General features: G+C 34.8%; 73 protein-coding genes (1 of these 73 cut by a window edge). 50 read left to right on the top strand and 23 right to left on the bottom strand.

Annotation, left to right across the window (positions count from 1 at the left end; all coding sequences use genetic code 11):
- The 5 genes in view from argS to asd are tightly spaced (at most 10 nt apart) and all read right to left on the bottom strand, a layout consistent with a single transcriptional unit that may run on beyond the window.
- Positions 1–1,106 carry the 5' portion of an arginine--tRNA ligase gene (argS, locus tag ACP5S8_RS01050; protein ID WP_461875354.1) on the bottom strand. Its footprint begins 505 nt before the window's first position, so only the first 1,106 of its 1,611 coding nucleotides appear in the window; the start codon lies at positions 1,104–1,106; its stop codon lies off the left edge, out of view.
- Positions 1,107–1,116: 10 nt separating this feature from the next.
- Complete coding sequence (locus ACP5S8_RS01045; protein ID WP_461870275.1) at positions 1,117–1,533, bottom strand: hypothetical protein; 417 nt, start codon at positions 1,531–1,533, stop codon at positions 1,117–1,119.
- Complete coding sequence (locus ACP5S8_RS01040; RefSeq protein WP_461875353.1) at positions 1,530–2,456, bottom strand: YbgA family protein; 927 nt, start codon at positions 2,454–2,456, stop codon at positions 1,530–1,532. The genes ACP5S8_RS01045 and ACP5S8_RS01040 overlap by 4 nt, the downstream gene beginning before the upstream one ends.
- Positions 2,434–2,784: a nicotinate phosphoribosyltransferase gene (locus ACP5S8_RS01035; protein WP_461870273.1), complete on the bottom strand. Its 351-nt coding sequence runs from the start codon at positions 2,782–2,784 to the stop codon at positions 2,434–2,436. Before ACP5S8_RS01035 ends, ACP5S8_RS01040 begins: the two co-directional genes overlap by 23 nt.
- Positions 2,771–3,781 carry an aspartate-semialdehyde dehydrogenase gene (gene asd, locus ACP5S8_RS01030; protein ID WP_461875352.1) on the bottom strand — a complete coding sequence of 337 codons (1,011 nt, stop codon included), beginning with the start codon at positions 3,779–3,781 and terminating at the stop codon, positions 2,771–2,773. Before asd ends, ACP5S8_RS01035 begins: the two co-directional genes overlap by 14 nt.
- 63 nt (positions 3,782–3,844) lie before the next feature.
- Between asd and ACP5S8_RS01025 the strand changes: the two genes are divergently transcribed.
- The 8 genes from ACP5S8_RS01025 (at position 3,845) to ACP5S8_RS00990 (ending at position 7,950) form a co-directional block, all read left to right on the top strand.
- Positions 3,845–4,057: a hypothetical protein gene (locus ACP5S8_RS01025; protein WP_461871394.1), complete on the top strand. Its 213-nt coding sequence runs from the start codon at positions 3,845–3,847 to the stop codon at positions 4,055–4,057.
- Positions 4,054–4,623 carry an RNA 2',3'-cyclic phosphodiesterase gene (gene thpR, locus ACP5S8_RS01020; RefSeq protein ID WP_461870270.1) on the top strand — a complete coding sequence of 190 codons (570 nt, stop codon included), beginning with the start codon at positions 4,054–4,056 and terminating at the stop codon, positions 4,621–4,623. The genes ACP5S8_RS01025 and thpR overlap by 4 nt, the downstream gene beginning before the upstream one ends.
- Positions 4,620–5,630: a phosphoribosylformylglycinamidine cyclo-ligase gene (gene purM / locus ACP5S8_RS01015; protein WP_461875351.1), complete on the top strand. Its 1,011-nt coding sequence runs from the start codon at positions 4,620–4,622 to the stop codon at positions 5,628–5,630. The genes thpR and purM overlap by 4 nt, the downstream gene beginning before the upstream one ends.
- Before the next feature lie 80 nt (positions 5,631–5,710).
- Positions 5,711–6,175: an iron-sulfur cluster assembly scaffold protein gene (locus ACP5S8_RS01010; protein WP_015419014.1), complete on the top strand. Its 465-nt coding sequence runs from the start codon at positions 5,711–5,713 to the stop codon at positions 6,173–6,175.
- Position 6,176: 1 nt separating this feature from the next.
- The gene (locus tag ACP5S8_RS01005; protein ID WP_461875350.1) at positions 6,177–7,214 is read left to right on the top strand and encodes a hypothetical protein; all 1,038 of its coding nucleotides are present in this window, start codon (positions 6,177–6,179) and stop codon (positions 7,212–7,214) included.
- Positions 7,204–7,449 (top strand): sulfurtransferase TusA family protein, encoded by a 246-nt coding sequence (locus ACP5S8_RS01000; RefSeq protein ID WP_461875349.1) that lies wholly within the window; start codon positions 7,204–7,206, stop codon positions 7,447–7,449. The genes ACP5S8_RS01005 and ACP5S8_RS01000 overlap by 11 nt, the downstream gene beginning before the upstream one ends.
- 9 nt (positions 7,450–7,458) lie before the next feature.
- Positions 7,459–7,686 carry a hypothetical protein gene (locus tag ACP5S8_RS00995; protein WP_461870266.1) on the top strand — a complete coding sequence of 76 codons (228 nt, stop codon included), beginning with the start codon at positions 7,459–7,461 and terminating at the stop codon, positions 7,684–7,686.
- A gap of 12 nt (positions 7,687–7,698) precedes the next feature.
- On the top strand, positions 7,699–7,950 hold the full coding sequence (locus ACP5S8_RS00990; RefSeq protein ID WP_461870265.1) for a NifU family protein: 252 nt from the start codon (positions 7,699–7,701) through the stop codon (positions 7,948–7,950).
- Here ACP5S8_RS00990 and ACP5S8_RS00985 read toward each other — a convergent pair.
- From ACP5S8_RS00985 to ACP5S8_RS00975, 3 genes are read right to left on the bottom strand one after another with little or no spacing between them, the layout of a single operon-like run.
- On the bottom strand, positions 7,947–8,768 hold the full coding sequence (locus tag ACP5S8_RS00985; protein WP_461875348.1) for an energy transducer TonB: 822 nt from the start codon (positions 8,766–8,768) through the stop codon (positions 7,947–7,949). The genes ACP5S8_RS00990 and ACP5S8_RS00985 overlap by 4 nt on opposite strands.
- Positions 8,765–9,160 carry an ExbD/TolR family protein gene (locus tag ACP5S8_RS00980; protein WP_461870295.1) on the bottom strand — a complete coding sequence of 132 codons (396 nt, stop codon included), beginning with the start codon at positions 9,158–9,160 and terminating at the stop codon, positions 8,765–8,767. The genes ACP5S8_RS00985 and ACP5S8_RS00980 overlap by 4 nt, the downstream gene beginning before the upstream one ends.
- Complete coding sequence (locus ACP5S8_RS00975; RefSeq protein WP_459894311.1) at positions 9,147–9,602, bottom strand: MotA/TolQ/ExbB proton channel family protein; 456 nt, start codon at positions 9,600–9,602, stop codon at positions 9,147–9,149. The genes ACP5S8_RS00980 and ACP5S8_RS00975 overlap by 14 nt, the downstream gene beginning before the upstream one ends.
- 46 nt (positions 9,603–9,648) lie before the next feature.
- Between ACP5S8_RS00975 and ACP5S8_RS00970 the strand changes: the two genes are divergently transcribed.
- The 16 genes from ACP5S8_RS00970 (at position 9,649) to ACP5S8_RS00895 (ending at position 21,246) form a co-directional block, all read left to right on the top strand.
- Complete coding sequence (locus tag ACP5S8_RS00970) at positions 9,649–9,891, top strand: NIL domain-containing protein (RefSeq protein ID WP_461871402.1); 243 nt, start codon at positions 9,649–9,651, stop codon at positions 9,889–9,891.
- A 19-nt stretch (positions 9,892–9,910) separates the two neighbouring features.
- Positions 9,911–10,414, top strand: coding sequence for an LPS export ABC transporter periplasmic protein LptC (lptC, locus tag ACP5S8_RS00965; RefSeq protein ID WP_461875347.1), 504 nt, complete (start codon positions 9,911–9,913; stop codon positions 10,412–10,414).
- Entirely contained in the window at positions 10,404–10,913 is a 510-nt protein-coding gene (gene lptA / locus ACP5S8_RS00960; RefSeq protein WP_461871063.1) for a lipopolysaccharide transport periplasmic protein LptA, read from the top strand. Before lptC ends, lptA begins: the two co-directional genes overlap by 11 nt.
- Positions 10,910–11,680, top strand: a complete 771-nt coding sequence (gene uppP / locus ACP5S8_RS00955; protein ID WP_461871064.1) for an undecaprenyl-diphosphatase UppP — start codon at positions 10,910–10,912, stop codon at positions 11,678–11,680. The genes lptA and uppP overlap by 4 nt, the downstream gene beginning before the upstream one ends.
- Before the next feature lie 89 nt (positions 11,681–11,769).
- Positions 11,770–11,994 (top strand): chemotaxis protein CheB, encoded by a 225-nt coding sequence (locus tag ACP5S8_RS00950; protein WP_461875356.1) that lies wholly within the window; start codon positions 11,770–11,772, stop codon positions 11,992–11,994.
- 40 nt (positions 11,995–12,034) lie between these two features.
- Positions 12,035–13,228, top strand: coding sequence for a putative DNA modification/repair radical SAM protein (locus ACP5S8_RS00945; protein ID WP_461871066.1), 1,194 nt, complete (start codon positions 12,035–12,037; stop codon positions 13,226–13,228).
- On the top strand, positions 13,222–13,920 hold the full coding sequence (locus tag ACP5S8_RS00940; RefSeq protein WP_461875346.1) for a TIGR03915 family putative DNA repair protein: 699 nt from the start codon (positions 13,222–13,224) through the stop codon (positions 13,918–13,920). Before ACP5S8_RS00945 ends, ACP5S8_RS00940 begins: the two co-directional genes overlap by 7 nt.
- A gap of 63 nt (positions 13,921–13,983) precedes the next feature.
- On the top strand, positions 13,984–14,763 hold the full coding sequence (locus ACP5S8_RS00935; protein WP_461875345.1) for an oxygen-binding di-iron domain-containing protein: 780 nt from the start codon (positions 13,984–13,986) through the stop codon (positions 14,761–14,763).
- An 11-nt stretch (positions 14,764–14,774) separates the two neighbouring features.
- Positions 14,775–15,623 (top strand): methyl-accepting chemotaxis protein, encoded by an 849-nt coding sequence (locus ACP5S8_RS00930; protein ID WP_461875344.1) that lies wholly within the window; start codon positions 14,775–14,777, stop codon positions 15,621–15,623.
- Positions 15,620–16,003: a hotdog domain-containing protein gene (locus tag ACP5S8_RS00925; protein WP_461870921.1), complete on the top strand. Its 384-nt coding sequence runs from the start codon at positions 15,620–15,622 to the stop codon at positions 16,001–16,003. The genes ACP5S8_RS00930 and ACP5S8_RS00925 overlap by 4 nt, the downstream gene beginning before the upstream one ends.
- A gap of 49 nt (positions 16,004–16,052) precedes the next feature.
- Positions 16,053–17,072, top strand: a complete 1,020-nt coding sequence (gene amrS / locus ACP5S8_RS00920; protein ID WP_461875343.1) for an AmmeMemoRadiSam system radical SAM enzyme — start codon at positions 16,053–16,055, stop codon at positions 17,070–17,072.
- Positions 17,073–17,102: 30 nt separating this feature from the next.
- A complete protein-coding gene (locus tag ACP5S8_RS00915) occupies positions 17,103–17,816 on the top strand; it encodes a zinc ribbon domain-containing protein (RefSeq protein ID WP_461870919.1) in 714 nt (237 codons plus the stop codon).
- Entirely contained in the window at positions 17,816–18,478 is a 663-nt protein-coding gene (locus tag ACP5S8_RS00910) for a site-2 protease family protein (protein WP_461870918.1), read from the top strand. Before ACP5S8_RS00915 ends, ACP5S8_RS00910 begins: the two co-directional genes overlap by 1 nt.
- Positions 18,475–19,650 carry a tryptophan--tRNA ligase gene (gene trpS, locus ACP5S8_RS00905; protein WP_461875342.1) on the top strand — a complete coding sequence of 392 codons (1,176 nt, stop codon included), beginning with the start codon at positions 18,475–18,477 and terminating at the stop codon, positions 19,648–19,650. The genes ACP5S8_RS00910 and trpS overlap by 4 nt, the downstream gene beginning before the upstream one ends.
- Entirely contained in the window at positions 19,647–20,201 is a 555-nt protein-coding gene (gene yihA / locus ACP5S8_RS00900; RefSeq protein WP_461875341.1) for a ribosome biogenesis GTP-binding protein YihA/YsxC, read from the top strand. Before trpS ends, yihA begins: the two co-directional genes overlap by 4 nt.
- The gene (locus tag ACP5S8_RS00895) at positions 20,185–21,246 is read left to right on the top strand and encodes an AI-2E family transporter (protein ID WP_461875340.1); all 1,062 of its coding nucleotides are present in this window, start codon (positions 20,185–20,187) and stop codon (positions 21,244–21,246) included. Before yihA ends, ACP5S8_RS00895 begins: the two co-directional genes overlap by 17 nt.
- On the opposite strand, the gene ACP5S8_RS00890 is transcribed toward ACP5S8_RS00895, so the two are convergent.
- From ACP5S8_RS00890 to ACP5S8_RS00835, 12 genes are read right to left on the bottom strand one after another with little or no spacing between them, the layout of a single operon-like run.
- A complete protein-coding gene (locus ACP5S8_RS00890) occupies positions 21,243–22,406 on the bottom strand; it encodes a sensor histidine kinase (RefSeq protein WP_461870914.1) in 1,164 nt (387 codons plus the stop codon). The genes ACP5S8_RS00895 and ACP5S8_RS00890 overlap by 4 nt on opposite strands.
- Positions 22,397–23,098: a response regulator transcription factor gene (locus tag ACP5S8_RS00885; protein ID WP_461870913.1), complete on the bottom strand. Its 702-nt coding sequence runs from the start codon at positions 23,096–23,098 to the stop codon at positions 22,397–22,399. Before ACP5S8_RS00885 ends, ACP5S8_RS00890 begins: the two co-directional genes overlap by 10 nt.
- Positions 23,095–23,286 (bottom strand): YjfB family protein, encoded by a 192-nt coding sequence (locus ACP5S8_RS00880; protein WP_461870912.1) that lies wholly within the window; start codon positions 23,284–23,286, stop codon positions 23,095–23,097. Before ACP5S8_RS00880 ends, ACP5S8_RS00885 begins: the two co-directional genes overlap by 4 nt.
- A 54-nt stretch (positions 23,287–23,340) precedes the next feature.
- Positions 23,341–23,913 (bottom strand): SCO family protein, encoded by a 573-nt coding sequence (locus tag ACP5S8_RS00875; protein WP_461875339.1) that lies wholly within the window; start codon positions 23,911–23,913, stop codon positions 23,341–23,343.
- A gap of 35 nt (positions 23,914–23,948) precedes the next feature.
- A complete protein-coding gene (mrdA, locus tag ACP5S8_RS00870; RefSeq protein ID WP_461870070.1) occupies positions 23,949–25,709 on the bottom strand; it encodes a penicillin-binding protein 2 in 1,761 nt (586 codons plus the stop codon).
- Entirely contained in the window at positions 25,706–26,146 is a 441-nt protein-coding gene (locus ACP5S8_RS00865) for a hypothetical protein (RefSeq protein ID WP_461875338.1), read from the bottom strand. The genes mrdA and ACP5S8_RS00865 overlap by 4 nt, the downstream gene beginning before the upstream one ends.
- A complete protein-coding gene (gene mreC, locus ACP5S8_RS00860) occupies positions 26,143–26,916 on the bottom strand; it encodes a rod shape-determining protein MreC (RefSeq protein ID WP_461875337.1) in 774 nt (257 codons plus the stop codon). Before mreC ends, ACP5S8_RS00865 begins: the two co-directional genes overlap by 4 nt.
- On the bottom strand, positions 26,913–27,923 hold the full coding sequence (locus tag ACP5S8_RS00855) for a rod shape-determining protein (protein WP_461875336.1): 1,011 nt from the start codon (positions 27,921–27,923) through the stop codon (positions 26,913–26,915). The genes mreC and ACP5S8_RS00855 overlap by 4 nt, the downstream gene beginning before the upstream one ends.
- Positions 27,924–27,937: 14 nt before the next feature.
- Entirely contained in the window at positions 27,938–28,909 is a 972-nt protein-coding gene (locus ACP5S8_RS00850) for an ADP-ribosylglycohydrolase family protein (protein WP_461875335.1), read from the bottom strand.
- A complete protein-coding gene (hisB, locus tag ACP5S8_RS00845; RefSeq protein WP_461870075.1) occupies positions 28,906–29,484 on the bottom strand; it encodes an imidazoleglycerol-phosphate dehydratase HisB in 579 nt (192 codons plus the stop codon). The genes ACP5S8_RS00850 and hisB overlap by 4 nt, the downstream gene beginning before the upstream one ends.
- The gene (gene serS / locus ACP5S8_RS00840) at positions 29,481–30,746 is read right to left on the bottom strand and encodes a serine--tRNA ligase (RefSeq protein ID WP_461870076.1); all 1,266 of its coding nucleotides are present in this window, start codon (positions 30,744–30,746) and stop codon (positions 29,481–29,483) included. Before serS ends, hisB begins: the two co-directional genes overlap by 4 nt.
- Positions 30,743–33,043: a DNA gyrase/topoisomerase IV subunit A gene (locus ACP5S8_RS00835; protein ID WP_461875334.1), complete on the bottom strand. Its 2,301-nt coding sequence runs from the start codon at positions 33,041–33,043 to the stop codon at positions 30,743–30,745. The genes serS and ACP5S8_RS00835 overlap by 4 nt, the downstream gene beginning before the upstream one ends.
- 60 nt (positions 33,044–33,103) lie before the next feature.
- On the opposite strand from ACP5S8_RS00835, the gene gatB reads away from it, so the two are divergent.
- Genes gatB through galE form a run of 3 tightly spaced genes read left to right on the top strand, consistent with a single transcriptional unit; the run spans position 33,104 to position 35,918 of the window.
- Positions 33,104–34,504, top strand: coding sequence for an Asp-tRNA(Asn)/Glu-tRNA(Gln) amidotransferase subunit GatB (gene gatB / locus ACP5S8_RS00830; protein ID WP_461875333.1), 1,401 nt, complete (start codon positions 33,104–33,106; stop codon positions 34,502–34,504).
- Positions 34,501–34,947, top strand: a complete 447-nt coding sequence (rpiB, locus tag ACP5S8_RS00825; protein WP_461875332.1) for a ribose 5-phosphate isomerase B — start codon at positions 34,501–34,503, stop codon at positions 34,945–34,947. The genes gatB and rpiB overlap by 4 nt, the downstream gene beginning before the upstream one ends.
- Complete coding sequence (gene galE / locus ACP5S8_RS00820; RefSeq protein WP_461875331.1) at positions 34,938–35,918, top strand: UDP-glucose 4-epimerase GalE; 981 nt, start codon at positions 34,938–34,940, stop codon at positions 35,916–35,918. Before rpiB ends, galE begins: the two co-directional genes overlap by 10 nt.
- A gap of 2 nt (positions 35,919–35,920) precedes the next feature.
- On the opposite strand, the gene ACP5S8_RS00815 is transcribed toward galE, so the two are convergent.
- Positions 35,921–36,802, bottom strand: a complete 882-nt coding sequence (locus ACP5S8_RS00815; protein ID WP_461875330.1) for a DMT family transporter — start codon at positions 36,800–36,802, stop codon at positions 35,921–35,923.
- A gap of 35 nt (positions 36,803–36,837) precedes the next feature.
- Between ACP5S8_RS00815 and ACP5S8_RS00810 the strand changes: the two genes are divergently transcribed.
- The 6 genes from ACP5S8_RS00810 to ACP5S8_RS00785 are packed head-to-tail and all read left to right on the top strand — an operon-like array spanning position 36,838 to position 40,666.
- On the top strand, positions 36,838–37,734 hold the full coding sequence (locus ACP5S8_RS00810) for a protoglobin domain-containing protein (protein WP_461875329.1): 897 nt from the start codon (positions 36,838–36,840) through the stop codon (positions 37,732–37,734).
- A complete protein-coding gene (locus ACP5S8_RS00805; protein ID WP_461875328.1) occupies positions 37,734–38,474 on the top strand; it encodes an MlaE family ABC transporter permease in 741 nt (246 codons plus the stop codon). Before ACP5S8_RS00810 ends, ACP5S8_RS00805 begins: the two co-directional genes overlap by 1 nt.
- On the top strand, positions 38,471–38,911 hold the full coding sequence (locus tag ACP5S8_RS00800) for a thioredoxin family protein (protein WP_461870084.1): 441 nt from the start codon (positions 38,471–38,473) through the stop codon (positions 38,909–38,911). The genes ACP5S8_RS00805 and ACP5S8_RS00800 overlap by 4 nt, the downstream gene beginning before the upstream one ends.
- Positions 38,912–38,913: 2 nt before the next feature.
- Positions 38,914–39,942: a tRNA 2-thiouridine(34) synthase MnmA gene (mnmA, locus tag ACP5S8_RS00795; RefSeq protein ID WP_461875327.1), complete on the top strand. Its 1,029-nt coding sequence runs from the start codon at positions 38,914–38,916 to the stop codon at positions 39,940–39,942.
- Complete coding sequence (locus ACP5S8_RS00790) at positions 39,939–40,370, top strand: tetratricopeptide repeat protein (RefSeq protein ID WP_461875326.1); 432 nt, start codon at positions 39,939–39,941, stop codon at positions 40,368–40,370. The genes mnmA and ACP5S8_RS00790 overlap by 4 nt, the downstream gene beginning before the upstream one ends.
- Positions 40,371–40,378: 8 nt before the next feature.
- Entirely contained in the window at positions 40,379–40,666 is a 288-nt protein-coding gene (locus tag ACP5S8_RS00785) for a DUF503 domain-containing protein (RefSeq protein ID WP_461875325.1), read from the top strand.
- Here ACP5S8_RS00785 and ACP5S8_RS00780 read toward each other — a convergent pair.
- The gene (locus ACP5S8_RS00780; RefSeq protein ID WP_461875324.1) at positions 40,663–41,067 is read right to left on the bottom strand and encodes a hypothetical protein; all 405 of its coding nucleotides are present in this window, start codon (positions 41,065–41,067) and stop codon (positions 40,663–40,665) included. The two genes, ACP5S8_RS00785 and ACP5S8_RS00780, sit on opposite strands and share 4 nt — an antisense overlap.
- 63 nt (positions 41,068–41,130) lie before the next feature.
- Between ACP5S8_RS00780 and metG the strand changes: the two genes are divergently transcribed.
- The 17 genes from metG to ACP5S8_RS00695 all read left to right on the top strand — a co-directional run bounded on the left by metG (position 41,131) and on the right by ACP5S8_RS00695 (position 53,540).
- Complete coding sequence (gene metG / locus ACP5S8_RS00775) at positions 41,131–42,612, top strand: methionine--tRNA ligase (protein WP_461875323.1); 1,482 nt, start codon at positions 41,131–41,133, stop codon at positions 42,610–42,612.
- A gap of 41 nt (positions 42,613–42,653) precedes the next feature.
- Positions 42,654–43,526 (top strand): 4-hydroxy-tetrahydrodipicolinate synthase, encoded by an 873-nt coding sequence (gene dapA, locus ACP5S8_RS00770; protein ID WP_461875322.1) that lies wholly within the window; start codon positions 42,654–42,656, stop codon positions 43,524–43,526.
- Positions 43,523–44,278, top strand: coding sequence for a DUF815 domain-containing protein (locus ACP5S8_RS00765; protein WP_461875321.1), 756 nt, complete (start codon positions 43,523–43,525; stop codon positions 44,276–44,278). The genes dapA and ACP5S8_RS00765 overlap by 4 nt, the downstream gene beginning before the upstream one ends.
- Complete coding sequence (gene efp, locus ACP5S8_RS00760; RefSeq protein WP_012513402.1) at positions 44,271–44,855, top strand: elongation factor P; 585 nt, start codon at positions 44,271–44,273, stop codon at positions 44,853–44,855. The genes ACP5S8_RS00765 and efp overlap by 8 nt, the downstream gene beginning before the upstream one ends.
- Position 44,856: 1 nt before the next feature.
- Entirely contained in the window at positions 44,857–45,303 is a 447-nt protein-coding gene (gene accB / locus ACP5S8_RS00755) for an acetyl-CoA carboxylase biotin carboxyl carrier protein (RefSeq protein WP_461875320.1), read from the top strand.
- The gene (locus tag ACP5S8_RS00750) at positions 45,303–46,061 is read left to right on the top strand and encodes a tRNA (adenine-N1)-methyltransferase (protein ID WP_461875319.1); all 759 of its coding nucleotides are present in this window, start codon (positions 45,303–45,305) and stop codon (positions 46,059–46,061) included. The genes accB and ACP5S8_RS00750 overlap by 1 nt, the downstream gene beginning before the upstream one ends.
- Before the next feature lie 25 nt (positions 46,062–46,086).
- Positions 46,087–46,656 (top strand): TetR/AcrR family transcriptional regulator, encoded by a 570-nt coding sequence (locus ACP5S8_RS00745; RefSeq protein WP_461875318.1) that lies wholly within the window; start codon positions 46,087–46,089, stop codon positions 46,654–46,656.
- Between the two features lies 1 nt (position 46,657).
- A complete protein-coding gene (locus ACP5S8_RS00740) occupies positions 46,658–46,975 on the top strand; it encodes a DF family (seleno)protein (RefSeq protein WP_461870096.1) in 318 nt (105 codons plus the stop codon).
- Positions 46,976–47,029: 54 nt separating this feature from the next.
- A complete protein-coding gene (locus ACP5S8_RS00735) occupies positions 47,030–47,704 on the top strand; it encodes a PspA/IM30 family protein (protein ID WP_461875317.1) in 675 nt (224 codons plus the stop codon).
- The gene (locus ACP5S8_RS00730; RefSeq protein ID WP_461870098.1) at positions 47,701–47,844 is read left to right on the top strand and encodes a hypothetical protein; all 144 of its coding nucleotides are present in this window, start codon (positions 47,701–47,703) and stop codon (positions 47,842–47,844) included. The genes ACP5S8_RS00735 and ACP5S8_RS00730 overlap by 4 nt, the downstream gene beginning before the upstream one ends.
- 23 nt (positions 47,845–47,867) lie before the next feature.
- Positions 47,868–48,890: a tetratricopeptide repeat protein gene (locus ACP5S8_RS00725; protein WP_461875316.1), complete on the top strand. Its 1,023-nt coding sequence runs from the start codon at positions 47,868–47,870 to the stop codon at positions 48,888–48,890.
- A 2-nt stretch (positions 48,891–48,892) separates the two neighbouring features.
- Positions 48,893–50,068, top strand: coding sequence for a M16 family metallopeptidase (locus ACP5S8_RS00720; protein WP_461870100.1), 1,176 nt, complete (start codon positions 48,893–48,895; stop codon positions 50,066–50,068).
- A gap of 77 nt (positions 50,069–50,145) precedes the next feature.
- Positions 50,146–50,313 (top strand): hypothetical protein, encoded by a 168-nt coding sequence (locus ACP5S8_RS00715; protein WP_461875315.1) that lies wholly within the window; start codon positions 50,146–50,148, stop codon positions 50,311–50,313.
- Complete coding sequence (locus ACP5S8_RS00710) at positions 50,300–51,661, top strand: dihydrolipoyl dehydrogenase family protein (protein ID WP_461875314.1); 1,362 nt, start codon at positions 50,300–50,302, stop codon at positions 51,659–51,661. The genes ACP5S8_RS00715 and ACP5S8_RS00710 overlap by 14 nt, the downstream gene beginning before the upstream one ends.
- A gap of 10 nt (positions 51,662–51,671) precedes the next feature.
- Positions 51,672–52,535 carry an acetylglutamate kinase gene (gene argB, locus ACP5S8_RS00705; protein ID WP_461870103.1) on the top strand — a complete coding sequence of 288 codons (864 nt, stop codon included), beginning with the start codon at positions 51,672–51,674 and terminating at the stop codon, positions 52,533–52,535.
- The gene (locus ACP5S8_RS00700) at positions 52,532–52,948 is read left to right on the top strand and encodes a molybdopterin-guanine dinucleotide biosynthesis protein B (RefSeq protein WP_461870104.1); all 417 of its coding nucleotides are present in this window, start codon (positions 52,532–52,534) and stop codon (positions 52,946–52,948) included. The genes argB and ACP5S8_RS00700 overlap by 4 nt, the downstream gene beginning before the upstream one ends.
- Positions 52,932–53,540 carry a segregation/condensation protein A gene (locus ACP5S8_RS00695; RefSeq protein WP_461875313.1) on the top strand — a complete coding sequence of 203 codons (609 nt, stop codon included), beginning with the start codon at positions 52,932–52,934 and terminating at the stop codon, positions 53,538–53,540. Before ACP5S8_RS00700 ends, ACP5S8_RS00695 begins: the two co-directional genes overlap by 17 nt.
- Here ACP5S8_RS00695 and thrC read toward each other — a convergent pair.
- Positions 53,537–54,595, bottom strand: a complete 1,059-nt coding sequence (gene thrC, locus ACP5S8_RS00690; protein WP_461870106.1) for a threonine synthase — start codon at positions 54,593–54,595, stop codon at positions 53,537–53,539. The two genes, ACP5S8_RS00695 and thrC, sit on opposite strands and share 4 nt — an antisense overlap.
- Positions 54,596–54,769: the final 174 nt, after the last annotated feature.

The raw sequence follows: 54,769 nt of genomic DNA, 5'->3' as shown, positions 1-54,769 counted from the left end.
CTTTTCGACATTTTTACCTCTTGTCCATCTTTAAAAAGTCTTACAATTTGAAAAAGCTCTACACTAAGCCAATCTGATGGTATACCCAATACTTCTAAAGCGGATTTTAGCCTTGGTATATAACCGTGATGATCGGCTCCCCACAGGTCTATAGCTTTTTTGTAGCCTCTTTCGTATTTGTTTAGATGATAAGCTATGTCAGATGCAAAGTATGTGTAAGAACCGTCGCTTTTTCTTAGGACTCTGTCTTTGTCTTCGTCTTTTGACTTAAACCAAATAGCACCTTCTTTTTCTTCTATAGCGTTTTTTTCTTCTAAAAGCTTTAAAACTCTTTCAACATCATCTTTTAAAGTCCTTTCGCTAAAATATGTATCAAACTCTATATTTAGAAGTTTTAAAGTGTTTGTAATATCTTCCATCATTTTTGAAATGGCAAAATCTTTTAACTCTTCAAAGTTTATATTTTCTTTTGAAGGATGGTCTTTTAAAAATTCCTCTGCCAAATCTTTTACATAATCTCCCTTGTATCCGTCTTTCGGAAATGGATATTTATCTTTATCTATATAATGGAGTATACTTTTTGTAAGTAAGTTTACTTGGTTGCCAGCATCGTTTATATAGTATTCTCTGTCTACTTTTATATCAAAAAATCTAAAAAGCCTATAAAGTACATCACCTATAACAGCCCCTCTTCCGTGTCCAAGATGTAGTGGGCCTGTGGGGTTTGCGCTTACGTACTCTAAGTTTATCTTATCCTCTTTTTTTATACCAAAAGCCTCAAAAATAGCCTCATCTTTAAGATAATCTATAGGATTTTCTAAAAAATCAAACAAAAGCTTTTCATAAAAACTATTAGATAGCTTCATATTTATAAAGCCGTTTAAAGCCTCTACTTTTTCAAAATACGGCATGTTTTTAAGACTATCCGCAATATTATTGGCTATATCTTGAGGTTTTTGTTTTAAAGGTTTTGATAATAAAAAAGCTACGTTTGAAGCAAAATCTCCGAAAGACTCTTCCTTTGGAAGCTGTATCTGAGGATTTATGTCAATATTGTATATTTTTTTAATAGATTCTTTTACTATATTTTTGATAACTTCTTTCATATAATTCTCCTTAAGAAGGTCTTATGACTGCTAAAAATATTACACAGATACCAGCTATTATTAAAAACGGCGAAACGATTTTTATAAACTTTCCATAAGCTTTTATGTCGTTTTTAACGTGTATAAAATATACATTTAGAGCTTCCATTGGTAAGAAAAACCCAAATACGATAGGAAGCTTCATCATAAGCCAAGGTATAGGCTTAAACCCAAGCATAGAGTACATCCCTATACCAAAAAATATCACCAAGAAAAAGGCAAAAAGCTCTAAGTTTACAAGCTTTTTATAAAATTTCCACATATAATCGTAATCGCAGTTTATGCCTTTTTCGTAAGCTACGATGGTAAAAAGCCCCAGCGATGAAGAGGCCCCAGCCCACAATATAATAGACATTATGTGAAGAGCTTTTAAAATAAGAAATATCATATCAGCTCCTTTGGAAACGGTTCCAAGTAAGCTTGTTTCAGTATATATTCCTCATCAAACCTTATGGCAAAAGCTTTTAACATATAAAGAGGTACAAACAAATCCACCTTATCTTCTTTAAAAAGCTTCAACACTTCCATAAAATGACGCCTTTCGGCGCTATTTATCTTTCTTGAAAAGTATCCAAAGATATGCTCTAAGACGTTTATATGGCTTATTTTTCTCTTTTTTGAGTTTAGAGCTTTTAAAAAGTGCTTCTTGTAAGTATCTTTTACAACATCAAAATCCTCGTTTCTAGAAGATGCCACAAGCTTACCTAAAAATCTCATAATATTTTGATTGTAATACATCAACGTAAACTTATACCTTGTGTGAAAGTCTATAAGCTCGCTGTAATCTTTCATATTTTTAAAGGTATTTTTCAAATCCGATATGGCAAATATCTTCGTTAAAAAATCATATCTTATATCCTCATCCAAAAGTCTTTTTTCTTCTTCTATGGGATAATCTGGGAAAGCTTCCAAAAGCTCTTTAGCAAAAAAACCAGGTCCTTTGCCTAAACTTTGTCCGTTTTCGTGAAAATATTTTGCGCTGTAAACCCCGCAAGAAGGAGATTTTGATTTTAAAATAGCACCGTCTATATCTAAATCTTTTACAAAGTTTTTGGAAAATTCTATCATCTTTTGACTAAAATCAATTCCTGTAGAAGGCTGTATGAGCCTTAAGTTATCGCCCTTTTTTTGTATTAGGATTGGGTCTCTTGGTACGCCAAGGCCTATGGCTACTTCCGGACATACTTTTATTACATTTACAAAGTTTGATAGGCTTTTAACAAAATCATCACTTATAAAAGCGCCGTTGTATCTACAGGCTTCGAAAAAGCAAGAGCTTACAAGTATATTAGGCTTTACCAACAGCTTCATCCAAAGCGCTTAAAAATATATCTATACGATTTTCTACCTTGTCCTTTTCCTTTTCTTCTTTGAAATGCTCTAAGGCTTTTTGTTTTAAAGCATTTTTGTCTATGGATTTTTTGCCCTTAAGCTCTTCACATAGAAAATCTGATACTGCTAAAAGTTTTTTACAGCGTTTTGTAGCTTTGAATTTGCAGTCTACTATGGTATCGTTTTCTTTTTTTATGAAAAGCTCAAGACGATGGCAACCCTCTTTGCAAAGCCCATACATTAAGCCATCTAAGTTTTCTGAAATCTCGTTTTTAAGCCCTGATTTTAAATATTCATCCACCTTCATTTATAAGCGCCTCCGCTATTTGGATTGCATTCGTTGCAGCACCTTTTCTAATGTTATCTGCCACTACCCACATGCTTATGCCATTGTCAAAGGCTCTATCTTTTCTTATCCTTCCTACAAATACTTCATCTCTACCTTCCACCACTATTGGTATTGGATATACAGAATCATGCGGCTCATCCATAAGTATAACGCTTGGGGCTTTTCTTAAAAGCTCTCTTACTTTTTGAAGATCAACGTCTTTTTTTAACTCTAAACTTATTGCTTCGGAATGTCCATAAAAAACAGGCACCCTAACGGTAGTGGCTGATACCCTTATGTCGTTATCGTGAAGCATTTTTCTTGTTTCGTTTAGCATCTTGGTTTCTTCTTTGGTATAACCATCCTCTAAAAACACATCTATTTGAGGTATCACGTTAAAAGCTATACGTTTTGGTAATACGTGGTTTGGTTCTATCCTTTTCTTTTGGCACCAGTTTTCCGTTTGGGTTTTTAGCTCTTCTATAGCTTTAGCCCCAGCACCCGATACCGCTTGGTAGGTAGATACTATAATCTTCGATATACCAAACTCATCGTATATAGGCTTTATAGCTACAAGCATTTGAATAGTAGAACAGTTTGGATTTGCTATGATGCCTTTATGTTTTTTTATATCTTCTTTGTTTACCTCTGGGACTATCAAAGGGACATTATCATCCATTCTCCAAGCAGAGGAGTTGTCTATCACCACAGCTCCATCTTGAGCAAACTTAGGAGCCCATTCTTTGCTAACCGAAGACCCAGCCGAGAAAAGTGCTATATCTATACCCTTAAAAGATGTCTGTTTTTCAAGAGCCTCCACTTTATATTCATGGCCTTTAAAATTCATTGTTTTGCCTTCTGATTTTGAAGATGCAAAAAGCCTAAGCTCTTTCACAGGGAAGTTCCTTTCTTCCAAAACTTTTAAAAACGCTCTTCCTACTTCGCCAGTAGCTCCTACGATCGCAACATTTACCATATAGATAAGTATTATAATAAATTAAAAGCCATTCTGCAACGAATTTTCTGTATAATATACTATATGGAAACTAAAGATGTGTTGAAGTATCTTTGGAAAGGCTTCTCCTACATTATTGTAGCTTACGGATACTATCTTTTTTACGTATTTTGCCTAGACACATTTTATAGGTTTTACAGCTACACAAAATCTCAGTACTTCGCTATGTTTGTAACCATCATAGCCATAAGCATAGGTTTTGGTATTTGGTTTTTAGGAAAAAAGAAAGAACAATGAGATTTTTTGTGGGAATCTTTACCACCAAAAAACTAGAAGAGCATGTAAATAGGCTAAAAAACGAAATTTCCGACGCAATATTGGGTAAATGGGTAGAACCTCAGAATTTACACATCACCTTGCAATTTATAGGTAACGTTGAAGAGTCAAAAAGGGTTAATCTTCTTTACAACCTTGAAGAAATATCAAAAACCTTCTCACCTTTTACAGTAGCCTATACTGGTGTTGGAGCTTTTCCCAATACGAGCAAACCACGTATTTTGTGGATAGGTATATCAAAAGGAGCAAACAGTTTAAAGATATTGGCAAACAAGATAATAAAAGCCAACGCTAAAAGCGGCATAGAACCAGAATCAAAACCTTTTTACCCTCATGTAAGCATATGTAGAATTCACGAGATTACCTCAAACAAAATATACCCATTTATGAGAAAACACAAAGACATCTTCTTTTTGGAAGAAGATATTACAAAAATAGCCCTCGTTAAAAGCTCGCTTACAAGCGTAGGACCTATATATACAATAGTTGAAGAATTTTATTTGAAAGGGAGCGATGTCAAAGCATGAGCACTTACAAAGAAGCAGGCGTAGATATAGAAAAGGCAGACCGTTTTGTAAGCTTTTTAAAAGATAGATTAAAAAATCTCAATAAAAACCTAAAACAAGCGCTTCCTTTTGGTGCTTTTGCGGCGGGTTTTTTGGTAGAAGATTGCGATTTGGTGATTACATCCACCACTGATGGAGTTGGCACAAAGCTAAAAATAGCTCAAAGCGTGAACGTACACAACACCGTAGGTATAGACTTGGTAGCAATGAACGTAAACGATATAATAACCACTGGCTCAACACCAAAAGCATTTTTAGATTATATAGCCATAGGTAAGATTGAAGAAAATCTCATAAATCCCATAATAGAAGGCATTATAACAGGGTGTGAGGAAGCCAATACACCCCTAGTAGGAGGAGAAACCGCGGAAATGCCTTCTTTTTACAAAGAAGGTGAATACGACTTAGCTGGTTTTTGTATAGGCATCTGCAAGAAAGATGAAATTGTTACAGGACAAGATATAAAAGAAGGTGATGTCGTAGTTGCTATACCGTCCTCTGGATTTCACAGCAACGGTTTTTCCCTTATAAGATATGTATTAGAAAAGCATAATATTAAATACGAGGATTATATAAAAGAGTTTGGAAAAGAACTTTGGGAGATACTGTTAACGCCCACAAGAATATACGTAAAAGATGTTTTGGAGCTTAAAAGCAAAATAAAGATAAAAGGCATGGCTCACATAACGGGGGGCGGAATACCCGGAAACCTAACAAGGATTATACCAGATGGTTTAAAAGCAGTGATATCAGCTTATCCGATACCAGATTTATTTTTATGGTTTCAAAAGCTTGGAAACATAACCAAAGAAGAAATGTACAAAACTTTTAACATGGGAATAGGGTTTATGATTGTTGTTGAAGAAAAAGATAGAGACGTTGCCCTAAAAACTATAAAAGATGCCTTCGTTGTAGGGCATATAGAACAATCAAAAGATAGCAGTAAGATTGTTTTAAATGACGTATAGTCATAAAAATTGAGTATAGTCATAACTATTTCAAAATTTGCTTATAGATTAATATTATCAACTTAAAGGAGGTTGCATTTATGTTTGAATATAGTGATATAGTTTTAGATCACTTCCTTAACCCAAGGAACGTCGGGGTTTTGGAAGATGCCAACGGCGTAGGCCAATGCGGTAATCCAGCTTGTGGAGACGCTATGCTTTTTACCATAAAAGTAAATCCTCAAAATGACGTCATAGAAGACGTAAGATTTAAGACATTTGGATGCGGTTCTGCTATAGCCGTTTCTTCTATGCTCACAGAAATGATAAAGGGAAAAGATATAAACTACGCTTTAAATCTCACTTACAAAGATATATTTGACCAGCTTGGCGGGTTACCACCACAAAAGATACACTGCACAAACCTAGGCCTTGAAACGCTTCATGTAGCTATAAGAGATTATCTTACAAAACAAGGAAGGCTGGAAGAAGCAAACGCTATACCAACATGCTTTGAAGAATCTGAGGAAGAAGAAAGTCAAGAGTTTGGTTTCTTAACCACATAAAATGAGCCATAAACCAAAAGCGCTTGTCCTATTTTCTGGTGGGCTGGATAGCCAGCTCGCCGCTGTGAATATTAGCAAAGTTCAGGGTATAGAAGTAAAGCTTATACACTTTTATACTGGTTTTTGCATAACAGAACACAAAAGAAGGTTGGGCATTCCAAACAAAGACGGCAAAATACCACAAAATCCCGCATTAAAAGCGGCTGCAAACCTAGAATTACCCATAGAAATAATAGATATATCAGAAGAGTATATAAATGTAATTTTAAATCCTAAATTTGGTTACGGTAAAAACGTAAACCCTTGTTTGGATTGTAGAATTTTCATGCTTTTAAAATTAAAAGAAATAATGGAAAAAGAAAATTACGATTTTATAGTCACCGGCGAAGTACTAGGACAAAGACCTATGTCACAAACAAAAAGCAAACTTCTTATAGTAGAAAAAGAAACGGGTCTTAAAGGTTTTATAGTGAGGCCTTTATCCGCCAAGCTTTTACCAGAAACTATACCAGAGCAAAAAGGCATTATAAAAAGAGAACTCATGTGGGATATATCAGGACGCTCAAGAACAAAGCAAATAAATCTGGCAAAAATCTACGACATAGATTACGAGCAACCATCCGGAGGATGTTGTTATCTTACAGATGAGCACTTTGCCGTGAAGTTTAAAGAAGAAATGAGTTTTAAAAAATCTTTAAATTGGGACGATTTAAGTCTTATGACAGTGGGAAGACATCTAAGATTGCCAAATGGTACTAAAATGATAATTTCAAGAAACGAAGGTGAGACAAAGTTTTTAAGCGGTTTTAAAAATAGGTTTGATTACGCTTACGTAGAAAATAAAGCTATCGCTATATTGAAAGACCTAAGCAAAGAAGATATAGATTATATAGCAAGCATAATGGCAAGATACTGCGGCAACAAACCTACATATGTAAATATATCAATAGATAAAAATATGATAAAAAAAATTGCAGAGCCTTTAGAAGATGATATAATAAATTCCTTCAAGGTAGGAGTAGAAAGCCATGTTATATGACATTAAGGCAGATATAGAGCACAACGTGTGCGGTACTTATTGTCCAATACCTATATCAGAGCTAAGCAATCAAATAAAACAGATGCAGATAGGCCAAATAATTGAGCTTATAGCAGATGACCCTGGTGTAGTAGAAGATGTGCCAGCGTGGTGCAAAGCTACTGGACAAGAGTTTTTAGGAATTTATGAAGAAGACGGTGAGTTTCACGCTTTTGTTAAAAAAGTTAAAGACTGAGGAGGTCCTATGAACAACGTAAGGTTAAGTATGGATATGGTTTTGATGGAGCTGTTCGAAGTAGTGCCTGAAAGCAGAAACTTACTGATGGATTACGGCCTTAAAAAGCTCATAGAAGAGGATGTTTTAGATGTATTGGGAGATAAGCTTTCGGTTAATGGTCTTTTTAGAATATCAAGGGTGCCAGAAGAGGAAAAATACGAAGTCTGGAACAAGATAGTTTCTTTAGCTTCTTAAAGGGGTGTGTTTATGGAAGACAAGCTTAAAGAAGTAGAAAGAATTTTACAAATGATAAGACCAGCCTTAGATGCCCATCACGGCAATTTAAAATTGGTGGATGTGAAAGACAACGTAGTTTATCTTCAGTTTGAAGGTGGATGCTCTGATTGTCCTGTGGTTGATATGTCGGTAAAAAACGTTATAGATACATCCATCAAGGGCAATCTTAGATGGGTTAAAAAGGTAGAAATTTTATACCCTAAAATCAATATAAACCATTAATAATAGCCGTTTATTAAGAAATATACAGGTAAATTAATTGTTATCTTTTTTGGTGGTTTTCTAAAAGGTGAAAGTTCGTATATAATTTTTGGTGCGCTTTCATCTAAAATTTTGTAACCGCTCGATTGCACAACTTTCAAAGAAGACTTATCTATTGTTCCATTTTTGTTTATAGTGACCCGTACCACCACTTCGCCCTTTATACCAAGCCTTTTAGCCTCTTTAGGATATAAATCTCTTTCCCTAGCCTGTTTATTAAGATATCTAATAAGCCAGTTAAGATATTGATAAACGCTTTCTTCTTTCTTTACAAATTGTTTTATGTTTAAATTTAGATTTGCCTTTGCGTTGTAGTGTTTTTGCCCTTCTTTCGCTACGGGAGTAGAAGGTAAAGATGCTTTTGTGTTTGGTTTGGAAGGTGGTGCCGGTGAAGAAGCTGTTGGCTTTGATTCGTTGTGTGGTTTGTAACTACTTTTGGGTAAAGAGTTTAAAATATGAGAAGGAAGCGCTTCGTACTTTTGATTAGAGGGTCTATTAACATGGTTATGAGTTGACGGTTTTATTGATGGTTTTGAAACGCGATGAGGCTTTGAAGGTTTTTTTTGTAAAGGAGCTGGTGGCATAGGTATAGCAGGTGGGACTATGGCTTTGTTTGGCACACCTTTTTGCACCATAGTTATCTCTATCGGTTTATTTTTCTTTGGTTTTTTGGTTTTTAAGTGTATAAATGCTATTAAAAGCCAAATATGTAAAAGCAAAGATGCCAAAATACCTAAAATAAAATACTCTTTTTGGCGATTTTTAAGACGTGGTGTCATTCTTTTTTGGTTTCTATCATGTACTTATTTATACCAAGCTCTCTGCAAGCATCTATTACGCTTACCACATTTTGAAAAGGTGTGTCTTTGGAAGCCTGCAACACTATGGTAGAATCTTTATTTGCTACCTTTGATAAAGCGCTTTCTAAATTACCGCTTACAACCTGATTGTTTATCAGTAAGGTACCGTCTTTTTTTATAGCCACCACCACAGGTTTTGTAGATACGGCGGTTCTTTCTGAAGTTTTAGCTTTTGGAAGATTTACAGGAATCTTTCCTTCCACCATAAAAGTAGCAGTAGCCATAAATATTATAAGTATTACAAGCACAATATCCACAAAGGGGGTCATGTTTATTTCAGATATTTCTTTATCTTGGTCAAATTCTTTCATGGATTTTTCCTTTGCTTTCATGTAGTAAAAGTAGATACTTCATCTTTCTTACAAAGTAGTTGTAAGCGATAACCGACGGAATTGCCACAAAAAGCCCCATTGCAGTGGACACCAAAGCCTGAGAAATACCTTCCATCACCACTTTTACGCCAAATTGAGAAGAATTTCCTAAGTCGTTAAAAGCTTTTATAACCCCTAACACTGTGCCAAAAAGCCCTATAAAAGGAGCGTTGTTGCCAAATGTTGCCAATATTCCAAGCCTTTTGTCAAGAGCTATTCTAAGTTCTAACTCTTTGAAAAGCTCAAGCCTCTTGCTTATGTACCTGTAAGTTAAAAACCTCTCTATCATAACGGCTACAGAGAAGATGCTCATAACTATGAGAAGATACAGCACCGGGTCCCCACCTATTAGAGCTAATTTTAGTAAAAACTTTGTAATCATAGCATTATTATAAATTAAAATAGCTTTTTCATGTTATAATATCTATATGAATTTTGTAAGATTAAGGCTGATATACCCAGAAAGCGTAGCCAAAGAGCCTATTATATGCAACATATGTAAAAACTTTAACATCATAGTAAACATAAAAATGGCGAAGGTTACCCAAGATAGCGCTATCTTAAACATAGAAATAGATGGAGAAATAGAAGAAATAGAAAAAGCTATGAAGTTTATGCAGGAAAAAGGTATAGACGTCCAGCCCATAGAAGGACAAATATTCACAGAGTAATCTCTGATATAATTATTTTGTGCAACTTATAATATCTTTAATTGTTGTTTTATTTTTAAGTATAGGGGCTTTTTTTATATACGAAAAAGAACACACAAACAATCATTTTACAAATTCTCCACAGGTGTTAAAAGAAATAGATATTCACATATACTCAAGTAAGCAAAACCAATGGGACATTAAGGGCGATTTGCTGATGGTAAAAGGACAAAACATAACGTTAAAAAACATAAAAGCTACAGACTATCCTTATACGATTACAGCAAAAGAAGGAGTTATAAACAAAGTATCTGGCGTTGGATATCTAAAAAAAGATGTAGTATTTTCAAAATCAGACAAAACCACTCAAGACAAAATATATACCCAATACACAAACATAGATTTGAAAAATTCACACTTTTGGGCTAACAACGAAATAATAATCTCAGAAGACAAGTTTGTTTCTTATGGAAAGTCTTTTGATATAAATTTAAAGCCATCGCTTCATATTGTGGTTTATAATATTAAAAGCTATGAAAAATAAAGCATATAAAAAAGTAGTTTTTTTGATGTTGAGTTTTATGTTGTCGTTTTTGGCTTTTAGCAAAGTAGAAAAACCAGCACAAAACACACCAGCAAAAAATACATCAAACAACAAACCCATATACATAGAAGCAAACAAAATGGATTACAACAACAATGTAATCACGTACACGGGCAACGTAGTAGCCACAAGGGGAGATGGAAAACTAACTTGTCAAGAGTTAAAGATATTTTTAGACAAAAACAAAAAAATAGAAAAAATAATAGCTAAAGGCAACCCTGTTTACACCGAACCTAACAAACTTATAAAAGGTAATATTATAGAATACGATGCTCCGCAAGATGAGATTATAGTAACTGGAAACGCCTATTTGGAAAACAAAGGCAACGTAGTGCAAGGGGATAAAGTTATATACTATAAAAAATTGGATAAAGCTATAGTAACTGGTAAAAGAGTACAATCTATATTTATACCAAACAACAAAGGAGCAAAACCTTGAGCATAATACACGCTATTATCCTTGGTATCGTAGAAGGGGCTTTGGAATTTTTACCGGTATCGGCTGCTGGTCATCTTACGCTTGTGGGAAAACTTCTTGGTATAAACACCGAAAACCCTGCTTTTAAAATATATGAAATATTCATGCAGATAGGAGCGGTAATAGCCGTCATAATACTTTATTCAAAAAGACTTATAGTAGATAAAGAAATATGGCTTAAGATAATAGCTGGGTTTGTACCAACAGGTGCCATAGGGTTTTTATTTTACAAACCGATAAAACATTATCTTCTTGGCAACCCGTTGATTACCGCAAGCATGGTGTTTATTGGCGGTATTATCATTGTAATAGTAGAATCTTTATCTAAAAAGCCAAAGATAACAAGTTTAAAAGACGTTACAATAAAAGATGCTATAACTGTAGGCTTTATTCAGTCTCTTGCTTTGATACCGGGTGTTTCTCGTTCTGGGGCTACTATAATAGGCGCTATGCTTATAGGCTTTGAGAGAAAAACCGCCGCAGATTTTTCTTTTTTGATAGCAATACCAACGATCCTTAGCGCTGGGTTCTATTCACTTCTTAAAGACCATAGCCAAATCCATCACCAAGATATATTGCCAATGGGCGTTAGCTTTATAACAGCCCTTATATTTGCAATTGTTTCTGTAAAAACCTTCTTAAACTTCATATCTTTCAACAATCTTAAAATTTTTGGATATTATAGAATAATAACTGGGTTAGTTTACTTGATATATCTTTTGAGGTGATTGACATGGCAAACGTACTCATAGTGGATGATTCGTTTTTTATAAGGGCAGCGATATGAAGATATTAGAATACTCTGTATTTGTAGAAAATATTTAATAAAAACACCTGCGGTATAGTAATGACCGGCATGGGTGATGATGGGTCTAAAGGTATAATAGATGTTAAGAAAAACGGCGGTATTACGGTGGCAGAAGACCCGAAGACGGCTATTTTATGGGCTATGCCAGAAAATGCCATAAAAACCGGTTGTGTAGATTTTGTGCTTAAAAAAGATGAGATTCCAAACTTTCTTCTTAAAATAGCAAAACAATAATCATTTTAAAAGCCTATACTACAACATATATTATGTAAGTATGGATGTTGAACAAAAACTAAAGATTTTAGCCGACGGGGCTAAATACGACGTATCTTGTGCAAGCTCTGGCGGGGTTAGAGAAACTATAGATGGTGGTATAGGAAACTCCTATGCTCCGGGAGTATGCCATACTTTTACATCGGATGGCAGATGTGTATCGCTTCTTAAAGTGCTTTTCACAAATGTATGTATATTTGACTGTGAATACTGCATAAATAGAGCGTCCAACAACATAAAAAGAGCGTCTTTTACGCCGAGAGAACTTGCCGATATCACTATAAATTTTTACAAAAGAAACTATATAGAAGGTTTATTTTTAAGCTCTGGTATAGCAAAATCACCAGACCACACAATGGAACTTATGTTAAAAACCGTAAAAATCTTAAGAGAAGAACATAAGTTTAACGGATATATCCATCTAAAACTTATACCCGGGGCTTCCAAAGAACTCATAGAAGAAGCCTCTAAACTAGCCGATAGGGTTAGCTCAAACATAGAGCTTCCCACAGAAAAAAGTTTAAAGCTTTTAGCACCAGAAAAAAACAAAGACAACGTCTTAAAACCTCTGATGTTTGTAAAAAATCTAAGAGATAACAGCGAAAAGCCAATAGCAAGCACTTCAACACAGCTTATAGTAGGAGCCACCAATGAACCAGATTATCAAATTTTGAGACTTGCCTCTTATTTTTACGAAAAGAAGATACTAAAAAGAATGTATTACTCAGCATATATACCTGTTCCAAATACAAAGCATATAAAAGTAGACAAAACACCCCTTTTAAGAGAGCATAGACTTTATCAGGCGGATTGGCTTCTTAGATTTTACGATTTTAAGTATGAAGAGATTGTTGAAAAGGACTCAAACTTGGATTTGGAACTAGACCCCAAAACCGCCTATGCACTTAAAAACATACATCTATACCCAATAGATGTAAACAAAGCCTCTTACGAAGAGCTTATAAGAGTACCAGGCATTGGTAGAAAAAACGCTATGAAAATAATACAAGCAAGAGCTTTTAAAACCTTGGACCATATGGACCTTATAAAGCTTGGAATATCCGTTAAAAAGGCAAAACACTTTATAGTAGCAAAAAAATACTTAGGTTATAGCCTATCTCCAGATTATATAAGAAAAGCTATTCTAAAAGAAAGTTCCCAAAAATCTTCTTACACTCAACTAAAACTATGGTAAACGTAATCTTTGAAGATAGCTTTGAAGGATTTTTAAGCGCTTTGTTTTACGCTTTTAACAACAATATAAAAAATCCCATCTTCTTAAAAACCAAAAAACCATCTCTTTTCGAAACTGTAAAAGTAGAATTAGAAGATGACGCATTAAAAAAAATCAAACAACTTTTAGACGAGGAAACAATAGAGCTTTTTTACGATTGTTTTTGTTTTGATAATGAAAAAGCGTTTTCTGACATATACAAGAGCTTTTTGTTCTACTTAGAGCACAAACACCTAAAGGATGTAAATCAAGATTTCATAAGAAACCTAATTTATTACAGAAAATCGGTAAACAGAGAAAGGCACAAGTACATAGGATTTTTAAGATTTCATCAGGTAGACAATATTTTATATGCAAGGTTTGAACCAAAGCACTTTGTGTTAGACTATTTAGGCGAGTTTTTCAAAAGAAGATACCAAGAGGAGAGTTTTGTAATACACGATGTAAAAAGGAAAAAAGCAGCCGTTTACCATAAAAAACATCTTAGTATAGAAGCTTTTGATAAAGATGTAAGCGTAGAAAAAGATGCATACCAAAAACTATGGAAGACGTTTTTTGAAGCGGTGACAATAAGAGAAAGGACAAACAAAAAATTACAAAATCAATATGCTCCAAAGCATTTTAGAAAATATATGATTGAATTTGATAACTAATCATTGACTTTTGCCGTATGATATATTACAATAAACGAGAATTATACATTCTAGGAGGTTAAAATGCTTACAAATGAACATGTATCCATAGTGGATGGAGCGGTTTTGTATGACGATGGTGATCACAAGTTTATATGGCTTGGATGGGAAGAAGAAGAAGAAGAAGGGTTTGTTCAGGTAAATCAATACATTATAATAAACAGAGGAAAAGGATTTTTGCTTGACCCAGGAGGTGTATACGTATTTCCAAGGGTTATATCAAATGTATCCACATATATAGATATAGAAAATATACAAATGATATTTTATTCACATCAAGACCCTGATGTGTCTTCTGGTATAGCTCTTTGGCTCGCCAACACACCAGCAGAAGTTTACATATCAAACCTATGGACAAGGTTTGTGCCTCACTTTGGTGTTACAGATATAAGGAGGATAAAGGGTATACCAGATAGAGGTGCGACATACACTTTGCCTTCTGGTGATATTTTAGAGTTTATACCAGCTCACTATCTTCACAGCGTTGGACAATTTAACGTTTACGACAGAAGGTCTAAAATACTTTTCTCTGGAGATATAGGAGCAGCAGTATTTCCAAGGGGCGAGAGAAAAGTCTTTGTAGAAGATTTCCAAAGGCATGTTCCCTTAATGGAAGGATTTCACAAGCGTTATATGAATGGAAACGTAGCTTGCAGAAAATGGGTCAACGAGGTAAAGAAAAGAGATATAGATATGATAGCGCCTCAGCATGGATCCATATTTAAAAGAGAAGACGCCAACAAATTTTTAGATTGGCTTTCATCCTTAAGATGTGGACTTGATATAATAAACGAGATATATTGATGGAGGGTGTTATGAATATCATCTTCGATAAAAACAAGGCTTTAAAGAAAACAATAAACAACATATCTAAAAAGATTTATAAAAACATATTAATGGAATCTTTTGTAAAAAACACAAAAAAAATTGTAGAAGAACGTGTAAAAGACAGTGAAGAAAAATCGATAGGTATTAAAAATGCTATAGAAGAACTTAGCCAAACTATCCAAAGTATGAGCCAAAACGCCCAAGACGTAACGCTTTCTATGGAGTTATTAGTAAATAAATCTATGTCTTTAGGAGAGGAGATAGATAACAAAAAAGAAAATGCAATGTCTTATACAAAAGAAGTAAAAGATATAGCAAAAGAGGCCGAAAACCTAGCAAAATTTTCTGAGCAAATAGTAAAAGTCACAAGAAATATAAACTCTATAGCAGAACAAACCACCATCTTAGCTTTGAATGCCTCTATAGAAGCAGCTAGGGCTGGAGAAGCTGGGAGAGGATTTTCTGTGGTAGCCGATGAAGTGAGAAAACTAGCTAAAAAAACAGAAGAATTTTCAAAAGATATAAACTCTACTACAATTATGTTAAAAAACGCTATAATAGAGTTATCCAACAAAATATACAACTTAGAAAACATATTTAACAATTTAGTAGAGTATTTCGAAGATATAAAAAATGCATCAGGGCAAAATATAGACTACGCAGAGAACACAAAAGCGTTGATGAGCTCAATAGCCAATGCTCTAGAAGAGCAAAGCGCTGTATCTAGCACCATCTTGCAATCGGTGGAGCAGTTAAAGGATAGCATATCCAAAATATATACTATATTTAGCAATATCATACAATCTCAGGACAACTTAGATAAATTAATAAAATGATGATTAACACACATTTAAAGATTAATCAAGGTCTTTGCGGTACCCCCGTTGAGCTTGGCGAAGGTTACGCTATAGTGAGCTTAGAAACCAAAGAAAACATGACAGCAGATGAAAAAGGGCTAATACACGGTGGGTTTATCTTTGGGTTGGCAGATTACGCTTCTATGCTTGCAGTGAATCATCCAAACGTTGTATTGGCAAAAGCAGAGGTAAAATTTTTAAAACCTGTGAAATTAGGAGATATTATGATATCTCATGCCAAAATCCAAAAAATAGACAATCACAAATACACCGTGGAAGCTTACGTAAACGTTGGAGATACAAAGGTTTTTGAAGGCGTTTTTCTTTGTGTTGTAACTCCTAAGCATGTTTTAGAATAAACCTACAATTATCATTGATAAAAGATAAAAACTGCTGTAAATTATAAAAATGTTTATAGAAGCCTCATATTGGAAAACTACAGAAGACAACAAGGTCATATGTGAACTTTGCCCTGACTATTGCAAACTAAGAGAAGGTCAAATAGGCGTTTGTGGAGTAAGGATAAATCAGAATGGAAAACTTTTAAGCGCTACTTATGGATCTTTGGCATCTATAGCGTTGGACCCGGTCGAGAAAAAACCGTTGTTTCACTTTTTACCAGGTCATAAAACCCTAACTATAGCAACACCAGGATGCAATCTACACTGTCTTGGTTGTCAAAATTACGAGATATCTCAGGTAAAAATAGACGAGTCTAACAAATCTTTCTTTGAAAATTCCTATATATCTCCAGAGCAAATAGTGCAAAGAGCCGTAGAAACAGGTTCTAAGAGTATATCTTACTCATATTCTGACCCTATCATATTTTACGAGTATATGTTTGATATAGCAAAATTAGCCAAGGAAAAAGGCTTAAAAAACATCATGGTAACCGCTGGATACATCACAGAAGAACCTGCTTTAAAGCTTATGGATGTTATAGATGCTTTTAGCATAGATTTGAAATTTTTCTCAGAAAAAGCCTATGCAAAATATTCTAAAGGGAAGCTTGAACCTATTTTAAACTTCATAAAACTATGTTTAAAGCACGAGAAATGGATTGAGCTTACTACCCTTTTGGTGCCAAGATATCTTGATGAAGAACAGCTAAAGCTAATAGCTAAGTTTATAAGCAAAGAGCTTGGCCCTCATATACCTTGGCATATATCAAGGTTTTTCCCATACTACAAAGCCTTAGACCTATATCCTACACCAGAGTCTATGATAAAAACAGCATACGAGATTGGAAAAGAAGAAGGTCTATACTACGTATATACCGGCAACGTAAAATCAGAACATGAACATACCATATGCCCAAACTGCAACAACATAGTTATAGAAAGAGATAGATTTTTTGTCAAAAGCGTAAAACTAGAAAAAGGAAAATGTAGTTTTTGCGGCTATAAAATAGAAGGCGTATTTGAATAATCTTATCTGATATAATATTAGTTTGCACATATGGATAAAGATGGTTTAATGAGTCTTATTTTATTACAGGAAAAAGAAGAGAGGCTTTTTAGGCTTTTAAAAGAAAAAGAAAAAATTTTAAGAGAAATACAACACTTTGAGCAAGAGCTTAACAACATATTAAAAGCGATAGATAATATAAATCAAGAAAAAGAAAATACCAAAAAACTGATAGAAAAACTGCTAAAAACTATAGAAAACTACGAAAAAAACCTCAAAAAGATAACAGAATCTCTAAAAACTATCAAAAGCAAAGAGTTGTATAAAAATGTGTTGAGAGAAAAATCAAAAACAGAGAACTCTATCATAAATACAAAAAACCAATTAAAACAAGCCTATACACAACTTAATCATATAGAAAACTCTAACGAGCTAAAGGATTTGCTTTCAAAACAAAAATATATGCAAGAGGAGATAAAAAACTTAAAAGAAGATTTAGAAAGCATAGAGCAATCCATAATAAAAGCAGAAAAAGATATAAAAGATTACAAAAATACTTTAGATAAAAGCCTTATAGATTTTTACGAAGATGTCAAGAAAAGGGTGAAGCCAGTTTTCGTGCCAACTGATATGAAAGCTTGCTCTTATTGTGGGACTATATTGCCAATAGACCTTTACAACCGGCTAATCCAAAACAACATACCTAGCTTCATGTGTCCTAACTGTCAGCGTATCATATATAAACAATCTGATATAATAAAGTAATGAACTTTGAACAAATAGTAGTTACTATACCAGCTTTAATGATGGCCGTAATATTTCATGAAATAGCTCACGGCTTAGCCGCTTATGCGATGGGAGATAAAACCGCAAAAGAAGCCGGAAGGCTGACAATAAACCCTATACCTCATATAGATTTGCTTGGTACCATCATATTGCCTGGTATTCTGATGCTTGTGGGCTCTCCTATACTTTTTGGATGGGCAAAACCAGTGCCTATAAACCCATACAGGTTTAGAGATTTAAGAATGGGCATGCTTCTTGTATCATCGGCTGGGGCTTTGGCAAACATAGCAATGGCAATTTTAGGTGCTGTTTCTTTTAGGCTTTTAGAAGGTACTATAGCATCTGATATAAACCCTATTTTTTTCGCGAGCGTTGTAGACCCTCTTTTATGGTTTTCTAGAGAGCTTGTTATAATAAATCTGGTGTTGGCGTTTTTTAACCTTATACCGATACCGCCTTTGGACGGAAGCCGTATTGTTATGAGTTTCTTTTCTGTAAAGTATTGGGAAGAATTTTACAAGTTTGAACCTTATGGATTTCTAATACTTACCGTGCTAATTTTTACCGGTGTAATAGGTAAAATCATATATCCGTTTATAGCTATAGCTTATAAAATACTATTGGGTGGATTCGGCATATGAGAGTAGTAAGCGGCATGAGACCTACCGGAAAACTTCATATAGGACATTTTTTTGGAGCTGTTAAAAACTGGGTAGACTTACAAAAAGAACATGAAACTTTATTTTTTGTAGCAGATTGGCATGCTCTTACCACTTCCTATAAAGATATATCAAAAATAAAAGAAAATACGCTTGAAATGGTGGCAGATTGGATTGCGATGGGCCTTGATCCAAACAAATCCACATTGTTTGTCCAATCAAAGGTTAAATATCATGCAGAGCTAAACCTCATACTTAGTATGATAGTGCCAAAAAGCTGGTTAGAACTAAACCCCACCTACAAAGACACCAAATACAATCTCTTGAAAATAAACCATGTAGAAAAAGAATACTCTGAAAAATTAGTACCTCTTGTAGATACTATTGTTAATCAAGCCCCTGCAACTATAGAAGACGAAGCGATGTTTAAAAAAGTTTTGTTGGATGGGCTAACGGATATTTTTATAAAGCTCTTAATAGAAGGAGCAATAGACAAAGAAAAGCTTGGGGAGTTAAACATATCAAAAAGAGATTTTTATGAGACAGATACTTTTGGATTTTTTGGATATCCGGTTTTGATGGCTTCAGATATTCTTATTTACAACGCTGACGGGGTCCCGGTAGGAGAAGACCAGCTTCCCCACATAGAGATAACAAGGGAGATAGCCAGAAGGTTTAACTATCTTTACAAAGAATTCTTCAAAGAACCAAAAGCCATACTTACAGAAACACCAAAGCTTCTTGGCACAGACGGACGCAAGATGAGCAAATCTTACAACAACACAATTATGATAGATGAAACAGAAGAAGAAACCACATCAAAGATTATGAAAATGTTTACAGACCCAGAAAAACTTAGAAAAAACGACCCTGGTCATCCTGAAAAATGCAACGTATTTAGCTATCACAAGATTTTTACAAACTTAGCTGAAACATCAAACATAGAACTTGATTGTAAAAGCGGTAAACTTGGCTGCGTAGAATGTAAGAAGATGCTTGCCAAAAACCTAAACAACTTTTTAGCACCTATAAGAGAAAAAAGAAAAGACATAGATAAAGATATGGTAAAAAATATATTAGAAGAGGGCAACAAAAAAGCAAACCACATAGCAAAGTCAAATATGGACACCATAAACGACATTTTAGGTCTATGAAGTTTAAAGGCTCCTACGTAAAAGATTTTCCAGAAGATAAACCTTACATATTGCTAACCGGACGCTCAAACGTAGGCAAATCGTCTTTGATAAATGCCATTGCCAATACTAAAATAGCAAGGGTTAGTAAAGACCCAGGACTTACGGCTACGTTAAACTTTTATGTAGAAGAAAGCATTTATATAGTAGATACACCCGGTTATGGCTACGCCAAAAGATCAAAAGAAGAAAGAAACAAATGGGCAAAGATAATAAACGATTTTATAGAATATTACAACGAAAATATAATATGCGTTTTTGCTTTGATAGACTCTGTAGTAGGCCCTACGGAACTTGATGCTATACTTATTGATTATCTTGATAGTAAAAGCCTAAACACAATTTTAGTTTTAACAAAAATAGATAAAGCCACTCAAAAAGAACTTAGCAATACGCTAAACAGTTTAAAAGCTTTTGGTAAAGATATCATACAAACTTCTTCAAAAGACGGCATAGGTATAAAACAGCTAAAAGCCATCATAAAAGAACTAAGTCATGTTAAAAAAAGATAAGACGATAAACATAGGTTTTACAGTATTTTTAATAATACTTATAATCCTTGCAATTTATACGATAGCCCCCTTTTTTACACCTATCGTTTGGTCTATGATTGCTATAATAGTGTTTTATCCGCTTCATAAAAAACTTTCTAATATACTAAAATCTGAAAACTTAAGCTCTTTAATTATTACAATCCTTATTTTACTTATAGTGGTGATACCGTTTTCCGTATTTGGAGTACTTATAATAGAACAAGGCATTTACCTTGTACAAAACGCTAGCGCCTTTATAATGAGTCTTGACCAACAAAAAGTATATCTAATATCAAAAAAATTACCAATCATTGGCAAACATATTACTTACTACAAATTTTTAAGATTTTTACATCTTAACGCTCCCACTATAAACCAAGCTGCCAACTCAACACTTGCTTACGCTGCCTCTTTTCTAGGTGACCAGCTCAAAAACATGGTACTTTTTTTAGGTAGTTTTATGCTAAAAGCCCTTATATTCTTAATGTCAACATTTTTTATGCTAAGGGATTGGGATAAGTTTATAGATTTTGTGAAAGACGTAATCCCAATGAACACAAAAGATTTTGATACAATACTAAAAACTGTATACTCCACAGTGCTTAGCGTAGTATATGGCTTTGTTGGTACTGCGCTGATACAGGCTATATTTGGATTTTTTATGTATTATTACTTTACGCCAAACTATGCTCTTGTGCTTGCTTTTGCAACGTTCATGTCTTCTTTTATCCCACCTCTTGGCACAGCTTTGGTATGGGTGCCGTACGGATTTTACGTAGCCTATCAAAATAGCCTTTTAGCGTCGTTGGGTGCCTTTTCATACTCGTTTTTGTTTATAATAGGCTCTGATAACTTTGTAAGGCCTCTTCTTATGAAAAAAGCCATTCACATACCATATATACTGTTGTCTTTATCTGTATTGGGCGGGCTGTTTAGTATGGGGTTCTTGGGTATGTTTTTGGGTCCTATTGTATTTACTACTCTTATTACAGCTTTTAACATATATAAAGAAAAATTTTCCTAAAACGGTATATAAACTGTTATAGTGGTGCCTTTGTTTTCTTCAGATTCAATGTGCAGCTTACCTTTTAATATACCAATTGACTTTGACACTATAAAAAGCCCAAGACCAAAACCAGGTTTATCGGCGTTGGCTCTTTCAAACTCCTTAGTAATCGTAGAAAGCTTTTCTTTTGGTATACCAACACCGGTATCTTCTACCCTAATAATTATATTTTTATTATCAGATGCAACCACTATCTTTATATAACCTTCGTTTGTATATTTTACGGCATTTTCCAATAAATTAGACACGATAGCCTCATAAAGCTCCCAAGAAGATGTAATCTCTATGGGTTCTATGTTAAGCTCTATTCTCAATCCCTTTTCCTCTATAATAGGCTCAAGTTCTTTCAGTGCTTTCATTACAACATCTTCCAACATAAACGTTTGCTTGCTCAACATAGAATACTCATCCGCTTTTGCTATGAAAACAACTTTATTCAATAGGTTGTTTAGTTGTTTTAAAGCTCTCGATATCCTTTCTATATAAGCCTTATCAGGATTCATTTCCAGCAAAGAAAGATTTGTAGATATTATGGTGAGTGGTGTTTTTACCTCATGAGAAAAATTAAGCGCCATAGTGTATATCCTCTCCATAAAACTTATAAAGCTGTTTGTTATGGCTTTTGCTATAAAAAAACCTGTAAAAGCTATTATCACAGAAAGTATCACTAAAGCCAATATAAAACTGCTCAACAGTTTCCTTTTTATAGATTCAAACTTTGTCATGTTTCTTGCTACTATCACAGTAAGATGATTAGGTAGCAAAGCCCTGATATACATAATCTTTTTACCGTTTATATACCCAAGATGAAAACCGGGTTTAAATTTTGAAAACCTAAAACTAGGAAAGTTCTTTGATACGCTTATTATATTACCGCTTTTATCTAACACCGCTATAGATTCATCGCTAAAAGTGAGCCATTTCGTGTTTTCAGTGATATTTTGAGAGCTTATATATCGCAGTTCTTGTCTCAAATCAGAGGCTACAAAGTTATCTACCAATATGCTAAAAGCCAGATACGACGATATAGAAAATATAAAAACTATGGCAAAAATAACCAAACTATATACTACTGTAAGATAGGCAAGGGTATTTTCTTTTTTCTCTTCTAATCCCAATCTGTTTCTTCTGTTTTACCGGAGCTATCTTTGGGTTCTATAGAATATCCTATGCCGTAAACAGTCCTTATCTGACATCCGGAGCCGTCGATAAGCCTTCTGATTGTTCTAATATGAGATCTCAAAGAAAAAGAAGATGGCTCTTCATCTATTCCCCAAGCGTAGCTAAGAAGCTGTTCCACCGTTACAACTCTTCCAACGTTAGAAATAAGTTTTTCTAATATCAAAAATTGTTTTTTAGTAGCTGGTATTACCTTACCATCTATCTGAATTGTAAAATTAGAAGTATCAAGCACAAGTTTATTGCAGATCAATTCGGCGCTACCGGTTTGTCTAGTTCTTCTTACAATAGCTTCCATCCTTGCAAGAAGCTCTTTCATATCAAAAGGTTTTGTAAGATAATCATCGGCTCCTATGTTGAAGGCGGTTAGCTTATCGTTTATACCATCTTTTGCCGTAAGTACCAAAAACGGTGTTTTTAAATTCTCTTCTCTAGCATTTTTTAAAAGCTCAATACCGTTTTTAGGACCAAGCATCAAGTCCAGTATTACTATATCGTAGGATTTGTCTTTTGTAGCGTATTTGGCGTCTTCAAAGTTTGATACAAAATCTGCAAGCCACCCTTTGCTTCGTATAATATCCTTTATAGAAAGCGCTAGGTCTATATTATCTTCTACTATAAGAACCTTCATGCCTTTATATTTAATTTTTCTCCTGTATTTGGCGGATTGTTGTTCGTATTTGAAACTTCGCCTAATAGCTGTTGCACTACGTTGGATTGGTTATCCAACATAGATTTTAAGCCCCATATTTGTTGCTTGTTTACATTGCTAGCTTGTTGCATATCCGTTGCTATGTTTGCTATATCCATGTAACTCATATTAACACCTCCTATAAAGTAATATAAGATATATCGGCCAAAAAATCAAGTATTTTAGTCCTTACTTTTTAACAGTTTTTTTAGATAAGATGCCATATACGTTGGATCTTGATCTTTGTCAAAGAATATTGTTTTTAGGCTTTTATTGTAAATTACATATATGTTATCAGTATGATCTATCAAATAACCCTGTGTTTTTGAAGGGACTATTTTGTAAACAACACCATAGCTATCTGCTACTTTTTTTATGTAGCTTTGATCTCCGGATAAACCGCTAAAATTTTTGTTAAAGAATTTAGCATATTCATCAGCAACGTTTGGGGTATCTCTTTTGGGGTCTAAAGTTATAAAAACAACTTTTACGTATTTCTTATCCTCACCAAGCATGTTGTACATAGAAGATAGCCTGTGCAACACCGTAGGGCACACATCAGGACAATGGGTATAACCAAAGTAAATCAAAATCACCTTATAACGATTTTCATAATCTTTCAAAGATACTTCTTTATTGCCAGATAAAAGCTTAAAATCAAAAGGTTTAGCGTTTATGCTTGGATTTACTGGCTTTTCACAAGAAAAAAGCAAAATACCAAATATAACAACAAAAATTAACGTTAATTTTCTCACAAAAATATTATAACATGGTTATATCTCTATAAAATTTAATTTATTTCTCTGTTTATACCTTTTATATATATTTGTTCCAATATCCTTTTTACAATAGGAGCGGCGGTGAGGTTTCCTTCAATACCATGCTCCACTATAACACCCACCACATACTTAGGATCTCTATACGGTGCAAAACCCACAAACCAAGCATCTGGTTGATATTTCCACGGGCTGTTTGGCCCTACATGTTTTCCAAAGACTACTTGAGCTGTACCAGTTTTGCCTGCTATATCTACAATGGTAGAAAGTGCATTTGTACCGGTACCCTTTAAAACCACCTCCCTTAACCCTTTTTTAACTATAGAATAGTCTTCTAATGGTGCCTTTACATATCTATATACTTTTCTGCTGTTTTTAAATATAACTTTGCCGTCCGCCGTTTTTATTTCTTTTAAAAGGGTGGGTTGATATATTACGCCGTTGTTTGCTATTCCCTCCATCATGGTTACTTGCTGAAGAAGAGTTACTAGCACATATCCTTGCCCTATACTCATATTAACCGTATCACCTTCATACCAAGGTTGATGAAATTTCCTTAATTTCCAGCTTTTAGTAGGCAAAAAGCCGGGCGAGTTGTATAGTTCAAAGGGTATGCTAGAACCATAACCAAAATCTTTTTCTATATCGTATATCTTCCTCTGCCCAAGTTTCATACCGAGTTGGTAAAAAAACGTATCACAAGAATTCTGAATAGCTTGGTCTATTGTCTGATACCCTGTGTCGTATCTAAGCCAGTTGTAAAAAATATGGTTGCCAACCTTAATGTACCCAGAGCAATCAAGGGTGGAAGATGGAGTTATAACACCGTATTTTAACGCAGCTATAGCAATAGGAACTTTAAAGACAGAACCCGGTGGGTATATGGCCTCAGTGGCTCTATTTAAAAAGGGTCTCAAGGGGTCATTTATAATCTTATTCCAGTCTTTATATACATCGTTTGGATTGTACTCAGGAAAACTATCCAGCGCCAATATCTCACCGTTGTGAGCGTTCATAACTATAACTGCACCCACTTTCTGACCAGAGCTTAAAAACACCTTATGCACTATGTCTTGAATTTGTGAGTTTATAGTAAGCACCACCGTATCACCCTGCGCGGGTAATTTTTTATCAATAGTGTAAAGCTCTTTTCCTAAAGCATTTACCATTATTTTTTTATAACCAAGTTCACCTATAAGATATTTGTTGAATCGCTTTTCAATACCAGCTTTACCTACAAGGCTTTGAGGACCTATATTATATTCTTTCAAATCTTTTTGAGACGGCAAGCCTACATAGCCTAAGATGTGAGCGTATTCATCTCCATAAGGATATACCCTTTTTGGCACTATACCCACAAAAATACCAGGAAATTTATAAGAATTTGCATAAAACGTTTCTAGCTGTTGGGTGCTTAAATTGTCCATAATTTTTATAGGTGTTATAGAATTTTTATTTACCTTTATAGTATTAGTTATATCTATACCAAACATGTTTTTAAATATTTTTATCTCTTTTGATAAATCTTTATTTTCGGATATTTCTTGAGGATCTATGTAAAGATCGTAGGTGGGAACGTCATAGGCAAGCTTTACACCATCCGAGCTTTCTATAGCGCCTCTTGGAGGGTAAAGTATCTGGAGTCTGGTATAGTTTTGCTTAGACTCTTCATAATACTTACTTCCTTTTATTACCTGTAAATAAAATAATCTAGCACCTATTGCAATATAAGCTATCAATATTAAAAGCGCAAAAACAATGTAATTTTTTCTCATACATTTTTATAAAACCTGTCTAACACAAAAAATATTATACAATCTATAAAAATTGACATGAAAAACCCTAAAAATCCAAAATCAACATGACCATACTTTATATAAATAATACCAACGTTTGTTAGCTTTACAAGCAGATCAAAAATAAAAAACATGGGCACTTTTAAAAAATTGGTTTCTAAAGTATAGCTAAGCAAAAGTCTTATTATTATACTATAAAGCGTATAGCTGAAAGTAAAAACTCCCAACGTGTTTACGCTGAGGTCCATTAAAATACCCATTAAAAATGACCAAAGCGGAATATACTTATTTTCTAAATTTAAAAATATCAAAGGTAAAAATGCTTCTGGAAATGGATACACGCCGTTTCCTTCTAAAAAAAAGAATTCCAGTATAAAAAGTACAAAAAACCAAACAGCAAAACGTTTACCACTCATCTATTTAATACCACCACAAAATCATATATATTGGGATTGGCCATAGGTCTTAGTTTAACGTTTAAAAAAAATAAATTTTTCGATCTATTAACCTCTAAAACTTTGCCCACCAATAAATACGGTATATCTTGGTTTTTTAAGCTTCTAAAATAAATTAAATCTCCTACCCTTATATCGTCGCTAGAAGTAGCGTTTATTATGCTACCATCAGGGTAACCACCTTTATAAATATAAGTATCACCAGTCCTATAATCATAAACTATCGTATTAAACAGTTTGTTATAAACCGTCATAACATAAGCCACATCTTTATAGACTTTATAAACTACACCGACAAAATATCCGTTGGATGATACTATATCTCCTTCTTTTATTTTGCCGTTGTTTTGTATTTCCAAGAAGCTTTTCTTTCCAGACGTATCATAGCCAACAACTCTTGAAATGTACACATTTGGGTTTGATTGTTTGTTTATGAAAGCCAAACTATTTGATATATAATAGAGCTGTCTAGCTTCATTTTGACATTTCTGAAGCTCATAGCTAAAGGTTTTATAATAATTTAGCTTTTTCCTTAGGATAGCGTTTTCTTTTCTAACATCAACTAAATCAAAATACAATCTAAACATATTGCTAATAAAAGCGTAAGACGAAAGTCTATAGTTAGTTATATAATTAAAAGGATTGTAGCTTACCAAATAAGCCGTACTTGGAACAAAAATAAAAATGAAAGACAAAAAAAGCAAAAAAATATATAAAAAACCGAGCCTCATGTAAAGGATACTTTCTTCAATAGATCTATATCGTCCACGACTTTACCAACACCTCTTGCCACAGCTCTTAATGGATCTTCACAGTAGTATGTTTTTATACCAAGGTCTTGAGTTAATTTATGATGCAAATTTTTAAGCAAAGACCCTCCACCCGCTAGCACAATACCTCTTTCCACTATATCGGCAGCCAATTCCGGTGGCGTTTTTTCTAAAGTAGTTTTAACGGCACTCACTATGGCATTTAACGTATCTTCCAAAGCTTCGTATATTTGCACAGAATCAACAACTATAGACCTTGGAAGCCCCGTTGCATCTCTTCCTCTTACCTCCATCTCCCTCTTCTCCGTTGGTATTACGGCAGAACCAAGATCTAACTTTATTTTTTCGGCGGTTTGCTCGCCTATAAGCATACTAAACTTTCTTTTTATATATTCGATGATAGCTTCGTTCATCTCGTCGCCAGCTATCTTAAGAGAATGAGATATAACGATACCCGACAAAGATATAACAGCTACATCTGTAGTCCCTCCACCTATGTCAACCACCATATTACCTATGGGCTCAGAAATTGGTAAATCTGCCCCTATAGCAGCCGCCATTGGCTCTGCTATAAGATACACTTCCCTTGCCCCGGCTGACTTTGCAGCATCTATAACCGCCCTTTCTTCTACCGGTGTTACACCAGAAGGCACACCTACTACAACTCTTGGCTTAGGTTTTAATATACCTTTACCTAACGTTTTCTTGATAAAATGAGATATCATAACCTGGGTGATTTCAAAGTCTGTAATAACACCATCTTTTAAAGGTCTTACGGCTTTTATATAATCAGGAGTTTTACCAAGCATCTCCTTGGCTTCCGTTCCCACTGCCAAAACTTTATGCTTTCTTGAGTCTATAGCTACTATAGAAGGTTCTTCCAATACAATGCCTCGTCCTGGAATGAATACCAAACTGTTGGCCGTACCTAAATCAATGCCTATTGCACTATTCATGAATCCAAACATACTAATATTTTAACCTATTTTGCATGTAATTTTTTACTAAGCTCGTAAAGGTTATCTGCTATATATATATAATGCTGATGGTTTTCTAAATTTTGTATCAAATCCTCTGGTAAGAACTCATACCCATGGTAAGCGCCCAGCAAAGCCCCTGTAATAAAACCTATAGCGTCTGTATCACCGCCAAACTCCCAATAAGAGTTTACAGCGTTAACAAAAGCATCAAACGGGTACTCGATGCCTTCTGTTAAAAAGTAATACAAAGACAACCCTAAACTCTCCAACACAAAATTACCATTACCTATTCCTACAATGGCTTTTTCTTTGGAATATCCTTCCTCCAGAGCATCTATCAACGTATCTAACATTTTTTTTGTATAAAAGCTTTTGACATAAGAATTTAACTCCTTTAAAAGTCCTATTCTATTTTCTAAAGTCTCTAAAGATTCATCGTTTTTTATAGATTTTACCAAAAAGCGATTAAACAAAATAGCGCCGTCCAAAGCTTCATCACTTCTATGAGTAAGCATTGTAACTAACTTAGCCGCTTCTTCCGATACGGTTTCGTTTTCAAAGTGAAGCATGGAAGTGGCTATAACCCTCAGTATACCTTCTATCGAAGAGAATTTAAAACCTTCCGTTACGTTGTTTGATAAATTGTATATGGCTTTTAGTATGAATGGATCCGGGTACCTATGAGCTGATTCATCAAAAGCCCAAACTCTAAGCTTATCAAAATAGTTATAGATATCAAGCTTGTTAGATTCCAATATAGATTCTATCAAAAGCCTTGATACAGTGGTTTCATCTGAAGGTTCGTTTGGTCTTTGAAAAAATGCCGGAGAGCTAGGATGCGGTTCCACAAAGCTTGTTATAGGTAAATCCCTGTAAAACTCTTCCACTTGGTAAATATCCAAATCTTCAAAAGATTTTCCTATAGCGTCTCCTATTGCAGATCCAAGAACAATGCCCCTAAACTTTTCCTTCATAAAAGCCCTTTCGTAGAAGGGATACCTTTGCCTTGTTTTGCTACAGCTTGCCTTACACTAAAAGCCAAAGACTTTATACTACACTCTGCTATATGATGAAGTATGTGTCCATCGAGAATTTTTATGTGTACGGTGGCTTTTGACTCCAAGGCAAACCCTTTTATAAACTCCCATATTAGTTCAAAGTCAAACTCCGTAATCTTACCTCTTAGATCTTTTCTATCGTAGTAAAAAAGTCCTCTACCTGAAAAATCAAGAGAGCATAGCACTAAAGCCTCATCCATAGGCAAAATTGCAAAACCATACCTATTTATACCAGATTTGTCTCCCAAGGCTTTAGACACAGCTTGCCCTAGCACTATGCCTACATCTTCCACAAGATGATGGTAAGATACATCTACATCGCCTTCGGCTTTTAACTTTATGTCTATAAAACTATGCTTTGAAAAACTCTCCATCATGTGATTTAAAAAACCTACAGGGGTTTCTATTTGATAAACACCAGAGCCGTCTAAGTCAATCTCCATATCTATAGCCGTTTCTTTTGTTTGTCTAAAAATATGTGCACTTCTCATATGTACTCTTCCTTTATGTAATCTTTTAAAACCTTTGGTACCCTAATCCTATTATCTTTCGTTTGATAATTTTCCATAATAGCCACCAACGTCCTACCAACTGCCAGGGAAGAACCATTTAAAGTGTGAACAAACCTATTTTTACCAGTTTTATCTTTAAACCTTATATTTGCTCTCCTTGCTTGAAAATCTTCACAGTTAGAGCAGGAGGATATTTCTCTATACTTATTTTGAGATGGTATCCACACTTCTATATCGTAAGTCTTAGAAGCTGAAAAACCTATATCACCAGAGCAAAGAGCCACCACTCTATAAGGGAGCTCTAAAAGTTGTAAAATCTCCTCTGCATTTGACAAAAGCTTTTCTAGTTCTTCGTAAGAATTATCCGGATGAACTATTTTTACAAGCTCCACTTTATCAAATTGGTGTTGTCTAATTAGCCCTTTCACATCTTTTCCATGAGAACCGGCTTCTCTCCTATAGCAAGGGGTATAAGCTGTAAGGTTAATGGGTAAATCATCTTCTTTTAATATGGTATCTTTGAATACATTCACAAGAGAGACTTCGGCAGTAGGTATGAGGTAAAGATCATCATCTTTTACATAGTAAAGCTCTTCTTGAAATTTTGGAAGCTGTCCAGTGCCTACCAACGTTTGAGGCTTTACAAGATGAGGTACTATCATCTCCTGATAGCCGTTTTTTGTATTTACATCAAGCATAAAGTTTATAAGAGCCCTTTCTAGCTTTGCTAAAGGACCTTTCAATATACTAAACCTACTGCCAGATATAGCGGCAGCTTGATCAAAATCTATAAAACCTCTCAAAACGCCAAGGTCAGCGTGGTCTTTGATTTCGAAATCAAACTTTGGTATCTCACCCCATCTTTTAATCTCTAAGTTGTCGTTTTCATCCTTACCGTAAGGTACGCTTTCGTGCAATAGATTTGGCACTCTAAGAAGAAGATCTTCCATATATTTTTCTATGCGGGCTAGCTCTTCCTCTAATGTTGATATTTCCTCCTTAATTAACCTTATTTCTTCTTCAAGAGCTTCGGTGTTTAACCCTTGCTTTTTTAAACTACCTATCTCCTTGCTTTTAGTGTTTCTAAGAGCCCTCAAATCCTCAATCCTCTTTATCTTATGCCTTCTTTCTTCGTCTAACTTTAGTATATCGTCTATTCTGTCTTTCAAAAAAATATCTCTTTTGGCTAGGTTTTCCTTTACAAACTCTGGATTTTTCCTTATAAGCTCTATGCTAATCATAACAACACCACCCTATATATCTTGTCGTCTTTCAAATCAATCACTTTTTCCTCAGGCACACCTACACCAGCAGGCACTTTTATATGTTGCAGCAGGCTTTTAATGTCAAATTTTATATGAGAACCGTTTAAAGTGGATATCAACACATCAAAATTATCATTATCGTTATAAAACACTATATCGCAAGCGTTTAAAAGCTTTTGTTTTAATACGTTTATACCTTGAGATGTTCTAGATTTTTTGGGAATATCCTCTAGCTTTATCTTTTTAGCATAACCTTCTTCTGTTATTAAAAGCCCAAAAACCTTGTCGTCTAAAGCTTTTACTGAGATGGCCTCATCATTTTCATTCAGCTTTATACATTGAAGGGCTTTTGAACTAGACGTGGTTGCTCCTACGTCTTGGGTTTGGATTCTATTTATATAACCTTTTTTGGTTAAAATAAGTATTTCGCTCTCATCTTGAGAACCGCTTATATAAACCACCTCTTCACCTTCTGAGAGCTTCAATATTTGAAAGCCTTGGGTTTTGTATTCAAACTCCACAAGAGGTATTTTCTTTATAGAGCCTTTGTTTGTCAAGATAAGAAGCCTTGAGTTGTATTGCTCTCTCACAAAGGCACCTACAACGTACTCGTCGGTATCCTTCATATGAATGGAGCTTCCAGACAAAGCTTCTGACCCAGCAGTCCAATAAACTCTCCCTTTGTTTGATACTACGAAAAGACCCTCTGTAAATTTTAAGCTTGCCACATTAACAATAGGAGATTTCTCCTCTTCCAAAAGCTCTACAGGTTTTACAAATCCATTTCTTGTGACGAAAACATCCACATAGGTATCTTCTTTTATCATACCTTCAATGAAGGTTCTTCTTGGGTCTTTGAAACGCTCTGCTAGTTCTTTTGTCTCTTTTATAAAAATGTCTATCCTCTCTTGTTTGTTTTCCAATATATTTTTATAAGTTTTGATGTTTTCTATAAGCTCATCGTGTTCTTTTTGAAGCTTAGAAGTTTCTAAAGATGTAAGTCTTTGCAATCTTAAGTCAAGTATTGCTTGAGCTTGCTTTTCGGTTAGATTCCAGCCATTCATAAGCTTTTCTTTGGCCTCTTGGGTATCTTGTGAAGCTCTAATGGTCTCTATAATCTTGTCTATATCTTTTATACAAACCAAAAGTCCCTCTACTATATGAAGTCTTTCTTCGGCTTTTCTTAAGAAAAACTCTGTTCTTCTATAGATTACATTCAACCTATGCTTGAAAAATTCTAGCAAAATATCTTTCAGATTTAAAAGCTTTGGCTCAAGCCCAACCAAAGCTACCATATTTATGGGGAAGTTTTTTCTAAGAGATGTATTTTTGTAAAGCTTCTTTAATACAGACTCTCCTTTTGCATCTCTCTTTAGCTCTATTACTATCCTTATGCCTTCTTTATCGGATTCATCTCTTAAATCTGAAATCTCTTTTAGCTTACCAGACCTTGCTAACTCTGCTATTTTTTTTATAAGCTCTGCTTTGTTTACCATGTAAGGGATTTCTGTTATTATTATTTGCTCTCTTCCGGAGCTTGTTTTTTCTACCCTTGCCTTTGCTTGAACAGTCACTTGTCCTCTTCCAGTTTTGTAAACCTCTGGTGATACTTCCCCTACTATTATACCGCCTGTAGGAAAATCTGGTCCTTTTATATATTGCATAAGCTCTTCCACAGTTATATCTTGGTTTTGAGCCAAAGCCACCAAAGCATCACAAACTTCTTTTAGATTGTGAGGAGGGATAGAAGTGGCAAGACCTACCGCTATACCCGTAGTACCGTTGCAAAGAAGGTTTGGCATCTTTGCTGGAAGAACTTGAGGTTCCATAACACTTTCATCAAAATTTGGTACAAAATCAACGGTATCATTTTCTATATCTTCCAACAGGCTAAGCGTTATCTTGGATAGCTTGGCCTCTGTATATCTCATTGCAGCAGGCGGGTCACCGTCTATAGAACCAAAATTCCCTTGTCCTATTACAAGAGGATACCTTAAATTAAAATCCTGAGCCATTCTCACAAGAGCATCGTATATAGCTTGATCTCCATGGGGATGATATCTTCCCATCGTATCCCCTACAATACGGGCACATTTTTTAAAGGGTTTGTCTGGGGTTAGATCCATCTCATACATTGCATACAGTATTCTTCTTTGAACTGGTTTAAGACCGTCTCTAACGTCTGGTATAGCTCTACCTACTATAACAGACATCGCATAATCAAGGTAAGATTGTCTCGCCTCTTCTTCTATAGGGATTTCCAATATTTCCATAATAAAATTTTATCATACTAAAAGCGTTAAACCTAAACTTTGTGCTATAATGTAAGTGCTATGGAATTTGAGCCGGTTATAGGTTTGGAAGTGCATGTTCATATGGATACAAAAACAAAGATGTTTTGCTCTTGTAAGATAGAGTACGATGCTCCCCCCAATACAAACGTATGCCCAGTATGCATGGCATTGCCAGGAAGCCTTCCAGTTATCAACAAGAAAGCAGTAGAATATGGCATTAGAACATCTTTAGCGTTAAATTGCAATATAAATCTAACATCGATAATGGCAAGAAAACACTATTTTTACCCAGATTTACCAAAAGGTTATCAAATATCTCAATACGAAAAGCCTTTAGCTGAGCACGGTTTTGTGCTTTTAGAACATAAAAAAGTAAGAATAAGAAGGCTACATTTAGAAGAAGATGCTGGTAAAAACAACCACTACGAAGATAGCTCTTTGGTGGATCTCAATAGAGCCGGTACACCTCTTATGGAAATAGTTACAGAACCAGATATAAACTCCACAGAAGAAGCCAAAGAGTTTTTAGAAAAACTAAGGGCTATAGTAAGATACGCTGGTGTTTCAAAAGCAGATATGGAAAAAGGCCAGTTAAGATGCGATGTGAATGTATCTCTAAGGCCGAAAGGTTCTCAAGAGCTTGGCACGAGAGTAGAGGTAAAAAACGTAAACTCTTTTAAATTTGTACAAAAAGCTATAGAGTACGAGATAGAACGTCAAAAGGCTATACTCTTAGAAGGAAAATCTGTAGAACAAGAAACGAGGGGTTTTGATCCTCAAAGCGGTAAGACCTTTGTAATGAGGACTAAAGAAGAGGCAGAAGATTACAGATATTTTAAAGACCCTGATTTGCTTCCTCTTATCATAAGTAAAGAGCTTTTAGAAAACATAAAAGACAATATGCCAGAGCTACCAGACGAGCGTATAGAAAGGTTGATGAAAGATTACGGTCTTAGTAGGTATGAAGCATCTGTGCTTACAAATCTAAAAGAGTTAGGAGACTTTTTCCAAGAAGCCACAAAATACACTAAAGAGTACAAAGCCCTTAGCAATTGGCTTTTAAACGATGTACTTGGGTTTATGAATGAAAACCAGATGGAAGAAATACCAATAGCACCAGAGCATCTTGCAAAGCTTGTAGAGCTCATCAAAAAAGATGTGATATCCACAAAAATAGCAAAAGAAGTTATAAAAGATATGCTAACAAGCAAAAAAGACCCAGATGTTATCATAGAAGAAAGGGGCTTAAAGCAGATATCAAACGAAGAAGAGATAAAAGCTGTGGTAATAAGCGTATTAGAAAAATTCCCGCAAGAAAGAGAAAGGCTAAAAAACGGCGAAGAAAAACTAATAGGATTTTTGGTGGGAGAGGTTATGAAGCTTACCAAAGGTAAAGCTAACCCAAAACTTGTAAATAAGCTTATAAGAGAGTGTTTATGAGAATAGCCATAGGTTCAGACCACGCTGGCTTTGATTTAAAAGAAGCTTTAAAAGAACATATAATATCAAAAGGCCATGAGCTAATAGATTGCGGTACACATTCAAAAGAATCCACAGATTACCCTATATATGCCAAAGAAGTGGCTCTTCATATCAAAAACCAAAAAGCCGACAGAGGCATATTAATATGTGGAAGCGGTCTTGGAATGTCCATAAGCGCCAACAAGATAAAGGGTATAAGAGCTGCTCTTTGCCTAAACGAATATATGGCAAGGATGAGCGTAAGAGATAACAACGCAAACATTTTATGTTTAGGTGCTAGAGTAATAGGGATTGAGTTGGCAAAATCAATAGTGGACGCTTGGTTTGACGCACACTTTGAAGGTGGAAGGCACGAAAGAAGACTAAGAATTATAGCATCTTTTGAAGAGGAGTGCTTATAAGTAAGAAAATCGTTATAACCGGTGGGGCTGGATACATAGGCTCTCACATGCTAAAAGAAGCCCTAAAAAGAGGCTACGATGTCCTTGTGATAGATAATTTATCTACAGGTCATAGAGAATTTGTAAAAGGTGGTAAGTTTTTACAAGCTGATATACAAAGCAAAGAAACCTTAGAGGCGCTATTAGAGTTTAAACCAGATGCGATAATACATTTTGCAGCATACATAGCTGTTGAAGAATCTGTACAACAACCTATAAAGTATTATGAAAACAATTTTTGCAACAGTTTAAAGCTTTTAGAATACGCTGTAAAATCTGGAGTAAAAAACTTTATATTTTCATCAACAGCAGCTGTTTACGGTATAAAATCCGATAAACCTGTAAAAGAAACAGACTCTATAGAACCAATAAACCCTTACGGTCAATCTAAGGCAAACTTTGAAAAAGCCTTAGAAGATGTGTCAAAAGTAAGCGATTTAAGGTATGTTGCCATTAGGTATTTTAACGTAGCTGGAGCAGATCCGGAAGGAGAGCTTGGTCAAATTTCCAAAAAACCAACGCATCTTATTTTAAGAGCCTTAAAAGCCGCAAAAGGTGAGATCAAAGATTTTGGCATATACGGCACTGATTACAACACAAAAGATGGCACTTGCATAAGAGATTATATACACGTGTCTGATCTTGTGGATGCTCATTTTGAGGCTATGAAATACCTTGAAGAAGGCGCTGATTCAGATATTTTTAACTGCGGTTACGGAAGAGGTTTAAGTGTAAAAGAGGTGGTTGATATAGTAAAAGATGTAACAGGTGTTGATTTTCCAGTATATAATTACGATAGAAGACCAGGAGACCCACCTGTTCTTATTGCAAATGTTGATAAGATAAAAAATACGCTTGGCTGGAAACCAAAATACGATGATCCTTACTTCATAGTAAAAACCGCTTGGGAATGGGAGAAAAAGCAGCGCTAATTTTAAGCTTTTCTTATATGGTCTAAGGTGTTTATTAAAAGACCTAAAACAATAAGAGAAGACCCAATTATTTCGTAAATATCCATACGCTCTTTTAGAATAATCATAGAAGAAATCATACCTATTACAGGTGTAGTAAGCATCGTAAGTCCCATAAAACCAGAAGGAAGTCTTTTTATTGCATAACTCCATATAACCCATGCTAAAGCGTTTGCCAAAACTGCATTGTAGAATATAGCAAACAAAAGAAAATAAGAAAACCTTATATAAAATCTCTCAAACATTAAAGCGCATATCAAAATACCTATACTTCCTATAAACATCTGCCATGCGTTTAACGAGATTATATCGGCATTTAAGTTGCGGTGTTTTTTCTGCCATATTACTGCAAAAGCCCAAGATATACCGCTTAAGATAGCGAGAGCATCGCCCAAAAATCCCTTGTTGCCTATCATATCCCAAGGTTCTAACACAAGAAAAAGCCCCAGAAAAGCTACAACGTTGCTAATTATTTCCTTTCTATCCGGTATCTCTTTTAAAATCTTCCAAGAAAACAACACAAGCCAAAAAGGCATAGAATAAACTAATATCGCTGTTTTACCAGCTTTAGCAAATTTAAGAGCCAATATGGTAAGACCCACAAAACCTGTAGTTTGTAAAAACCCCAGTATGCTCACATATTTAAAATGTGTTATTTTTAGGTTTTTCTTGTTAAAAGCCAATATACCAAAAAGCAAAAAAGCACCAAATATAGTCCTAAAAAAGGCAAAATAAAGCTCTGGCATATACTGTATAGCCTGCTTCATCAAAACCCAGTTGTAACCCCATATAAAAGATAGCACTATCAACAAAATAAAAGCTTTTTTATCTATAGACCTATGCATAAGATTTTTATTTTAGCATATAATATTAGCTATCAATGAGAAGCATAGAAGAGATTAAAAAGCATTATAGTTGGAATGAAGAAGATGAGAGACACCTTAAAGAGATGAAGGATATAGCGATTAAACATAAGGATGATTTTGTAAACAAGCTTTACGAGTATTTTAATATATTTGAAGACAAGGACAGGTATTTAAAAGATGAAAAAATAAAAGAAAGGCACAAAGCCCACTTACAAGCTTGGTTTTTGGGGCTTTTTGAAGGAAACATTGACCATATTTATATTTCAAAAGTTCAGCGCATAGGTATGAGACACGTTCAGATAGGCTTACCACCTCATTATTTAAACTCTTCAATGAATTTTGTTAGAGAGTTTATAGAGACACTAGTCATAGAAAAAACAGCCGATGCAGACGAAAAGATAAAGATTTTAAAATCCATCGATAAAATCCTTGATATAAACCTTGATATTATCACAGAGGCTTATAGAGAAGAAGAATTTAAAACATATTTAGGTACTTCCAAAATCCAAAAAATATTCATAGAAGCCATACAAGGAGTTTCAAGGTCAATAGACCTTTTTATTGTTACCATAATGAGCTTTTTAGCTATAGTGGGTGGTGGATGGATACTGTACGAATTGGTAAATTTGGTGCTTGGTAGAGTGTCACCAGAGTCTACCGCCCTCGAGATACTTGGTTCTACGCTTATTTTGTATGCTATATCCGAGCTTTTAAACGAAGAAATAAAGCATTTAAAAGGGGCTTCTCTATCTCTTAAGGTGTTTGCTGGCATAGCTTTAGCTGCCATTATAAGAAAAATACTTATAATATCTTTATATCCAAAGAAAAGCATTGAACTTCTAATACTTGGTATATTGATGCTTTTTATAGGTATAGTTTACTTTATAATAAACAAGGTGGAGAAAAAGTAATGGTAGAGTTTATAAATGCCTTAGGAGAGGCTTTCTATATTTTTCTAACAGCGCTTTTGCACATCTTTAAAGATAGGCCAAAGTTAAAACACTTTGTAGATAGAGTAGTTTACATAGGCGCCGATACTGTGCCGGTAGTGGTTACCACATCGCTATTTACGGGCGGGGTTTTGGCTTTGCAAACGTATTCTACCCTTCATAAGTTTAACTCAGAGTATCTAATTGGGGCTTTGGTAGCTCTTTCAATGGGTAGGGAGCTTGGACCAGTGCTTACATCCTTGATGGTTGTGGCAAGAGTTGGTTCTGCCATTACAGCTTCTATAGGTACTATGAAGGTTACCGAACAAATAGACGCTCTTGAAACGCTGGCTATAAACCCTTACGCATATATTACAAGCCCGATACTTTTTGCTTGCATGATTGATTTACCTCTTCTTACAATATTATCAGATATCTCTGGAATAATTGGCGGATACCTCGTAAGCACCTTAATATTCCATATAAACGGACATATGTATTGGGATAAAACAAAGGAAATTGTAGATTTTTACGATATATACGGGGGGTTATATAAAGCTTTTGCATATGGTATAGTGATTGCCACAGTTAGCAACTATTTTGGTTTCAAGACGAGCGGTGGCAATCAGGGTGTTGGTAGGGCCACCACATCATCGGTTGTAATATCTTCTATGTTAATTCTTATACTTGATTACTTTTTAACTGCTATCATATATACATGAAGTATTTTAGAATTTTTTTAACGTTTTTGGCTTTTAGTATTATGGTATTCGCCGATGGCACCACAAGCAATGTACCAAACACTAACCCTACCGTATGGCACGGGCTATATATTTATTATTACAACCAAGCTAAAGAGCTATCAAAAAAAGAGCATAGGCCGGTGCTTTTATACTTTTACGGGAACGATTGTACGTATTGCGATCTTTTTGACCAATATGTGTTGCAAAAGCCCGATGTAGTGGATTTTATAAATAAGCATTTTATATTTTCTTCGGTAAATGTAGATGAATCTGGCGGAAATAAGTTTATTAGAAAGTTCAGATTGTTTGGTACTCCAGCTTTTGCTGTTGTATATCCAAATGGGCACTTTAAAGTTTATCAAGGTTATAAAACAAAAGAACAATTTTTATACATATTGAGCAAGCTTTACAAGTAAACATGAGAATTGCTGTCGGTATGAGTGGCGGCGTGGATTCAAGCGTAGCCGCATATTTGCTAAAAGAACAAGGTCACGATGTAATAGGCGTTACACTACGATTTTACAAAGAAGAATGCCCAGAAAACGCAAGGGTATGCTGCTCTCCAAAAGACGTGCAAGATGCAAGAATAGTATGCGATATACTTGGTATACCACACATTACGCTTGATTGGGAAAATCTATTTAAAGAAAGAGTGATAGATTATTTTATAAAAAGCTACAAAGCTGGGCTTACACCAAATCCTTGTGCTATATGCAATAAAGATGTAAAGACTGCGTTTTTGGGCTTCTATCTAAAACAAACTGCCGATATAGATTTTTTAGCCACGGGGCACTACGTGATAAAAGAAGGCAATAAAATAAAAAGGGCTAAAGAAAAAGACCAATCTTACTTCATGGCGCTTGTCCCTAAACAAAGCCTTGATTATCTTATGTTTCCAGTGGGCCTTATGACAAAGCAAGAAATTAGAGACATCGCAAAAAAAATAAACCTTCCGGTGGCTAACAAAGTAGAATCTCAAGATGTATGTTTTTTAAAAGGTATGGATTTAGAAGATTACCTATCTCAATTTATAGACATGACACAAGGGGATATAGTGCATATAGCTACTCAAAAAAAACTAGGTAAACACAAAGGCATACACAAATATACCATAGGCCAAAGGCATGGATTGGGGGTGTCTTATCATAAACCGCTTTATGTAGTAGAAAAAGATATTGAAAACAACATACTTTACGTAGGTGAAAAAGAATATCTTTTCAAAGACGCAATAACATTAAAGGATTACAATAGGCTGGAAAATTTTGAAAAAGACAATATGTACATACAAATCAGGTATAACTCAAAACCTATACCGATAAAGCATATAGAAGAAGATAAAGATGATGTAAGAGTACTTTTAAAAGAACCGGCAACGCAAGTAGCAAAAGGCCAAGTAGGAGCTATTTATTTTGGCGATACACTCTTAGGGGGTGGCATCATATCTTGAAAAAACTTGTTTTTTTGGCTTTTACTATGATACTAAGCTCCTGCTCTTACATAGTTATAGTACATGACCCCCTTAGCGCCAAAGAACATGTAGAACTTGGATACACTTACGAAAAGCAAAAAGATTATAAGGATGCCATATACCAGTATAAAATGGCTATAAAAAAAGATAAAAACTACGACATTGCATACTTTGACTTAGGCAATGCGCTTTTTAAAGAAAAAAAATACAAAGATGCCGTAAAATATTACGAAAAAGCCATAAAAATAAACCCTAAAAACACAGACGCTATGAACAATTTGGCTTATACGTACTACAAGCTGGGCGAAAAAGATAAAGCAAAATCCATCATATTAAAAGCTTTAAAACTTGAACCAAACAACAAAGCCTATCAAAATACCTTAAAAGAGATAGAAAGCAAGCTATAATATTTTTTATGATTGTTGGTATAGTAATAATAGATTTTTATATACCAGATGCTCTTTCTTTGAAAGAAAAAAGACACTATGTGAGGTCTATAAAAGATAAGCTCGTTAGCAACTTTAAAATATCTGTATCTGAAGTGGATTTCCACGATTCTTGGCAGCGCTCGAGAATAGGTGCTGCTGTAGTGGGGGTTGATAAAGAAGGGGTTAACCAAGCGCTAAGCTCTATTGTAAAATTTAGCGAAAAACAGTGGCCAGATATTATTTTTAATATAAGTTTAGAATTTTTAAACATCTAATCTTCTTCGTCTTCTTTTTTGGGACCAAATAGCTCAGATATGTCTTTTCTCCAAAACGGCACGTTTTCTATTCTCTTTTTAAGCCTGTTGAAAGCTCTTTCCTTTTCTTTCAATTTAAACTCTAAAGATATTTTGTCGTATTCTAATTGTTTTATTTGTTCGTATAAAGAAGCAATCTGCTTGTTTAGCGATATTATTACATCGTTTGATTCTTTTAGCTTATCTACTATTTCATTGTATTTGTCTACGGATACGTAGTGCAAACCTTTTATTTCTTTGGAATATAATTCTTCTACAGCTTTCTCTACTACCTCTGTGGCAGATATATCAAGTTTTTCAGCCAAAGCTTCTATCTTCATAATAACTTTTGAACTAAGCCTATACGTTTTTGAAACTCTCACATTTTTATTATAGCATGTGTGTTTAGCTTTTAAAACAAAATAAAGTATGGTATATTGGTATCTATGAAATTTTACGTAACAACACCCATATACTATGTAAACGATGTACCGCACATAGGACATGCTTATACTACCATAGCAGCAGATACTATAGCGCGCTATAAAAGACAAAGGGGTTTTAACGTATTTTTTCTGACGGGTACAGATGAACATGGGCTTAAGCTTCAAAAAGCTGCGGAAGAAAAAGGTATAAGTCCAAAGGAGCTTTGCGATAAAAACTTCCAAAATTTTAAAAACCTATGGGATTTTTTGGATATATCCTACGATCACATCATAAGAACAACAGATGATTATCACAAAACTTATGTGCAAGAGATTATAGCAAAAGTTTATGAAAAGGGTGATATATACAAAGGATACTACGAGGGATACTATTGTGTTGGGTGTGAAGAGTTTAAGCCAGAATCCGAGATAAAAGATTTTGATTATCACTGTCCTATACACAAGAAAAAGTGTGATTTTATAAAGGAAGAAACTTATTTTTTTAAATTGTCAAAATATCAAGATAAACTTTTAAAGCTTTACGAAACAGATTTTATAAAACCAGACTACCGCAAAGAAGAGGTGGTATCTTTTGTAAAGCAAGGTTTAAAAGATTTATCTGTTACAAGACCAAAAGAAAGGGTAAGCTGGGGCATAGAACTTCCTTTTGATAAAAACCATGTCATATATGTATGGTTTGATGCTTTGTTTAACTATATATCCGCTTTAAAGTTTAAAAACAAGATGGAGTTTTGGCCAGCGGATTTTCATATAGTAGGGAAAGATATTTTGAGATTTCACGCTGTTTATTGGCCGGCATTTTTGATGTCTCTTGATATGGAGCTCCCAAAACACGTCTATGCTCACGGATGGTGGACCGTAGAAGGTCAAAAGATGTCAAAATCTTTGGGAAACGTTATAAACCCATACGACGTGGTCAACGAATACGGCTTAGATGAAACAAGGTATTTCTTATTAAGAGAAGTAGCCTTTGGCCAAGACGGGGATTTTTCTAAAGAAGCTGTTAAAAGACGTATAAACGGAGAACTAGCCAACGGCATTGGAAATCTTGTGAGTAGGGTCTTTGCTATGTGCATAAAATACAATATTACTTCTAAAAGCCAAATACAAGAAGATGAACATTATAAGACATTAGCAAATGAAGTTTTAAATGCTTTTGATAAATATATGAACGAGCTTCAATTTCACAAAGCTTTAGAAGAGGTTATGAAGCTTGTAGATTATCTAAACAAATATGTGGATGAAAAAGCCCCTTGGGCCTTAGCCAAAAACAATGATCCTTCTTTAAAAGACGTGCTTCTTACACTTGTGGATGGTATTCTTGTCTCTTGTTGGATGTTAAATCCTTTTATGCCTCATAAAATGAAAGAAGTGTTTGACAGCGTTGGTGCAAATATAAACTCCATAAAGTTTCCAACTCCTTACAGCATAGATTTTGAAGGTATTAAAAGTAAGCTAAGTTTATTTCCAAAGATAGAGTAAAATAAAAAGCCAAATAAAGATTTTTAGGTTATATTATTAGTATGTTAACAGGAAGTATAACTGCCATAGTAACACCCTTTAAAAACGGTGAAGTAGATTACGGAGCTTTTGAGAGGCTTATAGAGTTTCAAATAGCCAATGGTACGGATGGCATATTGGTATGCGGCACTTCAGGTGAATCACCTACTTTAAGCTACGAAGAACATGAAGCTGTTATAGAGTTTGCCGTTAAAAGCGCCAAAAAACGCATACACATAATGGCTGGGACTGGCGCAAACTCCACTGAAGAAGCTTTGAGATTTACGACCTTTGCAAAAGCAGTGGGTGCAGACAGTGCTCTTTTGGTAGTACCATACTACAACAAACCAACTCAAGAGGGACTTTATAGACATTTTAGCAAAATAGCAAAAGAAGTAGATATAGACATATACATCTACAACATTCCTTCTAGGACAGGTATAGAAATATCTGTGGATACTTTAGAAAGACTTGCAAAAGACCATCCAAATATAAAAGGCTCCAAGGAATCAACGCCAAACATGGATAGAATATCAGAGATTTTAAAAAGAATACCAAATTTCACGGTATTTTCTGGAGATGATTCTCTGACACTTCCTATGATGAGCTTGGGCGCTAAAGGGGTGGTATCTGTAATCAGCAACGTGATGCCAAAAGAGGTAAAAGAACTAACAACTCATGCTTTAAAAGGTGATTTTGAAAAAGCAAGGCAAATGCATTATCATCTTTTAGAAATATTTAAGATTATGTTTATAGAGACTAACCCCATCCCTGTAAAAACCGCCCTTTCTTTGATGGGTATGGTAAAAAAAGAGTTTAGACTACCTCTTTGTGAAATGCTTCCTCAAAACGAAGAAAAGTTAAAAGAAGTCCTAAAAAAATACAACCTTATATGAGTTTAGAGCTAAAAACCTTTGTGGCTTTTAGAATAATAGAAAAAAACTTAGAGCCTATCAAAAGACCAGATCTTGTAAACCCAGATGATCTTCTTTTCATCGATGACCAAAAAGAAAAGCTCATAAAAAATACCCACTGCTTTGCGAAAGGTTATATGGCAAACGATGCACTTTTGTGGGGAAGAAGAGGAAGCGGCAAATCTGCTTTGGTAAAATCGATGCTTTATAGATTTAAAGATGAAGGGCTAAGAATGATACAAGCTTACAAATCAAACCTTGAGGATTTGGCTTTTATATACGAATACATATATGATAAACCTTATAGGTTTATTTTGTTTTTTGATGATCTTGTTTTTAGTGAAAAAGATGAAAGATTTTCTTTGATGAAAGCGCTTTTGGAAGGAGATATAGAAGAGCGCCCCAATAACCTTATAGTGTATGCTACTTCAAACAAAAGAGATCTAACTATAGAAAAAGTGGAAGACGAAAAGTTTCCAGAGGATAGTCTAAACGACGCTTACGCTTTGGTAGATAGATTTGGCCTTAGGCTTGGTTTTTGGGGCTTTTCAAAAGAACAGTATATAAACATTGTAAAACATCATGTTAAAAGCCTAAACTTGGAATGGAACGAAGAATTTGAGCAAGAAGCGGATAGATTTGCCCTAAATGCTGGTGGTTATTCGGGTAGAAGCGCAAAACAATTTGTAAAATATCTAACGGTAAATTTATGCTATAATAAAAGCCATGGCTGAAAAAATTGATATAAACCGCATTCAAAGGGATATGTTTATTGAGTACAAGGGTGAGCCCTACAGAGTTGTGGATTACGACCACGTAAAACCCGGAAAAGGTCAAGCTTTTGTTAGAGTAAAAGCCAAAAACATGAACACTGGCAACGCCATTGAAATCACCTACAAATCCTCTGACAGCATAGAGCTTGCCGATTTTGAACAAGTGTTTGCAGAGTTTTCTTACAAGGATGCAGACGAATACCACTTCCTTACTCAAAACACCCATGAAATGATAAGCATAAACGCAGAGGACATAAAGGAAGAGGCTAAGTTTTTGAAAGAGGGCATGACCGTAGTGGTGTTTATCTACAAAAATAAACCAATAGGCATAGAGCTTCCAAAGGCGGTAGAGCTTGAAGTAATAGAAACAGACCCTGGCTTCAAAGGAGATACAGCGGCTGGTGGTTCAAAACCTGCAAAACTAGAAACCGGTGCTGTAATACAAGTGCCATTTTTCATAAACGAAGGCGATATAGTAAAAGTAGATACAAGGACAGGCCAATATTTAGAAAGGCTCGACAGAGCACAGAAAAAGTGATATGGATTTAGAACCTATATTAGCCCTTATAAAAGCCTTAGATAATTCTAGTTTACAAAAGCTAAAATTAAGCTCCGGAGATTTTACATTAGAGCTTGAAAAAGGACAAACATATATAGTAGAAGAAGTACCCAAAGAAACAAGACATTTAGAGGTATCAAGGCAAAAAGACGAAACGCAAGCACCAAAAGAAGCCCAAAAATCAAACTATCACGTTATTACGAGTCCGTTGGTGGGTACTTTTTATAGAGCACCTTCTCCAGATGCACCACCTTTTGTAGAAGTAGGGGATATAGTATCACCAGGTCAAACCTTGTGTATAATAGAAGCTTTAAAAGTTATGAACGAAATAGAGAGCGATATAAGGGGTAGGATAGAAAGCATATTGGTAGAAAACGGTGAAATAGTAGAATACGGCCAACCTCTATTTGAAATATCACCTCTATAATGATATTAGAAAATGATTTGGTTACAATAAGATATAGCGATAAAGTCTATATAAAAAGAGTTAAAAAAGGAGAAAGCCTAAACGTAAAATCTCACATACTAAAGTACGATGACATCATAGGGAAAGAAGACGGTATTTTTTTAAACGGATTTTTTGTAGCAAAGCCCACCATTGAAGAAATTGTAAAATATGGATTCAAAAGAGAGACTCAAATAGTTTATCCAAAAGACGCTTTTTATGCAGCCATAAAATTAGATATACCGTCTTGCAAAAGAATACTTGAGTTTGGTATGGGAAGTGCCGTAATGAGCGCTGTTATATTAAAAACCATGAAAGAAGATGCTATTTTATACACCCACGAAGAAAACCAAAAAGCTTACGACAACGCTATTAAAAACTTAAAAACTTTTGGACTTTTAGACGATAGGTTAAAAGCCATACTGGCAAATTACAACGATACAAAATACGAAGAAGGATTCTTTGATTGCGCTTTTATAGACACAAAAGAACCTTGGGAATACGTAGACAAGCTACACAAAGAGCTTAAGCCAGGCGCAAACGTATGTTTTTTAGTGCCTACCTACAACCAAGTTTCAAAGCTTTTAGAATCGTCAAAAGATAAATTTTTTGTTTATGAGATATCTGAAATACTTCTTAGAAAATTAAAACCAAATCCAGATAGATTAAGACCAGAGGATTTTATGCCAGCCCATACGGCTATACTGATATTTAGCAGAAATATAAATCATTGTTGTTAACATTTACTTATGTTAATATTTTGATATGCCAAGAAGAACGAGAAATAGAATATTGCACGAAGCCCTTAAGATATTTTCAAACAAAGGTATTAGAGAGACTACTATAAAAGATATAGCTAGAGCCGTTGGCATAACAGAAGGAGCTATATATAGACATTTTGATAGCAAAGAGCAGATAGTAAAATCTCTTTTTCTTAATAGCTCTCAGGAGTTTTATACACATCTAAACAGCGCCTTATCAAAAGCCCAAAACTTTGAAGAGGCTTTAAAAAACTTATCTGAAGCATTTTTAAACTACGCTTTTACAAATCCAGAGGCTTTCAAGTTTATAAACTTATTTCACTATTTTAAAATAGACTATGAACTAAGATTAAAAGATGGTAAAATGCCAAAGGATGTTATATACGAATTTTTTAAGAGCCACGAAGAAATAGGCATACAACCAGAATACGCCACAGCACTTTTCATAGGCACGTTGGAACGTATATTTTTATTCTATGAGATGGGTTTTATAGACGACATAGAAGAAGACATACAAGAAAAAGCTTACAGGCTTTTATTAAATATTTTTAAAAGCAACAAAGAAGGAGCTTAAGATGAATATAGAAAAAATAGAGTTTTTATTCTTTCAGGGTTGCCCAAACTCTGAACCCACATACCAAAATCTTTTAGAAGCTTTGAAAGAGCTAAACATAAACATACCCATAAACAGCATAGATGTAAAAGATCTAGAAACTGCTCAAAAAGTAAAGTTTATGGGCTCACCGTCTATATACGTAAACGGCATAGATATCTACACAGGCAAGGCCCCAGACCAAATATCTTACTCTTGTAGGACTTTCAACATAAATGGGAATATAAGCGGTGTTATACCAAAAGAGTTTATAAAAGAAAGGTTAAAAAGTTTTCTATAACTCACAGATATTTTATTTAGGGGATATAGATTATAATAAAGAGGAGGTTAGTTTATGAGCTTTTTAGAAAATCTAATGACCCAAATTAAAGGTGCTTTAAACGATGCTCTTGATAAAGCGTCAGAGCCCGGAAGAACCGCAAGGCAAGTGATAAGGGATTTACAAGAGCAGATAGAAAAAGCCAACGCCAGCATGGTAAACGTAATGGCCGAATACGAGCTTTTAAAGCAAAAAAAAGCCCAATTTGAAGAAGAGGCTAACGATTGGCACGAAAAAGCCAAGAAAGCCCTTCAAGCGGGTAGAGAAGATTTGGCAAAAAAAGCTTTAGAGCAAGAAGAAGAAGCTAAAAAGCAAGCAGATGTTTATCAAAAGCAGATTGAGGCTTTAGAGCCTTCTATAAATGAGCTAAAAGCCAAAATACAAGAGCTAAAAAACAAAAAACAAGAATTAGAATCAAAAGCAGATATCCTAAGCACAAGGTACGAAGTGGCAAAAGCCCAAGAGAAGGCTTCCGAAATAACCACTGGTATAGGGGACTCTCATGCAAAAGAAAAGCTTGATTCAGTAGAAGAAAAAGTCCTAAAAGAAGAGGCAAGAGCTAAGGCTATGAAAAACATAGAAGATGAACAAACTGGTACCGATATAGAAAAAGAATTTGAAAACCTTGAAAAAACAAGCACAGTAGACGAGAAACTCGAAGCCCTCAAGAAAGAGATGGGATTAAAATGATAGGGCAAGCTATTTTGCTAGCCATTGTGCTTGTAATAGGTATAATAGTATGGAAGATTATGGGATTTCTTATGCTTGGAGCGTTTTTGTTTGCGGTGTTTTTGGCTTTTAACATAGGAAGAAAAAGGCTTAATATATGAAAAAATATATAATATTCCTTCTAATGTGGTTTAGCTTAGCTTTAGCACTGCCAACCCCTTCCGATATAGCCAAAGAAGTACAAGCTGGGCACTATCACAAAGCCGAAATGCTTTTGAAAGAGGTGTTACAAAAAGACCCAAACTCTGCTAAAGCCCATTATATGTTATCTCAGGTGTATTACCTTGAAGGCAAAGATCAAAAAGCTTTACAAGAGCTAAACGTAGCCAAAAAGCTTGACCCGTCAGAATCCTTTGCCCATAAAGGTTATTTAAAACATTACGAGAGAGATTTACAAAAATCAATCAAAGTCAAAAAGGGTACCTTTGGAGGTGCTATGATATTTTTCTTAATAGGTGGTTTACTGATAGTGGGGGCTATATTTTTATACATGTCAAACAAGCTTACGAACAAAAACAAAGAAGATATAAAAACGAAGCTTATGCAAGAGCTTACCTTGTATCTTGAGAATATTGAAAAGGTTAAAACTAAATTATCTATTGATTTGGTATCTTTGAAAGACGATGACCCAGCCAAAAAAGACCTTTCAAATAGGCTAAACGAATTGGATGAGATAAGAAAAAACATGATAGATTTACTTCAAAAGCTTAAAAACAACGAAGTAGCCGATATACAAGGAGCTTATGTTTATTTTGAAAATCTCAAAGACAAACTAAAAGAAGTGGCTACAGGCGTTAAAAGTACTTATGAAACCCACGATGATTTAAAAAATCTACAAAACATGAACACTCAACCAAACTACCAAAATCAAACACCCATAAATCCTGGTATGATGGGTGGTGGAATGTCTTTTATGGATTTGCTTGGCATGATGGCGATGGGATCTTTGATGGGGTCTATATTTAGCGGCGGTTTTGGTGGAGGCTTTGGCATGGGGCCCACTATCGTGGAAAACAACTATTACAACGAACCCCCTATAGATAACCAAGATATAATAAATCAAGATACAGACAACAACATAGATTTTGCCGGTGGAGATGATTGGGGTAACGATATAGATACAAATCAAGATGATTCTTGGAGTTAAATATGGAAAAATTTATATACCATAACACAAAATCTGATTTTGATATAGTGGCTATAAACATATTTTTAAAAGATGGTGCAGTCAACGAACCAATAAAGGGCCTTACAAACGTTACCACATCACTAATGGGAAAGAAAACAACCTCCAAAACTTCCCAGGAGATAAACGAAGTATTTGAAAGTGTTGGCGGATTTCTAAGATTTAAAACCTACGGAGATTTTATAACAATATCAATAGCTACTAAAAAAGCCAATATAAAAGAATCTATGGATACTTTAAAAGATGTGCTTACAAACAGCGTATTTGAAGAAGAAACCTTGGAAATAGAAAAGCAAAACGTATTATCTACTTTAAAATCAAGAAAAGAGAGGCCTTTTGATTTTGCTTTTGACAATTTAAGAAAAATATTGTATAAAAATACTCCTTATGAGATATCAAGCTTAGGCACCGAAGAGAGCGTTAAAAGTATATCGGTAAAAGATGTTCGGGAAAGATATTTTGATATATTAAAAAAAGATTATGTTGCAAGCGTTGTAGCGGATAATTTAGAAGACAAAGACATTGAAACCATAAAAAGCGTATTGGATATTTTTTCTAAAAACCAAGAAACACCATCTATAAACATCTGTCCTAAAGTAGACAAAGATGAGGTTATCAGCATAAAAAGAGGCGGGGCTCAGGCTAGTATTATGTGTGGTTACGATGCACCACTATCAAAGGATAAAAAAGAGTATTTTGCTTTTAAAGTGCTAAATGCAATATTGGGAAATGGAATGAGTTCTATACTTTTTAAGATTTTAAGAGAAGAAAAAGGTTATGCTTATGCAGTAAACAGTTCTGTTTCTACTAATCTCTATTGCTCTAAAATGATAGCATACATAGGTACTTCTATAGAAAAATCAGACAACGCTTTAAAAGATTTAAACGATATAATAAAAAATCTAAACATAAAAGAAGAAGACATAGACTTAGCAAAACAAAAGCTTATAGGAAACTTTTCTTTGGAGCATCAAACCAGATTTAGCAAATCCTATGCGATGGGGTATTTTGAACTTATGGGACTTGGCAAGGATACGATATTTGAATACGAAAATCTTATAAAATCAGTCACAAAAAAAGAGATAGAAGACGTATATAAAACATACATAAATCATCACAAGTGCGTAGTGGTAACATAGTGAAAAAAGACTCAAGGATATATAAATACATAAAAACCCTTATCACCAATAAAAAATATTTAACCACGGAAGATATTATGCTTATGCTTGAAAAATATTACCACTTGCCAATAAAAGTACCGGGTGTATTCTACAAATATAAAAAATTGATTAAGGACATAAGACAAGAGGTTTACAAAGAAAGAAGAAAGAATAAAATTAAAAATAGCAAAAAGGATAGGAGCAAGGAAGATGAAGGAATATGACATAGTTATTTTTGGAGCAGGCTCTGGCGGCTACGAAGCTATGTTACACGCCAAAAGATACGGCATGCATGTAGCTATGATAGACATATCTGAGAAAACCATAGGTGGTAATTGTCTAAACAGAGGTTGCATACCATCTAAATACATGAGATTTGGTGCTAAACTCATGGAGCATCTTTCAAGGGGCATAAAATACGGCATAAAAATAAACAGCCAAGATATAGACTGGCTTGCTTTTAAAGAAAACCGAGACAACGCTGTCTCCGATATAAGAGAGAGTTTCAAAGCTTATGCTAAAAGCTTAAAAGTGGATATATATTATGGAAAAGGTAGATTTAAAGACAACAACACCATAGAAACTACAAAAGGAGATGTAGTAAAAGGCAAATACATACTTCTTTCCACCGGTTCTTCTGTTGTTAGCATACTTCACTACGATAAAACAAAGTTTAAAATATACAACACAGATACCATCTGGGGACTTACAGAAAAACCAAAATCGGTTCTTATAGTAGGGGCTGGTGTAGTGGGCGTAGAGTTCGCATACATATTTAGAATGTACGATATAGATGTGTATTTGGTAGATATTTCAAGGAGAATAATACCTTCAGAATCAGAAGATAGCGCCTCTTATCTTAGCAAAAAGCTTAAAAACTTAGGTGTAAAGATATTTACTTCAAATACTATAGAAAATCTTATAGAAGAAGACGGCAAAAGAAAAGCCATTTTAAAAGATGGTACCGTTTTAGAATATGATATTATATTGGAAGCTGTTGGGAGGGCTCCAAACACAAAAGACATAGGCATAGAAAATACAGATATAGCTCTTACAGAGAAAGGGTATGTAAAAATTGACGAGTACGCAAAAACATCTGTAAACCATATATACGCCTGCGGAGACATAACATCGCCTTTGATGCTTGCTCATAAATCTATGTATGAAGGAAGAACCGCTGTAGCTCATATAAACAACGATGCGGAAAAGTTAGATTACAGGATAGTACCAAAGATAATATACTCAGCTTACGAAATTGCATCTTTTGGTATAAACATAGACCAAGCTGAGGATATGGAGCTAGATTATGAAGTGGGCACAGCCACTTTCGTTAAAAACCCAAAAGCTATCATAGACGACGAAGCCGAAGGGTACGCAAAGGTAATATACGATGCCAACACAAAAGAGATTTTAGGAGCAGAGATATTGGGACCACAAGCCGGAGAACTGCTTCATCAAGTAGTGCACGTGGTAAAAGCCGGGAAAGATGTGGAGTTTTTGTCAAGGTGTATGTATACTCACCCTTCTTTATCTGAAACTGTTATTATGTCTGTGCAGAAAAAACTTTTATGAGGCTTTTATTATGCAACAACTTTTAGAAAAAGCCTTGGTACTTCAAGAAGCTTTACCTTTTATAAGAGATTTCTACGGAAAGGTTTTCGTAGTCAAATACGGCGGGGCCGCCATGGAAGAAGACGAACTAAAGCATTCTTTTGCAAAGGACATAGCCCTTCTTAGATATGTCGGTATAAAAGTGGTGTTGGTGCACGGTGGTGGTAAAGACATCACGAACATGTTAGACAAGTTAAACATACAAACAGAATTTATAAACGGTATAAGGAAGACCGACAAGGACTCTCTTGATGTGGCAAGAATGGTGCTGATAGGAAAGTTAAACAAAGACATAGTATCTATGCTAAATAAAGAAATGTCAAATATGCATGGGGCTATAGGATTATCAGGTATAGACGCAAATTTGCTAATATGCAAAAAATACTATTACGAAGGCAAGGATATAGGTTTTGTAGGCAAAGTCCAAGCGGTAAATACAAAATTGATAAGAGAACTCATACAAAATGACTATACACCGGTGATAGCACCAATAGGCATAGACCCAGAATCAAATCAAATGTACAATATAAATGCCGATATGGCGGCTACGGAAATTGCCTGTGAGCTTGGAGCGGAAAAACTTATATTTTTAACGGATACCGATGGAATTTTAGATAAAAACGGGAAGACTATATCTTCTATACATAAATCCCAATACAAAGAGCTTATAGAAGATGGTACTATTACAAAAGGTATGATACCTAAGATAAACTCTGCCATAGATGCTATTTTGAGAGGTGTTAGAAAAGTCCATATAATAAACGGTAAAATAAAGCATTCAATACTCATAGAAGTATTCACAAAAGAAGGAATAGGCACCGAGATATCCCTATGAAAATCCTATCTTTTGTAGGATATCACAACAGTGGAAAAACTACCTTAATAGAAGAGATTATCAAAAGCTTTGAGAATATTTACAAAATAGCCTACATAAAACATGACCCCAAAGGGCACGCCGTTTTTGATAAAGAAAACTCTGACAGCGCCAGAATACTTTCTTTAAACCACCAAAGCGCTATTTTATCAAAAGATACCTTTGTTTTGTATCAAAAGCCAAAAACTGTCGATGAAGCTATAGCTTTTTTTAAAGATTACGATTTGATAATATTAGAAGGTTTTAAGTATATGGCTTTTCCCAAAGTAAAAGTAGGCGATATAAAAGAGCCTTTAGAAAACGTAGTTTATGAATACGACGGCGATAAAGAAGCGCTTAAAAGGTTTGTAGAAACTTATGTCAGTGGATTTTAAACTTCCAGAAGACCATCCGTTTAGCCTTTTGATACCGCTTGTAGAAGAAGGCAAAATCGACCCATGGAGCATAGACATAGCAAATTTAGCACAACTTTACATAGAGCAAATAAGAAATATGGAGCTTCATGATATGAGAATACCCGCCAACGCTTTATCGGCAGCTACATTTCTATTCAAAAAAAAGCTTGAGATATTGTTTCCAAAACCAAAGATACACCGCCAAAGACTTACGTTAAAAGAGCTTGTCCAGATGTATGATGAATCTCAAATAGAGCCTATAGATGAACCACAAGAACAACAAAACACACCAAAAATATCAAAAGAAAGAAAAAAGTATACCCTCACAAAAGAAAGACATCGCTCTATTATGAAAAAACGCAAAATTCCTCTTCATAGGTCCATATTAAAAGATGTGATAGAGTATCTAAAATCTACCATAAATCAAAAGCCAAAGCTATACTTTTCCGAGATAATAGATAAAGACAAAGCTTCAGTCCAATTCACAGCCCTTATGTTTATTCAATACGACAAACATGCAGATATATATCAAGAAGAACACTACGGAGACATTATCATAGAAAAGCTTTAAATTTCTATAAGCTTTAAAACTTGGTTTAAATCTGGTGGGACCTCTATAGGGCTTTGGGCGGATTTCATAGCGGTATCTGGGTCTTTTAAGCCAGAGCCAGTTAAAGTACACACCACCACATCGCCTTCTTTGAAAATGCCTTCTTTTGCGCTTTTGATAAAGCCAGCTACAGAAGCAGCTGATGCAGGTTCGCAAAAGACACCTTCACAAGAAGCTACTAAGTTGTAAGCATAGAGTATTTCCTCATCTGTAACCGCATCTATTTTGCCGTTTGATTCTTTGGCAGCTTGAATTGCGTTTCTCCAACTGTAAGGGTTACCTATTTTTATAGCGGTGGCTATGGTTTGAGGGTTTTTTATAGGATAGCCTTTTACTATGGGTGCTGAGCCTTCTGCTTGATATCCCATCATAATTGGCAATCTTTTTGATTTTCCTAAAGCTTGATACTCTTTGTAGCCTTTCCAATAGGCTGTTATGTTGCCGGCGTTGCCTACTGGTATAAAATGATAGGTTGGAGCATCGCCTAAAGCATCTATTATCTCAAAGGCGGCGGTTTTTTGGCCTTCTATCCTGTATGGGTTTACAGAATTTACAACTTCTACTGGCAAAACTTCGCCTATTTTCCTTACTATAAAAAGAGCATCGTCAAAATTTCCAAGAAGCGCTATTACTTTTGCACCATATATGATGGCTTGGGATAGTTTACCAAGGGCTACGGCACCTTTTGGAAGCACTACAAAAGCTTTCATGCCAGCCCTAGCGGCATAAGCAGCGGCAGAAGCAGAAGTGTTTCCGGTGGATGCACATATCACAGCTCTTTTACCAGATTCAGCAGCTTTTGATATGGCCATTGTCATACCTCTATCCTTGAAAGAACCGGTAGGATTTAAACCCTCAAACTTAAAGTAAAGCTCCACCCCTACTTTTAACATATCTGGTATTCTTTGAGCTTTTATAAGAGGAGTATTGCCTTCGTAAAGCGTTATAATAGGTGTCTTGTCAGAAACCGGCAGATATTCTCTATATGCGTGTATTAGCCCTTTCCAATATCCCATATCCAAATATTTTACCACACCCTTTATGTTTTAGATACATAAAAATAATTAATAAATGGATGATTGAGTTAAATCATAGAAATAACTTGACAAGAAGATATACTTTTCATCATGATAGAAAGTATAAAAAATGTTGCAAACATCACAATAACAATAGAAAAATTACCTGAGGGG

It is taken from the genome of Hydrogenobaculum sp. (genome assembly GCF_049967395.1).
GTDB lineage: Bacteria > Aquificota > Aquificia > Aquificales > Aquificaceae > Hydrogenobaculum.
The sequence above is the reverse complement of the archived record's forward strand: the minus strand, read 5'-3'. Positions and strand labels throughout refer to the sequence as shown.

Bases quoted from the DNA above. Each gene is read 5' to 3' on its own strand.
- ACP5S8_RS01045 (WP_461870275.1), bottom strand. From the start codon at position 1,533: ATGATATTTCTTATTTTAAAAGCTCTTCACATAATGTCTATTATATTG.
- ACP5S8_RS01040 (WP_461875353.1), bottom strand. From the start codon at position 2,456: ATGAAGCTGTTGGTAAAGCCTAATATACTTGTAAGCTCTTGCTTTTTC.
- ACP5S8_RS01035 (WP_461870273.1), bottom strand. From the start codon at position 2,784: ATGAAGGTGGATGAATATTTAAAATCAGGGCTTAAAAACGAGATTTCA.
- asd (WP_461875352.1), bottom strand. From the start codon at position 3,781: ATGGTAAATGTTGCGATCGTAGGAGCTACTGGCGAAGTAGGAAGAGCG.
- ACP5S8_RS01025 (WP_461871394.1), top strand. From the start codon at position 3,845: ATGGAAACTAAAGATGTGTTGAAGTATCTTTGGAAAGGCTTCTCCTAC.
- thpR (WP_461870270.1), top strand. From the start codon at position 4,054: ATGAGATTTTTTGTGGGAATCTTTACCACCAAAAAACTAGAAGAGCAT.
- purM (WP_461875351.1), top strand. From the start codon at position 4,620: ATGAGCACTTACAAAGAAGCAGGCGTAGATATAGAAAAGGCAGACCGT.
- ACP5S8_RS01010 (WP_015419014.1), top strand. From the start codon at position 5,711: ATGTTTGAATATAGTGATATAGTTTTAGATCACTTCCTTAACCCAAGG.
- ACP5S8_RS01005 (WP_461875350.1), top strand. From the start codon at position 6,177: ATGAGCCATAAACCAAAAGCGCTTGTCCTATTTTCTGGTGGGCTGGAT.
- ACP5S8_RS01000 (WP_461875349.1), top strand. From the start codon at position 7,204: ATGTTATATGACATTAAGGCAGATATAGAGCACAACGTGTGCGGTACT.
- ACP5S8_RS00995 (WP_461870266.1), top strand. From the start codon at position 7,459: ATGAACAACGTAAGGTTAAGTATGGATATGGTTTTGATGGAGCTGTTC.
- ACP5S8_RS00990 (WP_461870265.1), top strand. From the start codon at position 7,699: ATGGAAGACAAGCTTAAAGAAGTAGAAAGAATTTTACAAATGATAAGA.
- ACP5S8_RS00985 (WP_461875348.1), bottom strand. From the start codon at position 8,768: ATGACACCACGTCTTAAAAATCGCCAAAAAGAGTATTTTATTTTAGGT.
- ACP5S8_RS00980 (WP_461870295.1), bottom strand. From the start codon at position 9,160: ATGAAAGAATTTGACCAAGATAAAGAAATATCTGAAATAAACATGACC.
- ACP5S8_RS00975 (WP_459894311.1), bottom strand. From the start codon at position 9,602: ATGATTACAAAGTTTTTACTAAAATTAGCTCTAATAGGTGGGGACCCG.
- ACP5S8_RS00970 (WP_461871402.1), top strand. From the start codon at position 9,649: ATGAATTTTGTAAGATTAAGGCTGATATACCCAGAAAGCGTAGCCAAA.
- lptA (WP_461871063.1), top strand. From the start codon at position 10,404: ATGAAAAATAAAGCATATAAAAAAGTAGTTTTTTTGATGTTGAGTTTT.
- ACP5S8_RS00945 (WP_461871066.1), top strand. From the start codon at position 12,035: ATGGATGTTGAACAAAAACTAAAGATTTTAGCCGACGGGGCTAAATAC.
- ACP5S8_RS00940 (WP_461875346.1), top strand. From the start codon at position 13,222: ATGGTAAACGTAATCTTTGAAGATAGCTTTGAAGGATTTTTAAGCGCT.
- ACP5S8_RS00935 (WP_461875345.1), top strand. From the start codon at position 13,984: ATGCTTACAAATGAACATGTATCCATAGTGGATGGAGCGGTTTTGTAT.
- ACP5S8_RS00930 (WP_461875344.1), top strand. From the start codon at position 14,775: ATGAATATCATCTTCGATAAAAACAAGGCTTTAAAGAAAACAATAAAC.
- ACP5S8_RS00925 (WP_461870921.1), top strand. From the start codon at position 15,620: ATGATGATTAACACACATTTAAAGATTAATCAAGGTCTTTGCGGTACC.
- amrS (WP_461875343.1), top strand. From the start codon at position 16,053: ATGTTTATAGAAGCCTCATATTGGAAAACTACAGAAGACAACAAGGTC.
- ACP5S8_RS00915 (WP_461870919.1), top strand. From the start codon at position 17,103: ATGGATAAAGATGGTTTAATGAGTCTTATTTTATTACAGGAAAAAGAA.
- ACP5S8_RS00910 (WP_461870918.1), top strand. From the start codon at position 17,816: ATGAACTTTGAACAAATAGTAGTTACTATACCAGCTTTAATGATGGCC.
- trpS (WP_461875342.1), top strand. From the start codon at position 18,475: ATGAGAGTAGTAAGCGGCATGAGACCTACCGGAAAACTTCATATAGGA.
- yihA (WP_461875341.1), top strand. From the start codon at position 19,647: ATGAAGTTTAAAGGCTCCTACGTAAAAGATTTTCCAGAAGATAAACCT.
- ACP5S8_RS00895 (WP_461875340.1), top strand. From the start codon at position 20,185: ATGTTAAAAAAAGATAAGACGATAAACATAGGTTTTACAGTATTTTTA.
- ACP5S8_RS00885 (WP_461870913.1), bottom strand. From the start codon at position 23,098: ATGAAGGTTCTTATAGTAGAAGATAATATAGACCTAGCGCTTTCTATA.
- ACP5S8_RS00880 (WP_461870912.1), bottom strand. From the start codon at position 23,286: ATGAGTTACATGGATATAGCAAACATAGCAACGGATATGCAACAAGCT.
- mrdA (WP_461870070.1), bottom strand. From the start codon at position 25,709: ATGAGAAAAAATTACATTGTTTTTGCGCTTTTAATATTGATAGCTTAT.
- ACP5S8_RS00865 (WP_461875338.1), bottom strand. From the start codon at position 26,146: ATGAGTGGTAAACGTTTTGCTGTTTGGTTTTTTGTACTTTTTATACTG.
- mreC (WP_461875337.1), bottom strand. From the start codon at position 26,916: ATGAGGCTCGGTTTTTTATATATTTTTTTGCTTTTTTTGTCTTTCATT.
- ACP5S8_RS00855 (WP_461875336.1), bottom strand. From the start codon at position 27,923: ATGTTTGGATTCATGAATAGTGCAATAGGCATTGATTTAGGTACGGCC.
- ACP5S8_RS00850 (WP_461875335.1), bottom strand. From the start codon at position 28,909: ATGAAGGAAAAGTTTAGGGGCATTGTTCTTGGATCTGCAATAGGAGAC.
- hisB (WP_461870075.1), bottom strand. From the start codon at position 29,484: ATGAGAAGTGCACATATTTTTAGACAAACAAAAGAAACGGCTATAGAT.
- serS (WP_461870076.1), bottom strand. From the start codon at position 30,746: ATGATTAGCATAGAGCTTATAAGGAAAAATCCAGAGTTTGTAAAGGAA.
- ACP5S8_RS00835 (WP_461875334.1), bottom strand. From the start codon at position 33,043: ATGGAAATATTGGAAATCCCTATAGAAGAAGAGGCGAGACAATCTTAC.
- gatB (WP_461875333.1), top strand. From the start codon at position 33,104: ATGGAATTTGAGCCGGTTATAGGTTTGGAAGTGCATGTTCATATGGAT.
- rpiB (WP_461875332.1), top strand. From the start codon at position 34,501: ATGAGAATAGCCATAGGTTCAGACCACGCTGGCTTTGATTTAAAAGAA.
- ACP5S8_RS00815 (WP_461875330.1), bottom strand. From the start codon at position 36,802: ATGCATAGGTCTATAGATAAAAAAGCTTTTATTTTGTTGATAGTGCTA.
- ACP5S8_RS00810 (WP_461875329.1), top strand. From the start codon at position 36,838: ATGAGAAGCATAGAAGAGATTAAAAAGCATTATAGTTGGAATGAAGAA.
- ACP5S8_RS00805 (WP_461875328.1), top strand. From the start codon at position 37,734: ATGGTAGAGTTTATAAATGCCTTAGGAGAGGCTTTCTATATTTTTCTA.
- ACP5S8_RS00800 (WP_461870084.1), top strand. From the start codon at position 38,471: ATGAAGTATTTTAGAATTTTTTTAACGTTTTTGGCTTTTAGTATTATG.
- mnmA (WP_461875327.1), top strand. From the start codon at position 38,914: ATGAGAATTGCTGTCGGTATGAGTGGCGGCGTGGATTCAAGCGTAGCC.
- ACP5S8_RS00785 (WP_461875325.1), top strand. From the start codon at position 40,379: ATGATTGTTGGTATAGTAATAATAGATTTTTATATACCAGATGCTCTT.
- metG (WP_461875323.1), top strand. From the start codon at position 41,131: ATGAAATTTTACGTAACAACACCCATATACTATGTAAACGATGTACCG.
- dapA (WP_461875322.1), top strand. From the start codon at position 42,654: ATGTTAACAGGAAGTATAACTGCCATAGTAACACCCTTTAAAAACGGT.
- ACP5S8_RS00765 (WP_461875321.1), top strand. From the start codon at position 43,523: ATGAGTTTAGAGCTAAAAACCTTTGTGGCTTTTAGAATAATAGAAAAA.
- efp (WP_012513402.1), top strand. From the start codon at position 44,271: ATGGCTGAAAAAATTGATATAAACCGCATTCAAAGGGATATGTTTATT.
- accB (WP_461875320.1), top strand. From the start codon at position 44,857: ATGGATTTAGAACCTATATTAGCCCTTATAAAAGCCTTAGATAATTCT.
- ACP5S8_RS00750 (WP_461875319.1), top strand. From the start codon at position 45,303: ATGATATTAGAAAATGATTTGGTTACAATAAGATATAGCGATAAAGTC.
- ACP5S8_RS00745 (WP_461875318.1), top strand. From the start codon at position 46,087: ATGCCAAGAAGAACGAGAAATAGAATATTGCACGAAGCCCTTAAGATA.
- ACP5S8_RS00740 (WP_461870096.1), top strand. From the start codon at position 46,658: ATGAATATAGAAAAAATAGAGTTTTTATTCTTTCAGGGTTGCCCAAAC.
- ACP5S8_RS00735 (WP_461875317.1), top strand. From the start codon at position 47,030: ATGAGCTTTTTAGAAAATCTAATGACCCAAATTAAAGGTGCTTTAAAC.
- ACP5S8_RS00730 (WP_461870098.1), top strand. From the start codon at position 47,701: ATGATAGGGCAAGCTATTTTGCTAGCCATTGTGCTTGTAATAGGTATA.
- ACP5S8_RS00725 (WP_461875316.1), top strand. From the start codon at position 47,868: ATGTGGTTTAGCTTAGCTTTAGCACTGCCAACCCCTTCCGATATAGCC.
- ACP5S8_RS00720 (WP_461870100.1), top strand. From the start codon at position 48,893: ATGGAAAAATTTATATACCATAACACAAAATCTGATTTTGATATAGTG.
- ACP5S8_RS00715 (WP_461875315.1), top strand. From the start codon at position 50,146: ATGCTTATGCTTGAAAAATATTACCACTTGCCAATAAAAGTACCGGGT.
- ACP5S8_RS00710 (WP_461875314.1), top strand. From the start codon at position 50,300: ATGAAGGAATATGACATAGTTATTTTTGGAGCAGGCTCTGGCGGCTAC.
- argB (WP_461870103.1), top strand. From the start codon at position 51,672: ATGCAACAACTTTTAGAAAAAGCCTTGGTACTTCAAGAAGCTTTACCT.
- ACP5S8_RS00700 (WP_461870104.1), top strand. From the start codon at position 52,532: ATGAAAATCCTATCTTTTGTAGGATATCACAACAGTGGAAAAACTACC.
- ACP5S8_RS00695 (WP_461875313.1), top strand. From the start codon at position 52,932: ATGTCAGTGGATTTTAAACTTCCAGAAGACCATCCGTTTAGCCTTTTG.
- thrC (WP_461870106.1), bottom strand. From the start codon at position 54,595: ATGGGATATTGGAAAGGGCTAATACACGCATATAGAGAATATCTGCCG.